Origin of the sequence: Methylobacterium oryzae (assembly GCF_036441375.1) — a bacterium.
GTDB classification, from domain to species: domain Bacteria; phylum Pseudomonadota; class Alphaproteobacteria; order Rhizobiales; family Beijerinckiaceae; genus Methylobacterium; species Methylobacterium oryzae_A.
Genome location: NZ_MLCA01000006.1, coordinates 218,772 through 273,401, shown reverse-complemented (window position 1 = coordinate 273,401; position 54,630 = coordinate 218,772). Strand labels below are relative to the sequence as shown.

Here is a 54,630-nt window from a genome sequence, read left to right as displayed (position 1 = left end):
CAACTCACCGCCTACGTCGAGGAACGGAAGGTGGTCGCGCAGGAGCGCGCCGAGCAGCACCTCTCGCCCTGGACGGCCTGGATGATCCCGACGGCGTTCGGGTTCTGCATGATCCACTTCGGCGCGATCGTCCTCGACAGCACCTTCCGGTTCAACTGGCAGGTCGCGAAGCTGCCGGCGCCGTACGACGCGATGGAGAACGCCATCGTGCTCTCGGTGATCGGCGTCGCCGGCATCGCGCCGACCGTGCGTCGGATCTTCGGCAAGTAGCTCCCCGCTGACCTCTCACCCTCCCCCGTTGCGGGGGTAGGCCGCGAAAGACCGCCGCCATGGACACGTCCTTCCTGTCGCCCGGGCCGATCACCTGGGCGCAGCTCATCGCGCTCGCGCTGTTCCTGATCGCGCTCGGCAAGGGCGCGGACTGGATCATCGGGAAGCTGCGCACCGGCACGAAGGAGGCGGTCTCGCCGCTCACGATCGACATGGCGGCGGCGAAGATCGAGATCCGGTCGCTCGAGGAGAAGCTGAACGCCTTCAAGATCGAGGTGGCGCGGACCTACGTGACCGGCGACGTCATCACCCGTCTGGAGCGGCGCATCGACGACATGGTGGTCTCGGTGCGGGACGAGATGAAGGAGACCCGCGAGGCGATGCTGAAGGCCTTCATGCGCCGGCCCGACTGACCGCCACTTCACATCCTACTTCACACTTTCGGGCGCCCTGGCTTCGGCCGGGGCGCCTTTTGTCGTTTGAACTTAAACGTGATCTGGCGCGCTATTGTGTTTCCAAGCGCCGATCAGCGGCTCTCGGTCGGCTCTCTCGGTAGATCAAGCTCGCTGTTATGGTCCGTCATTTTGAATGAAAATGGCAATTCCTTAAAGATATTATCCCAGGCCTCATCATTTCCTTCCCATCGCGGCCTTTCGGTTGCGAACGGGATAGTGCGGAAAATAACTCTTTCATCAATCGGATCGTCTATGTTTACAGCAACTCGGCCCTCGAGGTTGACGACGAGAATTCTGTATTCCCGGCTCGCAAACTTGCTATCTAGCGTTGAAGTAAGCCGATTAACATCAGCGGAGCTGAATGGCTTTGGATCAGTGATGTAAGGCCATGCAACCGCAGGCTCTGCGTGTCCACCCATGCGCACGAGAAGAGCACCACCTTCATTCATGACATTGGCAAACTGGTTATATTTATGGGTCAGCTTCGATTTCAGTGAAGCTAGGGCGTGCTCTGTGATTATGGGACGACCTGCATGTCGATGAAATTCGTGATGATATAGCAAATCATAGTTATGGCACATCGGAAAATCATTATCCCGGACATAGACTGCTTGCCCAAAATTTCGTCCTTCATCATTGATGGATGAAATGAGCGCGTCGAACGGGGTAACAAGCCAGTCATACGGGCTAGATGCAGAAGCCCCGAAAATTCTACGCACTTGAAAAGTTGCCTGACACCAAGCTCCCAGGCTAACAATATTCCTCACCTCGAACGTCATCTGATAACCGCTCGCGCATGCCGCACAACCGTCACATTACATACGGTTTGGCGCAGAAATTCACTGCCCGGTCCATAGCCCGCTTGACCGGTCAGTGACAATCGAGGGGCGCTAGTGTCGGGCCTGTTGGAGCGGAATGGATCGGCGCCAGTCGTCTAGGTGGTGGACATTCCCGTCCGCGGAGAGATACGCTCCTGCCACCGATTGTGTCCGGGGTGAGCATGTTCCCTTTCCCGCTCGAGAGCACGAAGCCAACATCAGCCGTTTCCGAAGTCCCCTCCGATCCGCGCGAGGAGGCCCGTCGGCGCATCGACCGCGACGGCTTCGATAGCGCGTTCTCCGGCCTTGAGCTTGAGATGCGTTGCCAGCCCCAGGGCTCGGCTCACTACGAGTTCCTGCAAAGCGTGAACGTCGCCCTATTCGACCCGAGCCTGCGGAGCGAAGCGTCCGGGCGGTGATCCAGCTTCCAGCAGGCCTCAGCCTCGGCGGCCCTTGCCGCGCGGGGCTTTCTGCGTTTTAGCCCCCAGGCACGAGCGGCAGCCCGGAGCGCGCACTCCATGCCTTCGCTCGGCTCCATGCCGCAGCTAGAGCCTCAATCGCCTCGTCGCGAGTGTCGGCAGTCCCGTTGAGCGGCCGGACGCCTTCGGCCTCGTGGCCGCGCTGACAGCCGGTGCAGCTCCAGGTCCATGTGCCGTTCTGCGGACCGCCTGCGATCCGGCGGATGCGCCCGACATGCTGTCCGGCATCGTCGGCCACGAAATCATGCCGGGAATCCGGGAAGGTGCGGGCCCAGACGAAGGTCACGGCTCGGATCCAGCCGGCACCGGTGCGGACCGTCGATATGGCCGCTTCGCAGACACTGGGCGCTTCGCTGCGGCAGAGAGAACCCGCGGCAGGCCTAGGCTCGCCTTGCCTTCGGGCGCCGGTGGCGGTTCGGGCGGGAAGGAGATGATCCCGAGCCAAGCATCGAGCTGGCCGGTCTTGGCCGCCTTCATCGCCTCTCTCAGCAGATCGGTCCGAGTGAACCACTCGCCGAGGAGGCGACATTCCGCCAGCCGGAGATGTAGCTTCAGCTCGACGGTGTAGTGCGCCTCGCATGAAGCGATGACGTCGAGACGGTACGGGTTGCCGACTTGCACGTTTGCGACCCGCATGTAGAGCGAAGCGCCGGTGTAGCCGACCTTCACGGGATACGTCGGATCGTCCGGACGCGAGATGAAGTAGATGTGTCCGGTCGGGTAGCGGTGGCGGCGCCGCTTCACCCGACGGCGCGTCTCGTCGAACGCCGCCAGCATCTCTTCCGCCTTGCCGCGCTCGTCCTCAGCGCAGCCGGTGGACACCACTGTATCGCGGTAGCGGATCACCCATCGCGCAGCCGATCTCGGGCTGCTGCGCAGGTAGAGGCGAGGGGGCAGTTGAGGGCGGCCCATAGACGTTTTTGGAGAATGGTTAGAGGATTAGCCCTGAAACTAACGCACTCTCCTAAAACGGCAACGCATAAACCGTTGCGAGTGCAACTGTTTTTCTGGTGGGCGGTGAGGGACTCGAACCCCCGACCCTCTCCGTGTAAAGGAGACGCTCTACCAACTGAGCTAACCGCCCGGCCGGCGACCGTTACGGCATGGCGCCGGTCCGGTGCAAGGGTCCGCGTTCCGGATCCGTGTCAGGGGTCGATGAGCCGAGCCGCCAGGGCCGGGGCCAAGCCGATGCTGACCACGGAATCCGGTCCGGACCAAGCCGCCCCGGATGAGCGCACCGCCATAACCGCGCGGGTCCCGGCCCCGACCGAGCAGCTCAGCGGAACGGGGACCGGCGTGGCGATCCGCGTCGCGAGCCCCGCCAGGACGGCACCACCGAGGATGACCGTCTCGGCGCCGCGCAGGCGCGACAGGCTTCGCCAGGATCGCCAAGGCCGCATCCGGATCGCGGGCGATGGCGCCGCCGCTCGGTGCCTCCGTGTGGAGCGCCGCGAGAGCCTCGGATAGGCCGAGCGCCGCCACGAATTCCCGCAGCATCGGTTCCCAGGCCTTGCCTCCCGTGACGATGCCGAAGCGGCCGAACGCGGCGCCCTCGCGGCAGACCGCTCCTGCCATGCCGACGACCGGGACCCGCGACAGCTCGCGCAGGGCGAGAAGACCGGGATCGCCGAAGAAGCCCAGGTAGACCGCGTCGCACTCGGCCCCGTGCTCCGAGAGGACATCGAGGGCCGCGTGGCCCGCGATCGCCGCCGCCGCCCGGCTCGCGATGTAGCGGGCCCGAACCGGTCGGTGACGGCGCGCAGCTCCGCCCGGCCACCCGGTTGCGGGAGGACGTGGCCGGCGACGAGGTCGGTGACGCGCGCGCTGGTGTTCGGGTTGATCAGCAGGATGCGCGTCCGGTCCTCCGCGCCTGGTTCCGCGCACGAAAAAGCCCCCGGGGCGCAGGGCACCGGGGGCTCGTCTCAATCCGTCATGCGGCTCAGTGCGCCACGAAGGCGGCGCCGTCCTCCTCGGTCCGGGCGGGCTTGGCCACCGGCAGCGGCTCTTCCCACTCGATCGCCTCGGGCTGACGGACCAGCGCCTTCTCCAGCACTTGGTCCATCCGCGAGACCGGGATGATCTCAAGCCCGTTCTTCACGCTGTCGGGCACCTCGGCGATGTCCTTGGCGTTCTCCTCGGGGATCAGCACCGTCTTGATGCCGCCGCGCAGTGCGGCGAGCAGCTTCTCCTTCAGGCCGCCGATCGGCAGGACCCGACCGCGGAGCGTCACCTCGCCGGTCATCGCGACGTCGCGACGGACCGGGATCCCGGTGAGCGTCGAGATGATCGCGGTGGCCATGGCGATGCCGGCCGACGGACCGTCCTTCGGGGTCGCCCCCTCCGGAACGTGGACGTGGATGTCGCGACGCTCGAAGAGCGGCGGCTCGATGCCGAAGTCCAGGGCCCGGGAGCGGACGTAGCTCGCCGCCGCCGAGATCGACTCCTTCATCACGTCCTTCAGGTTGCCGGTGACCGTCATCTTGCCCTTGCCGGGCATCATGACGCCCTCGATCGTCAGCAACTCGCCGCCGACCTCGGTCCAGGCCAGACCCGTCACCACGCCGACCTGATCGTCCGCGTCGATCTCGCCGTAGCGGAACTTCGGCGGGCCGAGGAAGACCGGAAGGGTCTCCGTCGTCACCGCGACCGACTTGATCTTGGTGATCAGGATCTCCTTCACCGCCTTGCGGATCAGGTTGGACAGCTCGCGCTCCAGGTTGCGGACGCCGGCCTCTCGCGTGTAGCGGCGGACCAGCATCATCAGCCCGTCATCGTCGATCGACCACTCGTGCGTCCCAAGGCCGTGCTTCTTCAGGGCGTTCGGGATCAGGTGCTTGCGCGCGATCTCGACCTTCTCCTCCTCGGTGTACCCGGCGATGCGGATCACCTCCATCCGGTCCATGAGCGGACCCGGGATGTTGAGGGTGTTGGCCGTGGTCACGAACATCACGTTCGAGAGGTCGTAATCCACCTCCAGGTAGTGGTCGTTGAAGGTGCTGTTCTGCTCAGGGTCGAGCACCTCGAGGAGCGCCGCCGACGGATCGCCGCGGAAATCCATGCCCATCTTGTCGATCTCGTCGAGCAGGATGAGCGGGTTCGAGGTCTTGGCCTTGCGCATCGACTGCACGATCTTGCCGGGCATCGAGCCGATATAGGTTCGACGGTGACCGCGGATCTCGGCCTCGTCACGCACGCCGCCGAGCGACATGCGCACGAACTCGCGACCCGTCGCCTTGGCGATGGACTTGCCGAGCGAGGTCTTGCCGACGCCGGGGGGACCGACGAGGCACAGGATCGGGCCGGTGAGCTTGTTCGCGCGCTGCTGCACCGCGAGGTACTCGACGATCCGCTCCTTGACCTTGTCGAGGCCGAAATGGTCCTCGTCGAGCAGCGCCTGCGCGCCGAGCAGGTCCTTCTTGATCTTCGAGCGCTTGCCCCATGGGATGCCGAGCATCCAGTCGAGGTAGTTGCGCACGACGGTCGCCTCGGCCGACATCGGCGACATCTGGCGCAGCTTCTTCAGCTCGGCGGTGGCCTTGTCGCGGGCCTCCTTGGAGAGCTTGGTCTTCTCGATCTTCTCTTCCAGCTCGGCCAGCTCGTCGCGGCCATCCTCGGAGTCGCCCAGCTCCTTCTGGATCGCCTTCATCTGCTCGTTCAGGTAGTACTCGCGCTGGGTCTTCTCCATCTGCCGCTTGACGCGGGTCCGGATGCGCTTCTCCACCTGAAGCACGGAGATCTCGCTCTCCATCAGGGACAGCACGCGCTCCAGGCGCTGCGCCACCGTGGGCGTCTCCAGGATGCCCTGCTTGTCGGAGATCTTGACGAGCAGGTGCGAGCCGATCGTGTCGGCGAGCTTGGACGGCTCGTCGATCTGGGTCACGGCGGAGACGACCTCGGGCGAGATCTTCTTGTTGAGCTTGACGTAGTTCTCGAACTCCGAGAGCACGGAGCGCGCGAGCGCCTCGGCCTCGACGCGGTCGCCGAGCTCGTCGTGCAGCGCCTCGGCGGTGGCCTCGTAGAACTCGTCCGAGCGGGTGAAGTCCACGACCTTCGCGCGGCCGACGCCCTCGACCAGCACCTTCACGGTGCCGTCGGGCAGCTTCAGCAGCTGGAGCACGGAGGCGAGGGTCCCGATCTTGTAGATGGCGTCGGTCGCCGGATCGTCGTCACCCGCGTTGATCTGGGTGGCGAGCAGGATGTGGCGATCGGTGCGGACGGCCTCCTCGAGGGCGCGGATCGACTTCTCTCGGCCCACGAACAGGGGCACGATCATGTGCGGGAAGACGACGATGTCGCGCAGGGGGAGGACGGCGTAGGAGCCCGTCGAACCCGGGACCACCGGCTGGCGCGATTTCGACTGTGACATGCTGACTTCCTCTCAGGGACGCCCGGGTTCGGCGCCTCCATGCACGGAGCGCGCCTACAGCCAGGTGCCGACCGGGCCGCGAGGGTCGGATTTCGCTAACTTTGCGGCTGGCGACGCGGACCGGACCTCGAAGGAGCGTGCGGCCACCGCGCTGAGCCTGAGGTGGCTGCGGGGCGCAGCGTTTTCAAGACGGTCCTCGCAGCGCGCCCGGCCGGAGCCGGGCGCTTAATGCAACCCTGTCAGGCGCTTACGCGCTGACGCTGGCGGGCGCGTCCTTGTTGCGGTCGCCGTGGATGTAGAGGGGGCGCGACTTGCCCTCCACCACCTCCGGACCGATGACCACCTGCTCCACGGACTCGAGGCCGGGCAGGTCGTACATCGTGTCGAGCAGGATCGTCTCCAGGATGGAGCGCAGGCCGCGGGCGCCGGTCTTCCGCTCGATCGCCTTGCGGGCGACGAGCGACAGGGCCTCGTCCTGGAAGGTCAGGTCGACGTTCTCCATCTCGAACAGCCGCTGGTACTGCTTGACCAGGGCGTTCTTCGGCTCCTGCAGGATCTTCTTGAGCGCGGCCTCGTCGAGGTCCTCGAGGGTCGCCAGGACCGGCAGACGGCCGACGAACTCGGGGATGAGGCCGAACTTCAGCAGGTCCTCCGGCTCGACCGAGCGGAAGATCTCACCGGTGCGGCGGTCGTCCGGGGCCTGCACGGTCGCGCCGAAGCCGATCGAGGTGCCCTTGCCGCGCTGGGAGATGATCCGCTCCAGCCCCGCGAAGGCGCCGCCGCAGATGAACAGGATGTTGGTGGTGTCGACCTGCAGGAATTCCTGCTGCGGGTGCTTCCGGCCGCCCTGGGGCGGGACGGAGGCGACCGTGCCCTCCATGATCTTCAGGAGCGCCTGCTGCACGCCCTCGCCCGACACGTCGCGGGTGATCGACGGGTTGTCGGACTTGCGCGAGATCTTGTCGATCTCGTCGATGTAGACGATGCCGCGCTGGGCCCGCTCGACATTGTAGTCCGAGGCCTGGAGCAGCTTGAGGATGATGTTCTCGACGTCCTCACCGACGTAGCCGGCCTCGGTCAGCGTCGTGGCGTCCGCCATCGTGAACGGCACGTCCAGGATGCGGGCGAGCGTCTGCGCGAGCAGCGTCTTGCCCGAGCCGGTCGGCCCGATCAGCATGATGTTGGATTTGGCCAGCTCGACGTCGTTGTGCTTCGTCGCGTGGGCCAGCCGCTTGTAGTGGTTGTGCACCGCGACCGAGAGGACCTTCTTGGCGAAGTCCTGGCCGATGACGTAGTCGTCGAGGACGCGGCGGATCTCCTTGGGGGTCGGTACGCCGTCGCGGCTCTTCACCAGCGAGGATTTCGACTCCTCGCGGATGATGTCCATGCACAGCTCGACGCACTCGTCGCAGATGAACACCGTGGGGCCGGCGATCAGCTTGCGGACCTCGTGCTGGCTCTTGCCGCAGAACGAGCAATACAGCGTGCTCTTCGAGTCGTTGCCGCCAGTCTTGCTCATATCGGTCTCCGATTCCTCGCATCCGCAGCCGGCAAGGGGCGGACGCGCATCGCGTGAATGTAGGGGGCCCGTTTAAAGAAACAGTGTGCTGCGCGCCTTTGACCGAAGGGCCCGAACCTCGATGCAAACACGCTGCCGCGGCGGGATCAAGGCCGCGCCGCGGCGGTCAGGCGACGCGGCGCGATCAGGCGGCCGCCGGCTCGGGACGCTTCTCGATCACCTCGTCGATGAGCCCGAACTCCTTGGCCGCGTCGGCGGTCATGAAATTGTCGCGCTCCAGCGCCGTGTGGATCGTGTCGTAGTCGCGGCCGGTGTGCTTCACGTAGATCTCGTTCAGGCGCCGCTTCAGCGCCTCGATCTCGCGGGCGTGGATCAGGATGTCGGTCGCCTGACCCTGGAAGCCGCCCGACGGCTGGTGGACCATGATCCGGGCGTTCGGCAGGGCGAAGCGGTGGCCGGGCTCGCCGGCGGTCAGCAGCAGCGAGCCCATCGAGGCGGCCTGGCCGACGCAGAGGGTCGTCACCGGGCAGCGGATGAACTGCATCGTGTCGTAGATCGACAGGCCGGACGTGACCACGCCGCCGGGGGAGTTGATGTAGAAGGAGATCTCCTTCTTCGGGTTCTCCGCCTCGAGGAACAGCAGCTGCGCCACGATCAGCGACGCGCCGTAATCCTCGACGGGGCCGGTGAGGAAGATGATGCGCTCGCGGAGCAGGCGGGAGTAGATGTCGAAGGCGCGCTCGCCGCGGCTCGACTGCTCGACGACCATCGGCACGAGCGCGTTGTTGTAGACGTCGATCGGATCTCTCATCTCGTCCTGCCCCGGAGTGAGGCCCGGGGCTGCCGCGAATCAGGGCAGCCCCGGGCATGTCAGCGAACACCGGCGATGCTTAACCATCGCCTAACCCTTGCCCGCCGTCCTGGGACAGAGCGGGACTCAGTCGGCCTGGGCTTCGGTCTTGGAACCGTCCTCGGCCTCGGCCTTGTCTGCCGGCTTCGCGCCGGTCGTGTCGTCGTCATCTTCGTCCGCGAAAAGCGCCTCTTTCGAGACGGGCTCCTCGACGAGCTTGACCTGCCCGAGGACGTGGTCGACGACCTTCTCCTCGAACAGGGGCGCGCGGAGTTCCGCGAGCGCCTGCGCATTCTTCCGGTAGAAGTCCCAGACCTGCTGCTCCTGGCCCGGGAACTGCCGGACCCGGGCGATGAGGGCCTGGTTCACCTCCTCGTCCGAGACCTTGATATCGGCGCTCTCGCCGACCTGCGCAAGCACGAGACCGAGACGGACGCGCCGTTCCGCGATCTTCCGGTACTCGGCCTGGGCCTTCTCCTCGGTCGTGTCCTCGTCCTCGAAGGTCTTGCCGCGGGTCTTGAGATCCTGCTCGACCTGGGCCCACACGGCGGCGAATTCCTGCGCCACCAGGGACGGGGGCAGCTCGAAGGCGTACTTGCCGTCCAGGGCGTCGAGGAGGTCCTTCTTGAGGCGGCGGCGCGTGGCGGCCTCGAAGTCGCGCCCGATCGCCTCGGACACGGCCTCGCGGAGCTTCTCCAGCGACTCCATGCCCATGGACTTGGCGAACTCGTCGTCGATCTTGGCCTCGCCCGGCGCCTGGATCTTCGTGACGGTCACGTCGAACTCGGCATCCTTGCCGGCGAGGTGCTCGGCCCCGTACGACTCGGGGAAGGTGACCTTCACGAGCCGCTTGTCGCCGACCTTGGCGCCGACCAGCTGCTCCTCGAAGCCCGGGATGAACGAGCCCGAGCCGAGTTCCAGGTCGATGCCCTCGCCCTTGCCGCCCTGGAACTCCTCGCCGTCGATGCGGCCGACGAAGTCGATGGTGACGCGGTCGCCGCTCTGGGCCTCGGCGCCTTCCTCGCGCTCGGCGAACGGGCGGCTCTGGCCGGCCATCCGATCGAGGGCCTCGTTCACCTCCTCGTCCGAGGGCTTGGCGACGAGCTTGGTCAGGCTGACGTCCGAGAGGTCGGCGAGCTCGAAGCTCGGCATCACCTCGAGGGCGACCTTGAAGGCGAGGTCGCCCTTGGCGTCGAGGGCCTTCTCGACCTCGGCCTGGTCGGTCGGGAACTCGACCTGCGGCTCCAGGGCGAGCTTGAGGCCGTTATCGGTGACGATCTGGCGGTTCGCCTCGTTGACGGCGTTCTGCACCACCTCGGCCATCACGGAGCGGCCGTAGACCTTGCGCAGGTGCGCGACCGGCACCTTGCCGGGGCGGAAGCCCTTGAGCTGCACCTTGTCCTTCATGCCGGACAGCTCGTTGGTCAGGCGCTCCTCGAGTTCCTGGGCGGCCAGCAGAACCTGAAACTCGCGCTTCAGCCCCTGGGCGTTGATCTCGGTCACCTGCATCGTCGTCGTCGCTCTTCAAAGAAACCTGGGGTCGCCGGCCGGGCCGGCGTCGTGCTCGCGCGAACCGGGATGCCGAGATGTCGGGTACGGGGCGGAGGGTCCCGAGGGGACCGCAACCTCAGCAGAGGTCCTGGTGCGGGCGGAGGGGCTCGAACCCCCACGTCTTGCGACACTGGAACCTAAATCCAGCGCGTCTACCAGTTCCGCCACGCCCGCGCGCGCCGACATCCGGCGCATCGCCGGCCGCCGGAAGCGGGCCCTATAGCATGGGCCGGCGGGCCCGCAGCAAAAAACTTGCCCCTGTGGCGCGGGAGCCCGCGCGCCGCTAAGGAGCGGACCCGTCGCGAGCCGCAGCCGAGATCCCATGCCGTCATCCCGCCCCGTGCCGCCGACCGATTCGCGCGCCGGCACGCCGTCGCGCCGGACCCTGCTCGCCGCCGCGGCGGCCTTCGGGCTCGCGCCGGAGGCCGCNGTCGCCGGCGGCCTGTACATGACGTGAGCCGGAGCCGGTCGGGACAGTCGATGGACAGGAAAACGGCCATGAACAGCGCGGTCACCGCGGCCGGGATCACCGGACGAACCCGGGTCTTCAGGCCGGAACCCGCGCCCGAGACGCCGGTCTGGTGCTTCGACGGCAAGACCCTGCCGCCCGTCATCCGGGTGAAACTCGGGCAGGCGGTGCGCCTGAAGGTCGAGAACCGCACCGACAGGCCGCTGTCGCTGCACTGGCACGGGGTGCGCAACGTCAACGCCATGGACGGCGTCGGCGGTGTAACCCAGGCGCCGATCCCGCCGGGCGGCGACTTCCTCTACGTCTTCACGCCGCCGGATGCCGGCTCCTACCTGATCCGGCCCCTGGTCGTCGGCGGGGCGAGCGAGCCGTCGGGCCGCGGGCTCGCCGGCATGCTGGTCGTCGAGGAGACGAACCCGCCCCCGGTCGACGCCGACGTCAGCGTCGTGCTGCAGGACTGGCGCCTCCAGGACGACGGGACGCTCATGCCGTTCGGCCAGACGGCGCTCGCCGCCGCGAACGGGCGCCTCGGCAACCTCGTGACCGTCAACGGCAAACCGGTGCCGGGCGCCTTCGAGGCGAAGCCCGGCTCCCGGGTCCGCCTGCGGCTCGGCAATGCCTGCAACGCCCGCGCGACGCGCATCAAGTTCGAGGGCGTGAAGGTCTACGTGGCGGCGGTCGACGGGCAGCCCACCGACACGTTCGAGCCGCTGCGGGCCACCCTGCCCTTCCCGCCCGGCACCCGCTACGACCTGCTCGTCGACCTGCCGGAAGAGGAAGGCGCCACCTGCGCGATCCACGCGCTGATCGGCAAGGGCCTCGTCCTGGCCAGCGTCGCCACGAAGGGCGCCAAGATCGCCGAGAAGCGGTCGCCGATCGGGCCGATCGGCGAGAACAAGCGCTTGCCGGCCGAGATCAAGCTCCAGAACGCCCTGCGCCGCGACGTGGTGATCACCGGCGGCGCGTTCGTGCCGAAGGAGAAGGCGGGCGCGAAGGACGGCGCGGCGCCGGAACCCGTCTACACGGGCGACCCGCAGAAGGTCTGGTCGGTCAACGGCGCGAGCGGCACCACCGGCCTTCAGCCGATCTTCACGGTGAAGCGCGGTCAGGTGGTGGTTCTGGCCCTGCGCAACGAGACCGCCTTCCCCCAGGCGCTGCACCTGCACGGCCACTGCTTCCGGCTGCTCCACCCCCTCGACGACGGCTGGGAACCCTACTGGCTCGACACGTTCCAGCTCTTGGAGGGGCGGACCGCCCGGATCGGCTTCCTGGCGGACAATCCGGGGCGCTGGCTGATCAGCGCCACGGTCCTGGAGCGGTTCGACACCGGCCTCTGGACGATGTTCGAGGTCACCTGAGCGGTCAGCCTCGGGTCGATTCGACGCGGTCGCGCAGCACCGCCGGCATCAGTTCGGGAATGTCCTCGGCGATCAGGCCCGGCCCGTGGCGCAGGCCGGCATCGCCGTGAAGCCAGACGCCGGCCGCGGCGGCCGCGAAGGGCTCCATGCCCTGCGCCAGCAGGCCGGCTATCAGGCCGCAGAGCACGTCCCCGGAACCGGCCGTCCCGAGGTAGGGGCTGCCGTGGTCGTTGATGGCGGCGCGCCCGTCGGGGGCGGCGATCACCGTGTCGGCGCCCTTGAAGACCACCACGGCGCCGGTGAGCGCGGCCGCCGCGCGGGACCGGGTGACCTTGTCGGCTCCCTCCGCCATCGCGTCCGTCCCGTCGAAGAGCCGCGCGAACTCGCCGGCATGCGGTGTCAGCACGGCCCGCGCATCCCCGTCGGCGAGATGGGCGGCGAGCAGGGGCGCCTTCCCGGCGAAGCTCGTCAGCGCGTCGGCATCGAGGACGAGGCCGCGCCCGGCCGCCGCCGCCACGGCGACGCGCTCCCGGGTCGGCTCGCCGGTGCCGAGCCCGGGTCCCGCCAGGATCACGTTCAGCCGCTCGTCGGTCAGCAGGTCGTCGAGATCGTCCGCGCTCTCGCAGGGCCGCAGCATGATCGCCGTCAGGTGGGCGGCATTCTCGGCGATGGCCGCGGCCGGGGACGCGACGGTGACGAGCCCGGCGCCGACCCGCAGGGCGCCGCGGGCGGCGAGCCGGGCAGCGCCGGTCTTGGTGGCGGGGCCGGACAGGACCAGGGCGTGGCCGCGGGTGTACTTGTGGCTCGCTGCGGTGAGCCGCGGGAAGTCCCGGCCCCACAGCTCGGGCCCGTTTCGGTAGAGCGGCGCGCAGGCGGCCAGCCCGGCCTCCAGCGCCGCCGGCCCGGTCCCGATATCGGCGAGGCTGAGCTGGCCGCAGAGGCTCCGGCCGGGCTCGAGCAGGTGCCCGGGCTTGAAGGTCACGAAGGTCACGGTCTCGACCGCCCGGATGGCGCTGCCGCGCACCGCGCCGGTATCGCCGTCGACCCCGCTCGGCACGTCGACCGCGAGGACGGGCCCGCCGGCCGCGTTGACCGCCTCCACGAGGGCTCGGGCGGCGCCGTCGAGGTCGCGCGACAGGCCGGCTCCGAACAGGGCGTCGATCACGAGGTCGCAGGACGGCAGCGCGGCGCCGTCGGCCGCGCGCACCGGACCTGTCCAGGTCCCGGCCGCATGGGCGGCATCGCCCGTCAGCTTCGAGGGCTCGCCGAGGCAGAAGAGGTCGACGGCGTAGCCGGCCTCGGCCAGCCGGCGCGCGGCCACGAAGCCGTCACCGCCGTTATTGCCCGGCCCGCACAGGACGACGACCCGGCCGCCGGCCGGCAGCCGGGCCCGGGCTCGGTCGGCCACAGCGGCCCCGGCCGCCTCCATCAGCGCGAGGCCCGGCACGCCACCGTCGATGGCCGCGGCATCGACCCGCCTCATCGCTGCGACCGTCAGCAACCGCATATCCGTCTCCGCCTCTGCCCGTGCACCGATCAGCCCTGACTAAAATCGCGCCAGATTCCGGTGAAGCGCCCTAAGGATGTGCGTCCAACGCACAGAGATTAGGCACTATGGTCGGACACGCCGCGAAAACGGCATGGCGAAGGGGTCACGAGGATGTTAGAAATGCCAGGCACCGCAGCGCAGGCCCGAGCGGCATGAAGAAGATCGAAGCGATCATCAAGCCTTTCAAGCTCGACGAGGTGAAGGAGGCGCTCCAGGAGGTCGGCCTCCAGGGCATCACCGTCATCGAGGCGAAGGGGTTCGGCCGCCAGAAGGGCCACACGGAGCTCTACCGGGGCGCCGAGTACGTGGTCGACTTCCTGCCCAAGGTGAAGCTGGAGATCGTCCTGTCCGACGCGCTGGTCGAGGGCGCCGTCGAGGCGATCCGCAAGTCGGCGCAGACCGGTCGCATCGGCGACGGCAAGATCTTCGTCTCGACGATCGAGGAAGCGATCCGCATCCGCACCGGCGAGACCGGCACCGACGCGATCTGACGCGGTCGCCGGATCGCCGGCGCCCCCGCTCCGCCCGACATCTGCCTAAGATTTCGCACTGCGCGAATGTCCGGCATCGGCGCGCCACGCTCTGGAGCGCCGCCGCGCGCACCCCACATCATCGGGAACGGCCGGCCTGATCGGCCGCCTGAACCCGATGCAGGAGGATGTGCGATGGCCGCCACGGACCCGCGCGAGAGCGCCAAGATCTACGATCTGTCCGCGTTCCGGCGGGCCCGCGCCACCGCTCGGATCGCCCCGGACGCGAAGCCCGCCCCCGCGCCGAGCTTCGGCGGCGGTGCCTGGTACCACGAAGCCGCCATCCGCGAGGACGAGCGCCCGCGGCGCCCCTGACCTCGGACACCGCGTGGGTCGCCCGGCCAGCCGCGCCGTCACGCGGGCGCCGCGCGATGGTGCCCGCGGCCGAGACGCGCCGACGCGGCAAATCTTTGCACCCACGGTAGTTCCGGGCCCCGGCCTCGCTCCGGAGCGTCGGCGCGGACCGCGTCCCAGGGTCGTGGACTGCCCCTTCCCCACTTCCAAAACGACGAAGCCGGACCCGAGGGCCCGGCTTCGCTAGCCATGTCGGGGCGCCTGGACGCCCACCCCCGCGTCTTACGCGGCTGCAGCGGCCTCGGTCGGCACGGAAGCGATCGTCTTCAGCACCTGCGAGGCGATCTGGTAGGGGTCGCCCTGCGAGTTCGGGCGGCGGTCTTCCAGGTAGCCCTTGTAGCCGTTGTTCACGAAGGAGTGCGGCACGCGGATCGAGGCGCCGCGATCGGCCACGCCGTACGAGAACTGGTGGATCGAGGCGGTCTCGTGCTTGCCGGTCAGGCGCATGTGGTTGTCCGGACCGTAGACGGCGATGTGCTCCTCGCGGGCGTTCTTGAACGCCTCCATGAGCTTCTCGAAGTAGGCCTTGCCGCCGTGCTCGCGCATGAACGCGGTCGAGAAGTTGCAGTGCATGCCCGACCCGTTCCAGTCGGTGTCGCCGAGCGGCTTGCAGTGGTACTCGACGTCGATGCCGTACTTCTCGCAGAGGCGCTGCAGGAGGTAGCGGGCCATCCACATCTCGTCGGCGGCCTTCTTGGAGCCCTTGCCGAAGATCTGGAATTCCCACTGGCCCTTGGCCACCTCGGCGTTGATGCCCTCGTGGTTGATGCCGGCGTCGAGGCAGAGGTCGAGGTGCTCCTCGACGATCTTGCGGGCGACGTCGCCGACGTTCGAGTAGCCGACGCCGGTGTAGTACGGGCCCTGCGGCGCCGGGTAGCCGGAGGCCGGGAAGCCGAGCGGGCGGCCGTCCTTGTACAGGAAGTACTCCTGCTCGAAGCCGAACCAGGCGCCGGCATCGTCCAGGATGGTGGCGCGCTTGTTGGACTCGTGCGGGGTCACGCCGTCCGGCATCATCACTTCGCACATCACCAGCACGCCGTTCTTGCGAGCCGGGTCGGGGAAGTGGCGCACGGGCTTCAGCATGCAGTCGGAGCTGCCGCCCTCGGCCTGCTTGGTGGACGAGCCGTCGAAGCCCCACATCGGGAGCTGCTCGAGGGTCGGGAAGCTGTCGAATTCCTTGATCTGCGTCTTACCGCGGAGGTTCGGGGTCGGCGTGTACCCGTCGAGCCATATGTACTCGAGCTTGTATTTGGTCATTCCGGTTCTCTCGTCCGTATCGATGCGCGACCTGGGCAACCCGGGACGACGCGAACGGCTTGCCGCCTCCTCGACGGCTGCGGCCGCCTTCGCATGGATCGTGCCAGAAGGGCCATTGCCGCAGGACAACGACGCCCTAAAAACCGTCCTGCGCGATCACGCTTTCGAGATCGTGCGGGATTGCGGGTCGATCGTTCCATCCGACAGCCGATTCCGGTGCCCGGCGGGTGGCAAGGCACGCCCGTGCCGGATATCAAGCCCCGCTTGCCGGCGTACGCGACCCCGTGCGGGTGCGCCCGAGAGACGATTCAGAGATCCCTGGAGGATGCCCACGATGACCACTGCGGCCGAGGTGCTGAAGACGATCCGGGACAACGACGTGCGCTACGTGGACTTCCGGTTCACCGACCCGCGCGGCAAGTGGCAGCACGTCACGTTCGACGTATCGCTCATCGACGAGGAGATCTTCGACGAGGGCACCATGTTCGACGGCTCGTCGATCGCCGGCTGGAAGGCGATCAATGAGTCCGACATGCTGCTGATGCCGGATCCGGTGACCGCCACCCTGGACCCGTTCTTCTCCGCCGCGACCATGTCGATCGTGTGCGACGTGCTGGAGCCGGCCACCGGCGAGCCCTACGGCCGCGACCCCCGGGGCACCGCCAAGCGCGCCGAGGCCTACCTGCAGCAGACCGGCATCGGCGACACGATCTATGTCGGCCCCGAGGCCGAGTTCTTCGTGTTCGACGACGTGAAGTTCGGCGCCGACCCGTACCGCACCGGCTTCGAGCTCGACTCCACCGAGCTGCCGACCAACGGCTTCACCGACTACGAGGGCGGCAACCTCGGCCACCGGGTGCAGACCAAGGGCGGCTACTTCCCGGTCCCGCCGCAGGATTCCGCGCAGGACATGCGCGGCGAGATGCTCGCGGCCATGCAATCCATGGGCGTGAAGGTCGAGAAGCACCACCACGAGGTGGCCTCGGCCCAGCACGAGCTCGGCATGAAGTTCGACACGCTGACCCTGCTCGCCGACCACATGCAGATCTACAAGTACTGCATCCACAACGTCGCGCAGAGCTACGGCAAGTCCGCGACCTTCATGCCCAAGCCCGTCTACGGCGACAACGGCTCGGGCATGCACGTCCACCAGTCGATCTGGAAGGACGGCAAGCCGGTCTTCGCCGGCGACAAGTATGCCGGCCTCTCGCAGGAGTGCCTCTGGTACATCGGCGGCATCATCAAGCACGCCAAGGCGCTGAACGCCTTCACCAACCCGTCGACCAACTCGTACAAGCGCCTGGTGCCGGGCTACGAGGCGCCGGTTCTGCTCGCCTACTCGGCGCGCAACCGCTCGGCCTCCTGCCGCATCCCGTGGACCAAGAGCCCGAAGGCGAAGCGCGTCGAGGTCCGGTTCCCCGACCCGATGGCGAACCCCTACCTGGCGTTCTCGGCGCTGCTGATGGCCGGCCTCGACGGCATCCGCAACAAGATCGATCCGGGTCCGGCCATGGACAAGGATCTCTACGAGCTGCCCCCGCGGGAGCTGAAGAAGATCCCGACCGTGTGCGGCTCGCTCCGCGAGGCGCTCACCAGCCTCGACAAGGACCGCGCCTTCCTCAAGGAGGGCGGCGTGTTCTCGGACGACCAGATCGACTCGTTCATCGAGCTCAAGATGACCGAGGTGCTGCGCTACGAGATGACCCCGCACCCGATCGAGTTCGTGCAGTACTACTCGCTGTGAGGTGAGAGCCGGCCGGGCACGAGGCTCGGTCCGGCACCCTCTCCCGGGCCGGGGCCTCTCGCGGGGCCTCGGCCTTTTTCGTGGGCGCGCTCCGGCGTCACCCATCCCCGCCCGATCGCGGGGCGCCCGTCGGCGCGGAGGCCGGGTCACGCCCGGCGGCCGGTCGCGGAGGCGCCGGCGGTCACACGGAGCCCGCCCGATGCTCACCCTCGACCACCTCGTCGTCGTCGCGCCGGATCTCGCGGAGGGCGTGGCGCATGTCCGCGACCGCCTCGGCCTCGCCATGCCGGAGGGCGGTCGCCACCGCGAGATGGGCACGCGCAACCACCTGCTGCGCCTCGGCGACGCCCTGTTCCTGGAGGTGATCGCGGTCGATCCCGAGGCGCCGCCGCCGTCCCGCGCGCGCTGGTTCGGCCTCGGCGACGCCGCTCGGGTGCGGGCCGACTGGGATGCGGGCCGGCGGCTGCGCGGCCTCGTCGCCCGCACGGACGATCTCGACGGCGCCCTCGCCGCCCACGGCACGCTCCTCGGCGCGGCGGCGACGATGACCCGGGGTGACCTGTCCTGGCGATTCGCGGTGCCTCCGGGCGGGGCGTGGCCGGCGGACGGCGCCGCGCCCTGCGCGATGGATTGGGGACCCCGCGGAAATCCCGCCGCGACGATGCCGGATCTCGGCGCTCGACTGGAGGGGCTGGTCCTGACGCACCCGGATCCCGACGCCGTCGCGGGGCTTCACGCCGCCCTCGACCTCGCCGATCCGCCGCAGCTCGCGGCAGGCCCCGGCCCGCGCTGGACAGCCCGGATCGCCACGCCGTCGGGATTGCGGGTCCTGACCTGAACGCGACGGACCCTCCTCGCCGGCCTGATCGGGTGGGCGACCGGCGAGGAGGGACTGGCCGGGACTCGGGAGCCCAGGCAGCCACAACCTACCAGCGACACATCGCGGTGCGGTGACAGGAAAGTCTCACTCCGCACAGGATGTGTGCAGGATCCGCCGCGCAATCAGGTGTGGGCGAAGATGTCGCTCTCGGGCCAGCCCTCGAGGTCGAGGCGCGCCCGGGTCGGCAGGAAGCCGAAACAGGCGGCCGCGAGGTCGGTGCGGCCTTCCCGGGCCAGCATGGCGTCCAGCCGGTCCCGGGCCGCGTGGAGGTGGAGGACGTCCGAGGCCGCGTAATCGAGCTGGGCCTGCGACAGGGTCTCGGCCCCCCAGTCGGAGGATTGCTGCTGCTTCGACAGGTCGATCCCGGCCAGTTCGCGGACCACGTCCTTCAGGCCGTGGCGATCCGTGTAGGTGCGCGCGAGCTTGGAGGCGATCTTGGTGCAGTAGACCGGGCTCGGCATCACCCTGAGCGCCTTGTACAGGACCGCCACGTCGAACCGCGCGAAGTGGAAGATCTTCAGGATCGCGGGATCGGCCAGGACCCGCTTGAGCACGACCGGCTCCGGCCCGTCTTGCGGGATCTGAACCACGTCGGCCGTGCCGTCGCCGGTGGAGAGCTGCACCACGCAGAGGCGGTCCCGATGCGGGTTGAGGCCGAGGGTCTCGGTGTCGATGGCCACCGCCCGACCCGCATCGTAAGTGGCGGGCAGGTCGCCGCGGTGGAGACGTACGGTCGGGCTCGGCATCGTTCTCGGACCTTGCGGGGTTCTCGGCCGGTAGCATCGGTGCCAAGTGCCGGCAAGCCGCGGACGATTCGCGCGGCCAGGATCGACAGGGAGCTGGACATGACGGCAGCCGAGGTGATCGCGACCCTGGGACTGAAGCCCCATCCCGAGGGCGGGCACTACCGCGAGACGTTCCGCGATCCCCGCACGGTCGACGGGCGCTCGGTCGGGACCGCGATCTACTTCCTGCTCGATCTCGGCGAGGTCTCCGCCTGGCACCGGGTCGACGCCACCGAGATCTGGCACTGGCACGCCGGCGCGCCGCTCGTCATCACCACGAGCCCGAACGGGCACGACGCGGCGGCCCAGCATCTCGGGCCGGATCTCGCCGCGGGACAGCGCCCGCAATGCGTGGTGCCGGCCGGCCACTGGCAGACCGCGACGAGCCTGGGGGCCTGGACGCTCGTCGGCTGCACGGTCTCGCCGGGCTTCGACTTTGCCGGCTTCGAGATGGCACCGCCCGACTGGCGACCGACGCCGCGCCGATGATCCGCCGCCATCGTCTGGCCGGCCGGCGCGTGCGGGGTCACGTCCCTGTCACCGTCCCGCTCTACCGGCGGCCTGAAACGGGAGGTTCGCGATGCGTGCGTTCATGATCGGGCTATGGCTGCTCCTGGGGGCGGGCCCCGGCCTCGCCGGCGAGGCCGCCCAGCTCGGGCCCCGACCCTTCTACCTCGTCGACCAGCTGAAGCCCGGCCCGCTCAAGGACAAGCTCGCCGCCTGCGGCGTCGACCGGACCTACACGCCCAGAACCTTCTCGATCTCGCACCGCGGCGCGCCGCTGATGTTCCCGGAGCACACGCGGGAGGGTCTGCTCGCCGCCGACCGGATGGGCGCCGGGATCATCGAGTGCGACGTGGCCTTCACCAAGGACCGCCAGCTGGTCTGCCGCCACAGCCAGTGCGACCTGCACACGACCACCGACATCCTGCACCGGCCGGAACTCGCGGCGAAGTGCACGCAGGGCTTCACGCCGGCCGATCCGGCCACCGGGCGCAAGGCCTCGGCCAAGTGCTGCACCAGCGACCTGACGCTGGACGAGTTCAAGTCGCTCAACGGGAAGATGGACGCGTCCGACCCGGACGCCACCAGCGTCGCGGCCTACATGAACGCGACGCCGCGCTGGCGCACCGACCTCTTCGCGGGCACCGGCACGCTGATGTCGCACAAGGAGTACATCGCGCTGGTGAAGGGGATGGGGCGGAAGTTCACCCCCGAACTGAAGGCGCCCCAGGTCGCGATGCCGTTCCAGGGCACCTACACGCAGGACATGTACGCCCAGCAGCTGATCGACGAGTACAAGGAGGCCGGCATCCCGGCCTCCGACGTCTTCCCGCAGAGTTTCCAGCTGCGCGACATCCTCTACTGGCTCGAGAAGGATCCGGACTTCGGCCGCCAGGCGATCTTCCTCGACGATCGCGACGAGACCGCGAAGGGCTTCGACCCGGAGAAGCCCGGCACGTGGCAGCCCGGCATGGCCGAACTCGCCCGGAAGGGCGTGAAGATCCTGGCGCCGCCGCTGTGGATGCTGGTCCGGCCCGGCCCGGACGGGACGATCGAGCCCTCGACCTATGCCCGGGACGCCAAGGCGGCCGGGCTGGGCCTGATCGCGTGGTCGCTGGAGCGCTCGGGTCCCCTGAAGGGCGGCGGCGGGTACTATTACCAGTCGATCAAGCCGGTGATCACCGGCGACGGCGACATCCTGCGGCTGCTCGACGTCCTGCACGGCCAGGTCGGCGTGCTGGGGGTCTTCTCCGACTGGCCCGCGACCACGACCTTCTACGCCAACTGCGTCGGTGCTCCGTAGCGCCGCCGCTCAGTCGGCCCAGAGGGCCACGAGGGAGAAGAAGCCGGCCATCACGAAGTTCACGATCAGGAAGCCGGTGATGATGAGGGCGAGCGTCATGGTGGCCTCGGAGGCGGCGCGGTCTGCGGGAATGGGGGGCGCGGCGCGGCCAGGCCTTCATGGGCCTGCACCGCCCGCCGATGAGCCCCGCGGCGCGTCCGCGGGGGCATGTGTGGTGTCCGCCTAGTACGGGCTCAGCACGTAGAGGAGGTTGGACAGGTACTCGCCGTTCAGCGGCTTCCAGCCGAGCCGCCGCCGGATCAGGCCGTACCCCGCGCAGGTCAGCGTGGCGGAGCCGAGAACGGCCAGCGTGAACCACACGAGGCTGGCGGTCGCGAACCCGACGGCGCTGCCGAACAGGGCCACCGTCACGAAGATGATCTGGCTCGGGTTGCGCGGGCCGCGCGTCGTCACGTCAGACATGGGAACCTCCCTCGATCCGGATCAGCGGGCGCGGCAGTTCGGGCCGTACCAAGTCATGGTCCGGCGATCCATGCCGCCGTCCGAGGAGGCGCCGCAGACGGGGAAGCGCGGGTCGCCGGTGCGCTGCAGGCTCATCACCTTGTAGAGGTCGTGCTGGGCCTCGCGGCGGCGGTTCTGCTCGGCGAGCTGCGCCTGCCAGTACAGGTTGCTGTTGGCCTGGGCGACGGCGCGCTGCTGATGGAGGCCCATCATGCACTCGGCGAAGCCGTCGGTGCCGGGCTCGAAGCCGAAGGCGTAGCACTGGTTCTGATCCAGCGCGTGGCGCTCCTGCGGCGTGACGCAGGCCGCCAGCCCCAGGACGCAGGCCGCCGCGATCCCGAGCTTCGCGACGGTGGGCAGCGCGGAACCGCGGCGAACAGTCGAGCGGTCGCCACTCATCCCGGTCGCGCGGGAAGAACAATCCTGGCTCTCGCCGATAAACTGAACGCCGAATTTACCGTGAAACCAGTTGTTCATGATCCTCGGGACCTCGATTTCTATCGGCGGGACCATCCGTGTGCCGATGGAAGGAGATCTATACGAGGCCGCTCGAATTGTTCGTGTCTCAGAACACGCCGGCCATCGGGCCGATCGCTGCCCACAATGCCCGTTATCCCGCCCGACGCGCGAATCCGCGCGCGGGGAAGGACTTTCGTCACGCTTGCTGAGTTGGATCGTCCGGGCCCGCGACCGCGATGGGCGGCGCTTGGCACGCTCTCGGACGCCGACATGCGGGATCCGCGCGACGCGGATCGGTGGCCACCGCCGTCGGGCGCGGCCGCGACGATCATCGGAAGGAGCGGTGTGCGGCCGGCACGTCGGACGGCCCACCTCACGGCGCGGCCCCGCAGCCTCGGCCTGAGGCGGGCGCGCCGGGTCGATCCGGCGCGCCCGCGGGCGATCAGACGAAGTGCTGGCCGCCGTTGATGGTCAGCGTCGAGCCGTTCACGAAGCCGGCCTCGTCGCTGGCGAGATACTCGACCGCGTGGGCGATCTCGTCGGCCTCGCCGAGGCGGCCGGTCGGGATCGTCGAGATGATCTTGTTCCGGATGTCCTCCGGCACCGCCATCACCATCTCGGTGGCGATGTAGCCCGGCGCGATCACGTTGACGGTGATCCCCTTCGCGGCGCTCTCCTGGGCCAGCGCCTTGGCGAAGCCGATCACGCCGGCCTTGGCGGCCGAGTAGTTGGTCTGCCCGGCCTGGCCCTTCTGGCCGTTGATCGACGAGATGATGATGATGCGGCCGAAATTGCGGCTGCGCATGCCCTCGATCAGCGGACGGGTGCAGGTGAACATCGAGTCGAGGTTGGTCTTGATGACCGCCTGCCACTTGTCGAAGGTCATCTTGTGGAAGGCGCCGTCCCGGGTGATGCCGGCATTGTTGACCAGGATATCCACCGGGCCGAGCTCGGCCTCAACCGCCTTGATGCCGGCCTCGCAACTCGCGAGATCACCCACGTCGAACTTGAAGACCGGGATGCCGGTCTCGGCCTTGAAGGCGTTGGCCGCCTCGTCGTTGCCGCCGTAATTCGCGGCGACCTTGTAGCCCTTGTCCTTGAGCCGCTTCGAGATCGCCGCGCCGATGCCGCGGGTGCCGCCCGTCACGAGGGCGACGCGTCCTTGAGCCATTGTTTCCTCCTGTTCGCATCACGTGATGCCGCGTGCGGATGGCGTCCGCACGCGATTTTTTCTGACTTCGGCCTTAAGTCTATGTTGTGGGCCGATACTGACGGGACAGTCCGATCAGGTCCGTTCGACACACATCGCCACGCCCATGCCGCCGCCGATGCAGAGCGTGGCGAGGCCCTTCTTGGCGTCGCGGCGCTTCATCTCGTGCAGCAGGGTGACGAGGACGCGGGCGCCCGAGGCACCGATCGGGTGGCCGATCGCGATGGCGCCGCCATTGACGTTCACCTTCGCGTCGTCCCAGCCCATGTCCTTGTTCACCGCGAGCGCCTGGGCCGCGAAGGCCTCGTTGGCCTCGATCAGGTCGAGGTCGGACGGCTTCCAGCCGGCCTTCTCCAGGGCCTTGCGGGATGCGGGGATCGGGCCGGTGCCCATCACCTTCGGATCGACGCCCGCGGTCGCCCAGGACTTGATCTTGGCGAGCGGGGTCAGGCCGCGGCGCTCGGCCTCCGAGGCCGACATCAGCACCAGCGCGGCGGCGCCGTCGTTGAGGCCCGAGGCGTTGGCGGCCGTGACGGTGCCGTCCTTGGTGAAGGCCGGCTTCAGCTTGCCCATCGCCTCCATGGTGGCGCCGTCACGGATGTACTCGTCGGTGTCGACGACCGTGTCGCCCTTCTTGCCCGGCACGGTGACCGGAACGATCTCGTCCTTGAACCGGCCCTCCTTGCGGGCAGCCTCGGCCTTGTTCTGCGAGCGGGTCGCGAACTGGTCCTGCTGCTCGCGGGTGAGCTGGAAGGCCTGGGCGACGTTCTCGGCGGTCTGGCCCATGTGGTAGCCGTTGAAGGCGTCCCAGAGGCCGTCCTTGATCATGGTGTCGACGAGCTTCACGTCGCCCATCTTCTGGCCGCCGCGCAGGTACTGCGCGTGGGGCGACAGCGACATCGATTCCTGACCGCCGGCCACGATGACCTTGGCGTCGCCGTTGGCGATCTGCTGCATGCCGATCGCGACCGTGCGCAGGCCCGATCCGCAGACCTGGTTGAGGCCCCAGGCGGTGGCTTTCTCGGGGATGCCGGCCTTGATGGCGGCCTGACGGGCGGGATTCTGGCCGGCCCCCGCGGTGAGGACCTGACCGAAGATCACCTCGTCCACCTCATCGGGCGAGACCTTGGCCCGCTCCAGGGCGGCCTTGATCGCCGTCGCGCCGAGCTCGTGGGCCGGCACCGCCCCGAAGGCGCCGCCGAACGAGCCGACCGGCGTCCGCGCGGCCCCGACGATGACGATCTCTTCGCTGCCTGCCATGTGAACGTTCTCCTCTCGCGAGCCGGCGCGCCTTCCACGTCCCGGGGCGCGCTCTGTGCCGGCCCTGGGATGAAGGGCTTGAGGTGGGCGAAGTCAAGGTTGTGCATCGAAGCGCCAAAACGCGCCGATGACGCGATTGCGAGACTGAAATGGCGCAACCGCGCCAGCCGCCCTGCACTATTCTGCGTTGAAGAGGTGCAGTTTGCTGTTTTCTGCGCCCCGGGAAGGCTTTAAGGATCGTGTTGCGGGCGCGAAGACAGCCCCCGTCAGACAGCACCGCGCGTCTGCAACGCCCCCCGGTCCCGAGTCCAGAAAGGCCGTTCCCGATGGCGGACACCGTCAAGGCCACCCAGACCGTCATCAAGAAGTACGCCAACCGGCGCCTCTATCACACCGGTACCTCGACCTACGTGACGTTGGAGGACCTCGCCACGATGGTGCAGAACGGCGAGGATTTCGTCGTCTACGACGCGCGCACGGGCGACGACATCACCCGCTCGGTCCTGACGCAGATCATCTTCGAACAGGAGAACAAGGCCGGCGCCGAGAATCTTCTTCCGGTGGCGTTCCTGCGCCAGCTGATCCGCTTCTACGGCGACAGCATGCGCACGATGGTGCCGAGCTTCCTCGAATTCTCCATGGCGAACTTCGCCAAGGATCAGGACGGCCTGCGGGAGAAGTTCGCCCAGAGCTTCGGTCCGGCGGCGTTCCAGAACGCCATCGAGCAGCAGGTGCGCACCAACATGAACTTCTTCGGCGACGCCATGAAGATGTTCACGGGCTTCGCGCCGCCCGCGCCCGGAACGCAGCCGACGGCGCCCACCCCGACTCAGTCCGCACCCTACGCGGGCGGCGAGCTCGACGATCTCAAGCGCCAGATGCTGGAGATGCAGCAGCGCCTCGAAGCGCTCGCGAAGAAGTAATCCCGCCGGATCGACCGGACAAAGGGTTGACGATCCGTTAACGTCGGCCCCACCTTTGCGACACGGGCACGGGAACGTGCGGAGAATGTGCGCATGGTGCGGATCGGAACAGTCAGCCGTCTCGGTCCGACACAGGCTCGCCCCAGTGGGCGCGCGCCGGTCCAGGACGTGGACGACACCCCCGAGGCGGCGCGGACGAAGGTCCACGCGCTAGCCGTGATCGACGGGGGACGGTCCGATGAGCCGTCCGCCGGTCGGACAGCAGAACGCGCGGCGGCGGGACGACCCCGCGCCGGCTTCATCGCGCAATTGCTGACGGCCGACGATCCGACGCTGCTACCCTCGCGCCTGGAACGGACCCGGATGGCCGCCGCGCGCTACGCGGAGGCCGCGCGGCGCCTCGCCTGAGGCGCCGCCCTCGCGAAGCTCAGGCCTCGGCGGACTTCACCTTCAGGACCTGACGGCCGCGGTACATGCCGGTCTTCAGGTCGATGTGGTGCGGGCGGCGCAGCTCGCCGGAATCCTTGTCCTCGACGTAGGTCGGCGCCTTGAGCGCGTCGGCCGAGCGGCGCATGCCGCGGCGGGAGGGGGAGGTCTTTCGCTTCGGAACGGCCATGGCTGGATCCTTCGTGACGCCGCGGACAAAGCGGCGCGCGGGCGGCTCCTCGATCGAGGATCGCCACGCACACCGCGGGATACGGATGAGGGCCGGCTTATAGCCCCCGCACCGGCCCGTGGCTAGGGGTGCCGGACCACAACCGTTAAGCGCGGGTTCAAGCGAAGCGGCGCAGATCGGCCGGGACGGCACCGCGGTGCGGGCCGCGCCTCTCGGGAGAACGCCATGGCCTCCTCCACCAAGACCCTCGCCCTCCTCGCCCTTCTGTCGAGCCTCGTGGCGGTCCCCGCCCTGGCGCAGGCGCCCCAGGCACCGACGACCGCGGCACCCACGGCGCCCGCGAAGCCCGCGGCCCCGAGCGCGCCGGTCGCCGGATCGCCGAACGCGGCCAAAGGCGCCCTCATCGACCTCAACAGCGCCAGCACCGAGGAGCTCGACGCGCTGCCGGGCATCGGCGCGGCGCGCGCGGCCGCGATCATCAAGGGCCGGCCGTATCGCGGAAAGGACGATCTCGTCTCCAAGAAGATCATCCCGAAGAACGTCTACGACGGCATCAAGGACAAGGTCATCGCCAAGCAGAAGTAGCCGCTACTCGGCGATCGCCCCCTGGGGCATGGAGAATCCGGGGGGCGTCTTCGGGGCCGCGGCGGCCTTCGGCGCCGCGTGCCGGGGCGCCTTCTTACGCGCCTCCGCCTTCGGCACCTTCGGCGCCTTGACGGCGGGCGGCGCCTCGCAGGCGCGGAACGTGAGCTGCGCCAGGGGCGTCCCCTCCTCGGTCACGATCGCGATCGGGTCTGGGAAGGTCGGCAGCGTCGGCTCCCAGTGAATGGGGCTGCCCAGCATCGCCTCGATGCCCGACGCGGCGCCGCCGCGCCGCAGCGTCGCGAAGTCCGGCCCGTAGGCGGTGGCGACCTTGCCGGCGATCACGACCTGGAGAACCTCGTTCACCTCGGGCGTCAGCGGCCTGAGCGGGTTCGTCGTGCGGACCTGCCCGGCCCGCGTGATCACCATCTTGAACCCCTTGGCGCTCTCGAAGCGGGCCGCCTGCGTCCCGCAGGGCTGCTCGAGGGTCGGACCGGCGGCCGGGGTGGGGCTCGCCGCCTGAGGGGCGGCCTGGCTGGGCGCGGCTGGCGCCGCCGCGGGCGCCGCAGCGACTGGCGGGACTTGGGCAGGCGCGACTTGGGCAGGCGGAACCTGAGCAGGCGGGACCTGCGCCGGAGCGGTCCCCTTGCCTGCGGGCGCCGCCGGAACGCCCTGCATCATCGACAGGCAGAGAGGGCCGGCGAGCAGCAGCCCGGCCACGCCGCGCACTTTTGGCCTCATCGCGCGGCTCCCGGCGGATCCCGCCGGAGCGGCTCGTCGCGCTGCGTCCGGTCGAGGGCGCGGATTGGCTCCAATTCAATCGCTTCCAGATCCAGCACCCGCGGGTCGAGCACCTGTGCGGTGCGGTCGATCGGGCTCTTGCGCGGTCCGACCGAGCCGATGAGCAGGTCCTCGTCCTCAACGTCGAGTTCGGAACCCATGCGCAGGGGCTCGCGCCGGCCGCGCGCCGCCATCGCGGCGACCGCGACGATGGCGACGGCGAAGACCAGGATAGCCAGGATGATGAACAGGCGCTCCATCAGGAGGCCAGCTCTAACCTGCGGTTCAGGCCGCCGCCACCCCATCGAGTCGTCGATGTCTCCGCGCTGTGTCGCGTCCGTGTCCCCGAGCACGCGCGGAACGCTCCTTGCGTGGGCTGTTGGACCGGGTAGATGCGGGCAGACCGGAGCCGGGACCGACCGATGCAGCACGAGCCGAGCCGCGAGCCCGAGGAACTGGAGGCGCACCTCCTCGGACTGATCGAGGCCGCGCGGGACCAGGCCCGGGAGGACCCGTTCCGCAATCCCGTCCTGGCGGTGACCCTGGCGATCACCCGGCGCTTCGACCGGAACGAGATCTCGGCCGGCGACTTGGACGGGCTGTTCGTGCGCCTGCGTGCCGCGGCCCTGGCGGCGCGGGCGGAACGGCTCCGGGCCTATGTCGGGCTCGAGGCCGGACCGGAGGATCCGCAGGCGGGTATCCCCGCCCGGCTCGTGGCGGCGGCCCCCGACCGGCCGGACAGCGTCGAGGCCTTCTCGGCCCTGATCCACCGCACCGCCTTCGCGGTGGTGTTCACGGCCCACCCCACCTTCGGCATGCCCCGGGCCGTCGCGGGCCTCCTCGCCGAGGCCGCGAGCCGGCCCGACGCCAAGGACCGCGCCGGGCTGATCGCGCGCGCGGCGGCGCTGTCGACCCGGCCGGACGCGCCGATCACCCTGGACGTCGAGTTCGAGCAGGCCTGCGCGGCGGCCAATAACGGCCGGCTCGCCCTCGACGCCTTCAACGGCGCCCTGCTCGACGCCGCCCGCGCCCGCTGGCCGGACCGCTGGACCGATCTGACGCCCCGCCCCTTCGCCATCGCCAGCTGGGTCGGCTGCGACACCGACGGGCGGACCGATATCGGCTGGTGGGACACCCTGCGCTACCGGCTGATCTCGAAGCGCATGCAGTTCGACCGGGTGATGCGCGACCTGCCCGAGATCCCGGCCTGCCGCGAGATCCGCGCCCTCGCCGAGAACGCCCTGGCGGCGGTGAACCGCCAGCTCACCGTGGCGCCGCGCCTCGGCGACCAGCCGTCCCTCGAGGCGGTGCACCGCTTCGCCCTGGCGCTCATCATCGAGCGCGAGCGCGCCCAGACCGACGCCGGCGCCCTCGTCGCCGGGCTCACCAAAGCCCTGGAAGCCGCCGACGACGCGGCCGACCAGCGCCGGATCGCGATCCTGCGCGCGGGAGTCGCGACGCACGGCCTGTCGAACGCCCTGCCGCATTTCCGGCTGAACGCCAGCCAGATCCACAACGCGGTGCGGCGGGTGATCGACCTGGAGGGCGAGCCCACCGACGCGGCCCGGCGCCGCTCGCACCTCGCGACGATCCACACCCTGCTGAACGACGTCCGCCCCGTCGCCGTCGACTTCGGCGCGCTCGCCGCCGAACGGGCCTCGGCGGCGCGGCTGATGATGACGATCGCCCAGATTCTCAAGCACGTGGACGGCACCCATCCGGTGCGGTTCCTCATCGCCGAGACCGAGACCGGCTACACCCTGCTCGCCGCCCTCTGGCTCGCGCGCCACTACGGCATCGCCGACAAGCTCGAGATCACGCCGCTGTTCGAGACGGCGAGCGCGCTCGAGCAGGGCATCCGGGTGCTGGACGATGCCCTGCGCAACCCGCACTGGCGCCAGTATCTCAAGCGCATCGGCCGGCTCACCGTGCAGTTCGGCTATTCCGATTCGGGCCGCTACGTCGGTCAGCTGGCGGCGACCTTCTGGATCGAGCGCCTGCGGCTGCGCATCACCGAGATGCTGGTCCAGAACGGCCTATCCGAGGTCGAGCTCGCGATCTTCGACACGCACGGCGAATCGATCGGGCGCGGCGCCCATCCGACCTCGCTCCGCGACCGCCTCGCCTATCTCGCCCCCGAGGATGCGCGGGACCGCGCCCGCAGGGCCGGCATCCGGGTCCGGCTGGAATCGAGCTTCCAGGGCACCGACGGCTACCTGCTGTACGGGACGGAGGCGCTGGCCCGCGCCAGCGTCGCCCGCATCGCCGAGCACGTCTACGCGCTCGACGTGACGGAGGAGGATTCATTCTCGGACTACGCCCTCAACGACCATCCGAAGGCCTCCGACGCCAAGGTCGATCCGATCTACGCCGAGCCGGATTTCGCTCTCGAGTTCTTCACCGCCGCCCGCCAGGACATGGAGGCGCTGGTCGACGATCCGGGCTACGCGGCGCTCCTCGGCACCTTCGGCCCGAGCCTGATCGACCGGACCGGCTCGCGCCCGGTGGCGCGCCAGACCGACAACGGCGGCCCGGCGCGGATCACCCATCCGCGCCAGATGCGGGCGATCCCCAACAACGCGATCCTGCACCAGCTCGGCTTCCTGGCGAACTCGCTCCACGGGATCGGCCGGGCGGCCCAGCGGGGGCCCGACCTGTTCCGCGACATGCGGCGCGACTCGGTGCGGTTCTCCCGGGCCTTCCGCCTGGTGCAGCACGCCGCCTCGGTGGGCGACCTCGACGTGCTGCGCGCCTATATCGACACCCTCGACCCGGCCGTGTGGCTGGAGCGGGCGCGGCGCACCCAGAAGGATTTCCGCCGGGACGAGCTGGTGGTGATCTCGGGCGCGCTGGAGCGCCTGGACCTCGCCCCCGCGCTGCGGAACCTGTTCGGACGCCTGACCCGGGACTGGCTCGCCCTGAGCGCGGCCGCCCCGGACCTTCCCGCCATGTCGGCCCGGCTGACGCTGCTCCACGCCCTGCGCCTCGCGCTGATCCACCGGATCTGGTTCCTGGCGGTCCACATCCCCGGCTTCCGGCCGCAGGCGGGCATCTCCCGCGAGCAGCTGCTGGAGCGCTTCCTGCGGCTGGACATCGACGGCTGCCTGAAGCTCCTCGACGCGATCTTCCCGGTCACGCCGGACCCGACGCTGGGCCTCAATTTCGGCGAGCCGGCCGGCCCGCGCGACGTCGGCACCTACGAGGCGGAGCACGCCAACCTGTTCCAGCCGATCCGCCGGATGTTCGATCAGGTGCGGGAGATCTCGGGAATGATCCAGCACGAGGTCGGGGCGTTCGGCTGACCGCGACGCCGTCCCGCGGGCCGGGCGCCAGGGCGCAATCTGGCCTGGGCTGCGGCGCGGCCCATATCGGGGGCATGGAACAGGTCGTCGTCTGGTTCGATGGAGGCTGCCCCCTCTGCCGGCGCGAGATCGCGCTGATGCGCCGGCTCGACCGGCACGGCACGATCACCTTCGTCGACGTGGCGGAGGATGCGAGCGCTTGCCCGGCGTCGCGGGCGGACATGCTGGCGCGCTTCCACGCCTGCGAGGGCGGACGCATCGTGACCGGCGCCGCCGCCTTCGCGGCGATGTGGCGCGCGATCCCGGTCCTGCGACCGCTCGGGCTCCTCGCGCGGTCGGGCCTCGTCCTGAACGTCCTCGAGCGGCTCTACGGCGTGTTCCTGAGAGTCCGGCCTCGGCTGCAGCACCTCGCCCGGCGGCTCGAACGGCCGCGGGCTTCAGCCTGAGGGGGCATCCGCCGAGTCGCGCTCACGCAGCCTCGACCCGCAGGATCGTCCCGCCGACAGCGATCACCCGTACCCGTACGCCGGCCGGCAGGTCGGGTCCCTCGACCCGCCAGAGCGTGTCGTCGAAGCGGATACAGCCGGCCCCCTTCACGATCGGCGCGTCGAGCACGCCCTCGCGCCCGACGAGGCCCCTGTCGGCCCGGTTCAGCGCGGCTGCCGGCGGCCTGGCACCGCGCCGCTGAAGGCGCGCCGCGACCGCGAGGAAGCCGACGGCCAGCGCCGCGAACAGCAGAGCCTGGCCCTGCCAGGGCAAAGGTAGCGCGGCGGCGGCGAGGCCGGTGGCCAGGGCCGCCAGACCCAGCCAGATCAGGAACACGCCGGGCGCCAGGATCTCGGCCCCGGCCAAGAACAATCCGGCGATCACCCAGCTCCAGGCGGGCCCGAGCGCCGCGACGGCGTCGGCGACTTGGGTGAGCATCGCCGGTCAGGCCCGCGGCTGGGCAACGCTGGGGGGCGTCCCCGTCCGCCGGGGCGCCGCGGCGGCGTCGCCGAAGACCGTGCGGGTGAGCTCGCCGATGCCGCCGAGGGTGCCGGCCAGAGCCGCCGCCTCGATCGGCACCACCACGACCCGCTGGTTCGGCGCGGTGGCGATCGCCCGCACCGCGTCGACATACTTCTCGGCCACGAGGAAATTGGCCGCCGCGATATCGCCCTCGGCGATGGCCCGGCTGACCATGCCGGTCGCCGCCGCCTCGGCCTCGGCGGAGCGCTCCCGCGCCTCCGCGTCGCGGAAGGCGGCCTCGCGCCGGCCCTCCGCCTCCAGGATCGCCGATTGCTTGCGCCCCTCGGCGCGGAGGATCTCGGCGGCCCGCTGCCCCTCCGCCTCCAGGATCGAGGCCCGCTTCTCGCGCTCGGCCTTCATCTGACGGGCCATGGCGCCGGCGAGGTCGGCCGGAAGCACGATGTCCTTGATCTCGATCCGGTTGATCTTGACGCCCCAGGGCGAGGCCGCCGCGTCCATAACCCGGAGCAGGCGCTCGTTGATCTCGTCGCGGTGCGCGAGGAGCTGGTCGAGGTCCATCGAGCCGACGACCGTCCGGATGTTGGTCATGGTCAGGGTCGTGGCGGCGAGGTCGAGGCTCGAGACCTCGTAGGAGGCGCGCGCCGCGTCGAGCACTTGGTAAAACACCACCGCGTCGATGGTGACGCCGGCATTGTCGCGGGTGAAGGCCTGCTGGCTCGGCACGTCGATGACCTGCTCCATCACGTTGACCCGACGGCCGACACGCTCGACGAAGGGGGTGATCAGGCCGAGGCCGGCGTCGAGGCTGCGGGCATACCGGCCGAAGCGCTCCACCGTGTAGACGTAGCCCTGGGGCACGATCTTCACGCCGGCGGCCAGGGTGATGATCGTCAGCGCCGCCACGCCCACCGCGAAGACGCTCAGCCCGAACGGAAGCCCCATCGACACCCCTCCCTGCCGGTGTCCTAGAACCGGCGCGGCCGCGCAGCCTAACAGGCCGCTCCGCGCTCGGCGACCGGTCGCCCTGGGGCGATCCGCGTCTTGGCGTGAACGGGCGCCCCCCGATCTCGATCATCTTCGGTTCAGGCCGCCGCGCTTACGAAGCCGGCAAGCGTCGCGTTTGTCGTCGCTCCAGACCCGCGAACGCAACGCTTGTTGAAGAAACATTCGGCATGATCCCCGCCACCCTCGCCGCGGAAAGAAGTCCTTTCGCGCCGCTGCGGGCGGCAGATATCCCCACCCAACCGGACTCGGTGCGCGCGTGAAGATCGCTGTCCTCGCACATCTGAAATACCCGATCGGCCAGCCCTATGCCGGCGGCTTGGAGATGCACACGCACCTCCTGACCGTCGCGCTGAAGCGCCACGGGCACGACGTCACGCTGTTCGCGAGCCGCGGGTCGGACCCGGCCCTCGATCCCGTGATGCTCTGCGATCCCACCGGGGACGCGCTCCTCGACCCGGAACGCGAGGAGGTGATCGACCGAACCGAGGAGGACGCCTATCGGCGGATGATGGAGATGGTCGCGGCCGGCGGCTTCGATCTTGTCCACAACAACTCCCTGCACGCGCTGCCTCTGCGGGAGAGCGCCCGGCTCGGACTGCCCTGGCTCACGGTGCTGCACACGCCGCCGTTCGAGTCCCTCGTCGGCGGCGTCGTCCAGGCCGATCCCGACATGGCCTTCCTGGCGGTCTCGCCGTCGCTCGCGCAGGAATGGGCGCATCTCGTGCCCGGCGCGCAGGTGGTCGATAACGGGGTGGACCTCTCGAATTTCGCGTTCTCGGACGCTGCCGACGCTCCAGCCTTCGCCTTCTGGTCCGGTCGGATCGTGCCCGAGAAGGGGCTGCACCTCGCGATCGACGCCGCCCGCGCCGCCGGGCTGCCGCTGACTTTCGCCGGCCCCAGGCTCAATCCCGGCTACTGGGACGCCGAGATCGCCCCGCGGCTCGGACCGGACCTGACGCATCTCGGCCATCTCTCGCACCGGGATCTCGCCCACCATCTGGGCCGGGCCCGGGTGGCCATCGTCTCGCCGCGCTGGGAGGAGCCCTTCGGCCTGGTCGTCGCGGAGGCGCTCGCCTGCGGCACCCCGGTCGCCGCCTTCCGCCGCGGCGCCATGCCCGACATCCTGGACGCGTCCTGCGGCCGCCTCGCCCGCCCGGACGATCCGCAGGATCTCGCGGTGGCGATCCGGGGAGCCGCCGGCCTGTCGCGCCGGGCCTGCCGCGACCGGGCCGAGGCGCTCTACGATGCCGCGGCGATGACCGGACGCTACCTGGAAGCCTACGACGCCGTGATCGCGCGCTGCGCCGAGCGGGCGCGGCCGCCCCTGCGCGTCGCGGGAGGACGCGGCTGAACGGCGCGGATCCGCGCGCCGCCATTTCGCACCCGAGCCCGGAGCCCGGCGGATCGACGCCCCGCCTCCGACCTCCGCGGCGCGCGAGGGTGCCACGGGAGACCTGACATGACCACGGACGCCGACCACCCGGCCCCACCCCCCTGCGTCGTCTGCATCCCCGCCCGGAACGAGGCGGAGCGCCTGCCCCGGCTGCTCGCCTCCCTGGCGGCGCAGAACGGCGTGTCGGCGCGGGCGCCCCTGCGCGTCGTGGTGCTCGCCAACAACTGCACGGACGGCACCGTCCAGGCGGTGCGGGATGTCGAAACCTCGGGCATCCTCGCGACCCTGGCGCTCCGGGTGATCGAAGTCGAACTCGGCGGCGCGGACGCCCATGTCGGCACGGCCCGCCGCATGGCGCTCGATGCCGGTGCCGACTGGCTGGAGGCCGAGGGACAGGCGGACGGGATCCTCCTCACCACCGACGCGGATGCCCGCCTGCCGGCCGATTGGGTCGCGGCCAATCTTCGCGCGCTCGAGACCGCGGACATCGTCGGCGGCCGGCTGGTGATCGACGACGACGGCGCCCCGGACCCCGCCCTCGCGGACCTGCACGCGCGCATCGAGCGGTACTGGTCCGGCGTCCGCCGCCTGGAGGACCTCCTCGACCCGCCGCCCTACGATCCCGCCCCCCGCCACGGGGACCATACCGGCGCGAGCCTCGCCGTTCCGGCCGTCCTGTACCGGGCGGTCGGCGGGCTGCCGGCGCTGCCCTGCGGCGAGGACAACGCCCTCGTCGGGCTGCTGCGCGCCAACGGTGCACGGCTGCGCCACAGCCCGGACGTGCAGGTGCTCGTCTCGTCCCGCCACCACGGCCGGGTCTCGGGCGGCATGGCCACCGAGATGCTGCGCCGAGCCCGCGTCCTCGACGGGGAGGCCTACCTGCTGCCGGAGGCCGCGCACTGGCAGGCGCTGATCCTGCGCCGGGCAGCTCTGCGCCGGGCCTTCCACCTCGACCAGCAGGCCCGCGCCGCGTCCTGCGCCCGGCTCGGGCTCGACGCGGACGACCTCGCCGCCGTCGGGGCCTGCCCGAACGACATCGCCTTCGTGGAGCGGGCCGACCGGATCCTCGAATCGCGCAGCCCGCCGGCGCGGGAATGCGCCCTCGACCGGGCGGTCGCCGATCTCGACGCCCTCGCCCTGACCCTGAGGGACGCCGCGTGACCCGCGGCATCGGCTGGTACGTCCACCACCAGGGCGCCGGCCATCTCCAGCGGGCCCGGGCCGTCGCCGGGGCCCTCCCCCGCCCCTGCACGATCCTCGGAACTCTTGCCGGATTCGACACCGCCGGGCTCGACATCGTCGACCTGCCCGACGACCGTCCCCTCGGCGACGCGGCCTTCGAGGGCCGGGACGGCGAGGCCGAGCGGCCCGAGGCCCTGCACTACGCCCCCCTCCATCATCCGGGGGTTCGCGCGCGGATGGCGCGCATCGCCGCCTGGGCGGAGCGGGTCGACCCGGCCCTGCTGGTCGTCGACGTCTCGGCGGAGGTCGCGCTCCTGGCGCGTCTCCTGTCGGTGCCGGCCCTGGTCGTGCGGCTCGCCGGGACGCGGACAGACCGGCCGCATCTGGAAGCCTTCCGGAGCGCGACGCGGCTGCTGGCGCCGTTCCCCGCCGCGCTCGACGGCGTGGCCGTGCCGGACTGGGTCCGGGCCAAGACGCTCTACGCGGGCTTTCTCGGCGCGCCGACGCAGGGCCCGACCGAGGCGGGCCGCGAGATCGTGGTCGTGTTCGGCCGCGGCAGCGCGGGCGGCAGCCTCGCGGAGCTGAGATCGTGGTCGTGTTCGGCCGCGGCGGCGCGGGCGGCAGCCTCGCGGAGCTCGCCGCGGCGGCGCGGGCGGTGCCGGACCGGCCGTGGCACGTCCTGGGGCCAGTTTCCGGCTCGGGCCCCGCGCCCGACAACCTGCACGTGCACGGCTGGGTGCCCGACGTCGAGGCCCGGGTCGCGCGGGCGGCGGTGCTCGTGGGCGGCGGCGGCGACGGTGTTGTCGCGCTGGCCGCCGCGCAGGGAAAGCGCTTCCTGTGCCTCCCGGAAGAGCGGGCCTACGGTGAGCAGACCGAGAAAGCGGCGGCGCTGGCGCGGCTCGGTGCCGCGATCGTGCATCCCGGCTGGCCCCCGGTCTCGGTCTGGCCGGACCTGATCGAGGCGAGCCTCGCGCTCGACCCGACGGTGATCGGCGGTCTCCACGATCCGGACGCGATCAAGACTTGCGCCGCGACGATCGAGAACCTGGTCCAGAATTTCTGAGCGACCGGGTCGCGACGGGTTCCAGGGCACCTCCGCCGAAGCGCTATCCGCGCCGGCGGAGGTGCCTCAATCCGAATTCAGGAGATCAGGTCGAGCTTCGCCGCCTCGATCCCGTCGGCGCGGATCGCGTCCGGCAAGGACGAGAAATCGCGATACCCTGCCTCGCGCGCCATGGCGTCGAGGGCCGTCTGCTCGTCGTCGGCCGCTCCGGTCCAGAGCACGGCGCCGCTCTTCTTCTGTCTGATCTGGAAAATGCTCATCGATCCCTCCCCGGTCGCGAGAAGACCGTCGGCCTATTAACGTCGCTATTCGTGGCGAGTTGCAGCTTGATCGATCTAAACAGCCGCGCTCCGCCCGCCACGATGACCTGCGGCGTGAGGCCCGGCGACGACCACGCGCGACGGCGCTATGCTCGGCACCGTCCAGGATGGCTCGCCATGAAAACGCCGACCTGCCCGGCGAGGGAGAGGCAATACCAGTCCAGCGCCGATTGCGAGGCCCCCGTCGTGAACTCCGTCCGTTGGCGCGCGTCTCGCCTCAGTCTTCTGTGCGGGCTCGCGATCCTCGCCGCGGCACCGGCCCGGGCCGTCGAGACCGCCGCCGTTCCCGACGCCGCCGCCATCGCACCCGCGGTCACCGTCGTGCCGGCCGAGAGCCGCGAGATCGTCGAGCGGGCGGTCGTCACCGGCACGCTGGTCCCCCGGGACGAGATCCTCGTCTCCCCCGAGGTCGAGGGCCTGCGCATCACCGAATTGCTCGTCGAGGAGGGGGACCGCGTCACCAAGGGGCAGGTTCTCGCCAAGTTGTCGCTGGAGATGATCGCCACCCAGGAGGCCTCGAACGCGGCGGCGATCGCCCGCGCCGAGGCGGCCATCGTCCAGGCCCGGAGCCAGATCGTGCAGGCGGAGGCCGCCAACGTCGAGGCGCGGCAGTCCCTGGAACGTGCCCAGGCGCTCGCCAAGACCGGCAACGCCACCGCGGCCGTGCTGGAGCAGCGCGTCTCGGCGGCGCAGGGGGCGGAGGGCCGGCTCGCGGCCGCCAAGGGCGGTCTGCAATCGGCCCAGGCCGACCTCGCCACGGCACGCGCCGCCGGCGCCGAGATCGCCCTGCGGCGCGCCCGCACCGACATACGCGCGCCCGAGGCCGGGATCGTCAACCGCCGCACCGCCCGGATCGGCGCCACCGCCACCGCGGCGGGCGAGCCCCTGTTCCGGCTGATCGCCCGGGGCGAGATCGAGCTGGAGGGCGAGGTGCCCGAGACCTCGCTGGCCCGCATCCAGGTCGGCAACCCGGCGAGCCTCGACCTCGATGACGGCCGCCAACTGCGCGGCAAGGTGCGCCGGGTCTACCCGGAGGTCGACCGGGCGACGCGGCTCGGCAAGGTGCGCATCCGCCTCGGCGACGATCCGGCGCTGCGCATCGGCGCCTTCGCGCGCGGCAGCGTGGAGATCGCGCGCCGCACGGGCGTCGCCGTGCCGGTCTCCAGCCTGCTCTACGCAGCCGACGGCCGCGCCAGCGTCCTGGTGGTGAAGGACGGGCGCGTCGAGGCGCGGCCCGTGACCACGGGCCTCTCCGCCGAGGGCTTCACGGAACTCCGCTCCGGCGTCGCGGCCGGCGAGAGCGTCGTGGCCCGCGCCGGCAGCTTCCTGCGCGACGGCGACCGGGTGCGCCCGGTGCCGGCCCCGACCAGCACGCCGATCGCCGACGCGGCCCCGCGGTAGGACGAGTCGAAGGATCCGGCCATGCGCCTCAACGTCTCCGCCTGGGCGATCCGCAAGCCCCTGCCCTCGGTGGTCCTGTTCCTGGTCCTGATGATCCTCGGGCTGGTGAGCTTCCGCTCGCTGCCGATCACCCGGTTCCCCAACATCGACATCCCGATCGTCTCGGTGACGATCACCCAGTCGGGCGCCGCGCCCGCGGAACTTCAGACCCAGGTCACCAAGTGGGTCGAGGATTCGGTCGCCGGCGTGAAGGGCGTCAAGCACATCCTCTCGACGATCACGGAAGGCATCTCGACCACCACGATCGAGTTCCGCCTCGAGGTGAACCAGGATCGCGCGACGAACGACGTCAAGGACGCCATCGCCAAGATCCGCCAGAACCTGCCGCGCACCATCGACGAGCCGATCGTCTCCCGCGTCGAGATCGCCGGCCTGCCGATCATGGTCTACGGCGCCTCCGCGCCGGCCATGACGCCCGAGGACCTGTCGTGGTTCGTGGACGACGTCGTCGCCCGGGGCCTGCAGAGCGTGAAGGGCGTCGGCGGCGTCGAGCGCCTCGGCGGCGTCGCCCGCGAGATCCGCGTCACCCTCAAACCCGACCGCCTGCTGGCGCTGGGCATCACCGCCGCGGACGTGAACCGGCAATTGCGCCTGACCTCGGCCGACATGGCCGGCGGCCGGGCCGAGGTCGGCGGCCAGGAGCAGTCGATCCGCGCGCTCGCCGCCTCGGCGAGCCTCGACACGCTCGCCAAGACCTCCATCGTGGTGCCGGGCAACCGCAAGGTCCGCCTCGACGAGCTGGCGACCCTGTCGGACACCGCCGAGGAGCCCCGCACCTTCGCGCGCTTCAACGGCGAGCCGGTGGTCGCCTTCGCGATCTCCCGCGCCAACGGCGCCAGCGACGCCGACGTGTCGGTCGGCGTCGCCAAGAAGATCGCGGCGCTCCACGCCGCCAATCCCAACGTGCGGTTCGACCTGATCGACACCAGCGTCGTCAACACGATCGGCAACTACCACTCGGCCATGATGGGCCTGATCGAGGGCGCGGTCCTGGCCGTCGTGGTCGTGCTGCTGTTCCTGCGCGACTGGCGGGCGACGCTGATCGCCGCCGTGGCGCTGCCGCTCTCGGTGCTCCCAACCTTCTGGGTGATGAGCGCGCTCGGCTTCTCGCTCAACGCGGTCAGCCTGCTGGCGATCACGCTGGTCACCGGCATCCTGGTGGACGACGCGATCGTGGAGATCGAGAACATCGTCCGGCACATGCGGATGGGGAAGTCGCCCTACCGCGCCGCCCTGGAGGCCGCCGACGAGATCGGCCTCGCGGTCATCGCCATCACGGCGACGATCATCGCGATCTTCTCGCCCGTGTCGTTCATGGGCGGCATCGCCGGCCAGTACTTCAAGCAGTTCGGCCTCACGATCGCGGCCGCCGTGTTCATGTCGCTGCTCGTGGCGCGGCTGATCACGCCGCTGCTCGCCGCCTACTTCCTGCGCGACCACGGGCCGGACCACGAGCGGGACGGCTTCGTGATGCGCGGCTACACCCGCCTGGTGGCGTGGTCGGTGCGGCACAAATTCATCACGCTGGTGCTCGGCATCGCGTGCTTCGCCGCCTCCATCGCCTCCACGGGCCTGCTGCCCGCGGGCTTCCTGCCGGCGGAGGACCAGGCGCGCACCCTGTTCGTGGTCGAGTTGCCGCCGGGCGCCCGGCTCCAGGACACGGTTCGGGTCACCGACCGCATCGAGGAGAAGATCCGCGCGCTGCCCGAGGTGAAGAGCGTGTTCGTGGATGGCGGCCGCCAGCTGCCGGCCAAGAAGGAGGTGCGGCTCGCGAGCCTCACCATCAACCTCACGCCGAAGAACACCCGCGACAAGACCCAGAAGCAGGTCGACGCCGAGGTCGCGGCGATCCTCCGGGAGGAGCCGGACCTTCGGTTCTGGGCGCTGCGCGAGGGCGGTCAGCGCGACCTCGCGCTGATCATCGCGGGCCCCGACAAGGCCGTGGTGGCCGAGACGGCGGCCAAGCTCCAGCGCGAGGCCCAGCAGGTCCCGCACCTCGTCAACGTCATGTCGACGGCGCCGCTCGACCGGACCGAGGTCCGGATCCGGCCGAAGCCCGCCGTGGCGGCCGATCTCGGCGTCAGCACCGACACCATCGCCGAGACCGTGCGGGTCGGCACGATCGGCGACATCGGCATGAACCTCGCCAAGTTCAACGCCACCGACCGGCAGGTGCCGATCCGCGTGCAGCTGCCCGAGAGCCTGCGCGGCCGGCTCTCGGACCTCGAGACCCTGAAGGTCCCGGTGAAGGGCGGCGCCGCCGTCCCGCTCGCCACCGTCGCCGATATCAGCCTCGGCCAGGGGCCGACCGGCATCGACCGCTACGACCGCGCCGTGCGGGTGGCGCTCGAGGGCGACATGCAGGGCACCGACGCGCTGGCCGAGCTGATCAGCCAGGTGATGAACCTGCCGACCGCCAAGAACCTGCCGCCCGGCGTGACGATCAGCCAGACCGGCGACGCCGAGGTAATGGGCGAGGTGTTCGAGGGCTTCGCGCTCGCCATGGGCGCCGGCCTGATGATGGTCTTCGGCGTGCTGATCCTGCTGTTCGGCAACTTCCTTCAGCCGCTGACCATCCTGTTCTCACTGCCGCTCTCCATCGGCGGCGCGATCCTGGCGCTGCTGATCTGCCACATGCCGATCTCGATGCCGGTGGTGATCGGCATCCTGATGCTGATGGGCGTCGTGACCAAGAACGCCATCATGCTGGTGGATTTCGCCGTCGAGCAGATCCGCGCCGGCGTCGACCGGAATGTCGCCATCGTCGATGCCGGCCGCAAGCGCGCCCGGCCGATCGTGATGACCACGATCGCGATGGCGGCCGGCATGGTCCCCTCCGCGCTGGCCTACGGGATCGGCGGCGAGTTCCGCGCGCCCATGGCGGTGGCGGTGATCGGCGGGCTGATCGTCTCGACGGTGCTGTCGCTGGTCTTCGTCCCGGCGATCTTCGTGCTGATGGACGACCTGTCGCGCCTCCTGAAGCGCCTGTTCGGCCGCTTCGTGGGCGAGCGCGACGACCCGGAGGACGCCCTCACCTTCGATCCGGCCCGTCCGGCCAATGACGGCCATCCGGCGCCGCCGCGGATCGCCGCCGAGTAGGACCGAAGCGCGACGGCGCGCATTGCGTCGCGCGCCGCGATGGGCTGTGACTCGGCCCCGTCGAATCAACGGAGACGCGCGAACCAATGTCGGGTGGTCACGGGGCGGTCGAGGGGTCGAACAAGCGCGTGGCGCTGCTGATCTCGGTGCTGGCGCTGTTCCTCGCGTTCAGCGAGACGCTGGGCAAGGCGTCGCAGACGGATTCGATCGGCGCCAATGTCGAGGCGGCGAACCAGTGGGCCTATTTCCAGGCCCGCACGATCCGCTCGACGGTCCTGAAGACCGCCGACGAGGCCCTGGCGCTGCTCCCGCCCGGACCGAACCAGGACGCGATCGCGGCCAAGCGCGCGGAATGGGCCAAGACGCTGGCGCGCTGGGATTCCGAGCCGTCGACCGGCGAGGGCCGCAAGGAGCTGTCCGAGAAGGCGCGGGCCTCGGAGGGCCGGCGCGACCTCGCGCTCCTGCGCTACCACCATTACGAACTGGCCTCGGCCGCCTTCCAGATCGGCATCGTGCTGGCCTCGGCGGAGGTGATCACCGGCATCGCGCTGCTGGTTTTCGCCGGCGGCTTCCTGGGCCTGGCCGGCGCGGCACTCCTCGGCTTCGGCTACTTCGCGCCGCACGCCCTGCCGTTCTTCCACTGAGATCGCCCGACGCAGATGCGGCGTAACGCCATTCCGGCGTGATGCGGCGCGGTCGCGGGCGTCGTCGGACTGGACGCGCGCAGCGGAAGCTGGTCGTCTCGGCATGTTCCAGGGGGGAATGATGTCGGAAGAGACGGACGGCCAGGGGCGCCTGACGAGGATCGCCAGCGCGATCTTCCTGCACACCGAGCACGCGATCTACGCGGCGCTCGGCATCCTGCTGGCGCTCACGGCCCTCGTGGCGCTGATCGAGGCCGCCGGGATGACCTGGGAGGCCCTGCGGGCGATGGGCGGCGCCCAGCAGATCCTGGAGGTGATCGATCGCCTGCTGTTCCTGCTGATGCTGATCGAGATCCTGCACACGGTGCGGGTCTCGATGCGATCGGGCACGCTGACCTGCGAGCCGTTCCTGATCGTCGGGCTGATCGCCTCGATCCGGCGGGTGCTGGTGATCACCCTGCAATCCTCGGAGATCATGCACGCCAAGGACTGGTCGCCAGAGAAGCAGGCGCTGTTCCAGGCCTCCATGATCGAGCTCGGTGTGCTCGCGGGACTGATCCTCACCATGGTCTTCGCGATCTTCCTGCTCCACCGCGCCCGCGACGACGGCCGGCCGGCCGGCGAGGAGAAGCCGGCCGGCGAGCCCTGACGGCTCCGCCGCGCCACAATCACGCGCGTGGGCGGAGCGGCGCGATCCACCGGCGCCACACCGTCGATCTCCGGAGGCCCCGGGTCGCTGCGCGCGGCGACGGCCTGGAGCCCTGCCGGACGCGGGATCAGTTCATCCGCAGGATCGCGGCGTTGAGGAGCGTCGCGAAGGCGACCCAGGCGGCGTAGGGGACGAGGAGCCAGCCGGCGAGCCGGTCGAACCGCCAGGTCAGCCGGATCGTCCAGAGCACCATCACCAGCAGCAGCGCGACGACGATCAGCCCGGCGCCGATCGCGTGGGCGGTGAAGAAGACCGGCGTCCAGGCGGCGTTGAGGGCGATCTGCACCAGGAAGGCCGCGAGGGCGAGCCACCAGCCTTCGCGGCTCGGACCGGTGCGCGGCATGGCGCCGAGCAGCCGCCAGAGCGCCACGGCGATCATCGTGTAGAGGATCGTCCAGGCGACCGGGAACACCCAGTTCGGCGGGTTGAAGACCGGTTTGTTCAGGCTCGCGTACCAGCCCGGGATCTCGGCCCGGGTCGCCACCGAACCGATCGCCGCAGTGGCCGCCACCGGCAGGATCGCGGCGGCGAGGCGCAGCCAGCGCGGCAGGGGCGAGATCCCGGGGACCTGTATGGCGGCGGTCATGATCGTTCGTCTCCACGGGGCGCGGCTTCGGGGCGCGGCTTCGGTATACGGCTCGGGCGCGCGGCTTGCCGGGGCCGGCGTGCCGTGGCACGCGCCCGTCTCCATCCGCCGAGAATCGCCAGATGTCACAGCCTAACGCGCCGCAGGGTCCGTCGGATACACGGAGCGACGCCGAGCCGGATTTCACGCGCCGGAGCCTCGCCGCCCAGGCGATGGGCCGGATCGAGCCCGAGACGCGGGCGGTGGTCATGCCGCTCCACGTCGCCACCACCTTCGTCCGCGATCCCGACAACGGCTACAGCTCGGGCTACAGCTACGCGCGGCCCGACAACGCCACGGTGCGCGAGGCGGAGTCGGTGCTGGCGATGCTGGAGGGTGCCGGGGCCGGCGCGCTGCTGTTCGGCTCCGGGATGGCGGCGGCGACAGCGGTGTTCGGCGCGCTGGAACCCGGCGACCACGTGGTCGCCGGCACCGTCATGTACTGGGCGCTGAAGCGCTGGCTGCGCGAGGAGGCACCCCGGCGTGGCCTGACGCTCACCTTCGTGGACACGGACGACTTGGACTCCCTGCGCGCCGCGGTCGAGCCCGGCCGGACCAAGCTCGTCTGGATCGAGACCCCCGGCAACCCGCTCTGGACGGTCACCGACATCGCTGCCGCGGCCGAGATCGCACACGTGGCGGGGGCACGGCTCGCCGTCGATTCCACGGCCGCCTCGCCGGTGCACACGCGGCCCCTGGAACTCGGCGCCGACATCGTGATGCACTCGGCCACCAAGATCCTCAACGGCCATTCCGACGTCGTGGCGGGCGTGCTGGCGGGCGCGCGGGCCGACGCGTTCTGGGAGCGAATCCGGGGGATCCGCGCCGGAAGCGGCGGCATCCTGGGGCCCTTCGAGGCCTACCTGTTGATGCGCTCGCTGCGGACCCTGCATCTGCGGGCGGCCGCGCAGGCGGCGGGCGCCCTGCGCCTCGCCCAGCGCCTGAGCGGACATCCGCACGTGACCCGCGTCCTCTATCCGGGGCTTCCGGACGATCCCGGGCACGCGGTCGCCCGTCGGCAGATGCGGGACGGGTTCGGCTTCATGCTGTCGATCCGGACGGCCGGCGGCGAGGCGGGCGCTATCGCCACGGCGGCGCGGGTCCGGCTCTGGAAACGGGCGACCTCGCTCGGCGGCGTCGAGAGCCTCATCGAGCACCGCGCCTCGGTGGAGGGCCCGGGCAGCCCCTGCCCGCCGGACCTGCTGCGGCTGTCCACCGGAATCGAGGACACGGACGACCTGTACGGCGATCTCGATCGGGCCCTGCGCGGCGCCCACGGGGGCTGATTGTCGAGGGTGCTTGGTGCCGAACGGGATCCTGGCGCGTTGTGCCGGCAGTTCCGGCGGCGCGAACCGCCACAGATCGCGAGTCTGACGACATGACGACCCGATTCCGCACGACGGTCCCCGGCACCTTCGCGCTGCTCACCCTGGCGCTCGCGCCGGCCTCCGCCCGGGCCGACGCGGTGCCCACCCTCGACGTCGAGCGGACCTGCCAGTCGGCCCAGGTCACCAACACGACCATCAGCGACAAGGCGAATTACGACGGCTGCATCCGCTCCGAGCGCGACGCCCGGAAGGAGGCCGAGCGGCACTGGAGCAGCTACACGCCCGCCGCCAAGCGCCAGTGCCAGGACCAGTTCAAGGCGGGCGGCTACCCGTCCTACGTCGAGATGGTGACCTGCCTGGAACTCGCTTCCGGCACGGTGCCGACGCAGAGCGCCGAGGGCGGCCGCGCCGTGGGCGGACCGGGTGCGCCGCAGGACGTCAAGGCGCAGCGAGAGGGCGGCGCCAACCTCACCAAGGAGCCGCCCGCGAGCCAGCGCACGGATCCGATCAAGGTCCTGGAGAACAAGTAGGCCGCCGCTTCCGCGGCGGGATCCGCCCTCCCATTCTCCCGGCGGGGGTGCATGAGTGCGGCGGCGTGCTAAGGGCGGAGCCTCGCCCCTAGCACGCCGACCGGATCCGTGACCGCCCTCGCCATCATCGCCCCGATCTTCGGGATCGTCCTGATCGGCTGGGCGGCGGCGCTCGCGGGGCTCCTCTCCGACAAGGTCAGCGACGGATTGTCGGAGTACGTCTTCGCCGTCGCCGTCCCGGCGCTGATCATCGCCACGCTGACCAAGCCCGGGATGAGCGGGACCGTCGCGTGGTCCTACTGGGTCGCGTATTTCGGCGGCGCGGCGATCTCGTGGTTCGTCGGCACGCTGATCGCCCGGCGCCGGGCCGGGATCGAGCGGCGCGGCGCGATCCTCCACGGCTTCGCGGCGAGCCAGTCGAACACGGTGTTCGTGGGCGTCCCGATGATCCTCCAGGCCTACGGCGAGGAGGGTGCCTTCCCGCTGTTCATGCTCCTGGCCGTCCACCTGCCCCTGATGATGGGCAGCGCCACCTTCCTGATCGAGTCCGATTCCGGCCTGCCGGTCCTGGCGCGGATCCGGGGACTGGCCCTGGTGCTGCTGCGCAACCCGATCTTCGTGGCGCTGCTGGTCGGCATGGCCATGAAGGCCCTCGGCCTCGCGCCGGCCGGCATCGCCCGGTCGCTGATCGACGCCTTCGCGGGGACGGCCTCCACCTGCGCGCTGGTGGCGCTCGGCGCCGGCCTGAAGCGCTACCGGGTGCTGTTCGACCTCAAGGGCGCCCTGGTGATCGCGCTCCTGAAGAACCTCCTGCACCCGCTGGCGGTCTGGGTCCTGGCCTTCCACGTCTTCGCGATGCCGGTCGCCTACGCGGGCGTCGCCACCCTGTTCGCCGCCATGCCGGTGGGGATCAACGCCTACCTGCTGGCGGCGCGCTACCGGACCGAGACCGGCATGGTCGCGGCCTCGGTTCTGGTCTCGACGCTCCTCGCCCCGCTCACCACACTGGCGTGGCTCATGCTCCTCGGCCGGGCGTGACGGCGGCGCCCCGGCGTCACCGCGCGCGTTGGAACGGGCGCCGCGCGGGTCTAGGGTAGATCCAAGCGCGCGGGCCTCGAAGACCCGCGCCTCCCTGCAGGCGAGGAATTTCGATGAACGCTCCGATGCGCCCTCCGGGCAGCGCCTCCCCGTCGGCCCCGGCCTCACCCCGCTTCGTCTGGGACGATCCCTTCCTGCTGGAGGGCCAGCTCACCGAGGACGAGCGGGCGATCCGCGACGTCGCCCAGAGCTTCGCGCAGGAGCAGCTCCTGCCCGGCATCGTCGAGGCCTACGCCACCGAGAAGACCGATCCCGGCCTGTTCCGGAAGATGGGCGAGCTCGGCCTCCTCGGCGTGACCCTGCCGGAGGAGTACGGCTGCGCGGGCGCCTCCTACGTGGCCTACGGGCTGGTGGCGCGCGCCGTCGAGGCGGTGGATTCCGGCTACCGCTCGATGATGAGCGTGCAATCCTCCCTCGTCATGTACCCGATCCACGCCTACGGCTCCGAGGAGCAGCGGCAGAAATTCCTGCCGAAGCTCGCCTCGGGCGAGTGGATCGGCTGCTTCGGCCTCACCGAGCCGGATGCCGGCTCGGACCCGGCCGGCATGAAGACCAGGGCAGAGAAGATCGACGGCGGCTACCGGATCTCCGGCGCCAAGATGTGGATCTCGAACGCGCCCTTCGCGGACGTGTTCGTGGTCTGGGCGAAGTCCGACGCGCACGAGGGCGCGATCCGCGGCTTCGTCCTCGAGAAGGGCATGAAGGGCCTGTCCGCCCCGACGCTCAAGGGCAAGCTGTCCCTGCGCGCCTCGACCACCGGCGAGATCGTCATGGAGGGCGCCGAGGTCGGCGAGGACGCGCTGCTGCCGAACGTCTCCGGGCTGAAGGGGCCGTTCGGCTGCCTCAACCGGGCGCGCTACGGCATCTCGTGGGGCGCGATGGGCGCCGCCGAGGATTGCTGGCACCGGGCGCGCAATTACACGCTGGAGCGCAAGCAGTTCGGCCGGCCGCTGGCGCAGACGCAGCTCGTCCAGAAGAAGCTCGCCGACATGCAGACCGAGATCGCGCTCGGCCTCCAGGCCTCGCTCCGGGTCGGGCGGCTGATGGACGAGGGCAAGATGGCGCCCGAGATGATCTCGCTGATCAAGCGCAACAATTGCGGCAAGGCCCTCGACATCGCCCGCACCGCCCGGGACATGCACGGCGGCAACGGCATCATGGGCGAGTACCACGTGATGCGCCACGCCCAGAACCTCGAGACGGTGAACACCTACGAGGGCACCCACGACGTCCACGCCCTGATCCTGGGCCGGGCGCAGACGGGGCTTCAGGCGTTCTTCTGAGATCCAGGGAAGCGCCTCCCACCCGCACCCTCATCCTCGGGTGCGAGTGGGATATCCTCGAAGCAACGGGGTTGGGTTACTCCCCGCCCTCGTCGCCGGCGAGCGACCACTCGAGCACCCGGGCGAGGTGGTCGTAGGCGCCGTACTTGCTCGCATATTGCGGGTAGGGCCTTGCCGTGTAGGCCGCCTCGCCGGTCATGAACCGGGCCACCAGCCCCCGGAGCCGCGCGGCGTGCTCGGCCACGATCGCCTCCACGCCGCGCTCCTCGCCCCGGGGCGGCTTCACCGGGATCGGGACGAAGGGCTTCCGGCCGCCCGAGGCGTGGACGTAGAGCAGGTCCGGCGTCGTCTTCACGGCCGGCAGGTCCGCGAAGGCGCCGTGCATCAGCATCGCCGCCTCCAGGGTGAGCTGCGGCGAGAAGCCGGAGAAGATCATCTTCCCCGAGGGCGGCGTCCCGGTCTTGTAGTCGACGATGCAGGCGGTGCCGTCCGGCCGCAGCTCGATCCGGTCGGCCCGGGCGCGCAGCGTGAAGGTCTCGCGCCCCATCGGGATCACCCAGCGCCCGGAGACTTCCGGGTAGACCCGGGTCAGGCCCGGCCGGCGCTGCGCCTCCCAGTCGAGATAGGCCGAGGCCATGCGCTCGTAGCGCGGCCACCACTCGGCGTAGAGGTTCGGGTACTCCGCCTCGATGTCGCCGAAGGCGTTCACCGCGAGGTTCAGCAGCCGCTCCGCCGAGTCCGGCGGCAGGTCCGTCGGATGGCGGCCGGCGAATTCCGCGAAGACGTCGTGCACCAGGGAGCCGCGGGTGGCGACGCCCGGCGCCGCCGCCAGCGGATCGAGCGGGTCGAGCCCGAGCACGTGGCGGGCGAAGATGCTGTAGGGGTCGCGCACCAGCGTCTCGATCTCGGTGACGCTGAGCGAGCGCGGGAACAGGGCCGGGTCCGGCTTCGGCGCGGGGCGCTTCAGCCGCGGCTCCGGCGGCGCCGCGTCGAGCCGGGCGGCGAGCCCCGTGAGCCGGCGCCCCGCGTGCAGGACCGTGTCCCAGCGGGCATCGCCCGAGAGCGCGCGCAGGCGCTGGATCAGGCGCGACGGCACGGTCGGCGCCCCCTCGCGCTTCAGGGCCCGGGTGATCACCGCGTCGCGGCAGCCGAGCGCCTGAACGAAGTCGTGGGCCATCTGGCCGATCCGCCGCTCGGGCGGGTTGAGACCGACGCGCTCGCGCATCGGCCGGTTGAGGAACGAGTCGGTCAGCGTGCGCACCGGCCAGACGCCCTCGTCCAGCCCGCCGAGCACCACGCGGTCCACCGACAGCAGGCGCGCCTCCAGCAACCCGAGGATGCGCAGACGCGGATGCGGCGCCTCGCCCGAGCAGGCGACTTTGCGCTCCCGGGCCAGCGACGTGAAGAAGGTGGCGTAATCGTCGAACCGCCCCGGCATCAGGCCGGGCTCGGCCATCTCCAGGTCGTCGAACAGGGCGTCGAGGCAGGACAGGGAGCCGTCCACCTCCGGTTGCGGGCTGTCCTCCGGACCGGCGATCAGCCGGTCGCACGCTTCCCGGTGGCCCGTGGCCGCGGTGACGAGATCGCAATCCCCCGCCCCGTCCGGGCCCGGAAAATCCCGGAACACCAGATCCAGCCGGTCCAGCAGGTCCGCGGCGAGCTCCCAGTCGACGTCCTTCAGGCGGCGCTTGGCCCGGGGCCGGTGCTCGGGCGGCCCGGCGCGCTCGGCGGCGAGGGCCTTGCGCAGGCCGTCGAAGCCAGGGGCCGGGACCGGGCCGCGCAACAACCCGATCTCCAGGGCCGCGGCGCCCCGGACCACGTCGGGACGCGGCAGGCCGAGATGGACCATCGGATGCGAGAGCAGCGCGATCAGCCGGGCCGGGATCGCGTCGGCCTGATCGCGGGCCAGGTCGGCGGCGAGCTCCGCGGCGAGGCGGGCGAGCCGCCCGGCCGGGCTCACGGCCAGGGAGAGCCCGGCGGAATCCTCGGCCACGATGCCCCAGCGCAGCAGCTCGACGGCGACCCGACCGGCGAGCCCGCGGTCGGGGGTGATCAGGGCCGCGGTCGCGCCGGGGGTCTGGAGGGTCTCGCGCAAGGCCAGCGCCGCGACCAGCGCCTCCTCGCGCTCGTCGGCGGCCTCGGCGAGCGCCAGTCCTTCAAGGCCGAGGCAGGCGACGGTATCGCGCGCGGCCGGGTCGAGGGCCGCCCAGGCGTCGGTGGTGTCGGCCGGTCGGAGGGCCTGCGACAGGAGCGCGGCCCGCGCGGCCTGACCGGCATCGGGCTCGCCGAGGGCGACGACCTCGGCGCGGCCGAGGTTGAGGTTCTCCGGCCCGAGCAGCCGGTGCAGCACCGCCTGCGGGTGGCCGTGCGCGATCATCCGGGAGAAACCCTCGCCCGTGTCGATGCCGTCCCAGCCGGCCGCGTCGAGGTCGAGGTCGAGACCGGGCAGCACCACGGCGCCCCGAGGGAGCTTCGCCACGGCGGCGATGAGCTTGGCCGTGGCGGGCACGGAGCCCAGCGAGCCGGCGACGATCACCGGATCCAGGGTCGCGCCGCGCGACAGGCGCCGCTCCTCGGCGAGGACGAGGCCCCGCGCGCGGGCGACGGGATCGGCGAGGCCCCGCTCGGCCAGGAGCTTCGGCCAGTTCTCGGCGGCGATCTTCACGAAGTCCAGGGTCAGGCCGAAGTACCGGGAATACTCCGCCTCGACGGCGGCGCCGATCTCCGACCAGGGCAGGCCTTCGACGGTGAGCGCGTCCATCAGCCGTTCGAGATCGCCGGCGAGCCCGACCGCGTCGGCGGGGGAGGACGGCACGAGGAACGGCACCTCGGCGTCGAGCGGCAGCAGCGTCCGATCGACGGTCCTGGCCCAGGCCTGGACGAGGCGGGCCAGGATCAGCCGGCGCTCCAGCGGCGGCATCGGGATGCTCAGGGGGTCGGCGTTCTCCTCCAGCAGCGGCTCGGCGGCGAGTTCGAGCTCGGCCTCGTCGGCCTCGCCGAGGGGTATCATCCGCGGCAGCAGCGTCGCCTGCCCGGGCGCGTCGCGGCCGAGCCTCTCGGCCAGGATCGCGCCGAGCGCCCGGACCGCGCGGCGGGTCGGGAGGTAGATGGTGACGGCGGCGAGCGCCAGCGGATCGTCCGCCACCGGCCCGACGAGCCGGCCGGAGAGCAGCGCCTCGGCGAGCGTCGGCAGGAACGGGACGCCGCGGGAGATGGTGAAGACGGCCTGTCGGGCGGGCATGGGTGGGCTTCTACGCCCACGGCAGGGTCTCGGACAGAGGGCGATGGGCCGCTGTGCCCTGTGCGGAGCGGGCCCGATCGACGGTTCTCGCAACGGACCGGCCGGGCGGATCGCAGGACCGGCCGAACCGCCTCCTCCCGGTTCGGTTCAGCCCGTCGCCCCCGCGGCGGCGCCGTAGCCGGCGCGGCGGCCGAACACGACGCCGGAGGTCAGCCCCGAGCCGCCGGGATAGCCGTTGAAGAACACGCCGCCGACCATCTCGCCGCAGGCGTAGAGGCCCGGGATGACGCTGCCGTCCTCCCGCTTCACGCCGCCGTCATCGCCGACCTCGACGCCGCCGTAGGTGAAGGTGATGCCGCCCGTGACCGGGTAGGCTTTGAACGGTCCGGTCTCGATCGTCTGCGCCCAGTTCGACTTCGGCAGGGGAAGGCCCTTCGTGCCGCGCCCGTCCTTCACGGTCGGGTCGAACGGCACGCTCTCGTCCACGGCGGCGTTGAACGCCGCGATGGTCCGCCGCGCCGCATCCCGGTCGATGCCCTCGAGCCGGTCGAGAAGCCCGTCCAGGGTGTCGGCCTCGATGAAATGCGCGTCGTGAAAGCGGTACTCGCTGTAGAGCAGGTGATCGACCTTGGCGTCGAAGATCTGCCAGGCCACGTGGCCGGGCTGCTCCATGATCGCGCGGCCGAACTGGGCGTAGGTGTAGTTCCGGAAGTCCTTGCCCTCGTCGACGAACCGCGCGCCGTCCGCGTTCAGCATCAATCCCAGGAAGTAACAGATCTTCCGGTAATGCTTGCGCTCGCCGTGCGGCAGCGCCAAGTTGCCGTAATCGGGGGTGTGCAGGTCCATCGGCGTGGCGTGGCAGCCGCCGTAGAAGCCGTGCGCCTTGGCCCCCAGGTCGAGCGCCATCTGGAGCCCGTCGCCCTGGTTGTGGGGCGTGCCGCGCACCCGGGCCTTGTCCCAGCCGTCGCCGATGAACCGCGTCCGCAGGGCGGCGTTCGACTCGAAGCCGCCGCAGGCGAGCACGACGGCCTTGGCGCGGACCGCGCCCTGCGGTGTCTCCGCGCCGACGACGCGCCCCGCCTCGACGATCAGACCCTTGGCCGGGCAGCCGTAGCGGATCTCGCCGCCGGCCTTCGTGAAGGCCTCCAGCTCGGCCCGGGCGAGGCCGAAGCCCTCGTCGTGGGTGGCGAGCGTCAGGCCGCCCCAGAACACGAAGCGCCCGTCCTTCTCGAACGATTGACGGGAATAGATCGGCTCGAACTTCACCCCCTGGGTGGCGAGCCAGCGCAGAGCCGCGCCGCTCTCGTCTATCAGGATGCGCTGCTCGCGCGACAGCGGCCGCCCGTCGTTGAAGCCGAGCAGATCCGCCTCGAATTTCTGCGCCGTGTAGGCGCCGAAATCGGTTCGCGGCAGGCGCGGATCCTCGGGATCGACGAGCAGCGGGATCAGGTCGTCGTTGCCCGCGTAGACGAAGCGCATGGCGCCGGCCGTGTAGGCGGTGTTGCCACCGGCAAGGTCCTGCTCGGCCTTCTCGATCATCAGCACGGACGCGCCGCGCTCCAGGGCGGCGAGACCGGCGCTCATGGCGGCGTTGCCGGATCCGACCACGACCACATCCCATTGCGCATCGCCCGGTCGCTGCATGCCCGCCTCCTCTTCACCGGTTCATCTCGCGTCATTGTATACGTCTGCATGCAATTTGCCGCAAGCGTTCCAGGTCCTTCGCTTTCGCGCTATGGCCAAGCCGAGGAGAGCCGGGATGAAGGCGAGCGAATCGGAGCGCCTCAGCGGCGCCGGCGCCTATGAGCGGCTGCTGCGAGCGATCGAGGAGGGCGAACTGGCGCCCGGAAGCCGGCTGCGCGAGGCGGAGCTCGCCGAGCGGTTCCAGATCAGCCGAACGCCGGTGCGCGAGGCGCTGGGCCGGCTGGAGGCGCAGGGCCTCGTCGCCCACGAGCCGCACCGGGGCGCCAGCGTGGCGCAGCTCGATTACGGACAGGTCAGCGAGCTCTACGACCTGCGAGAGGTGCTGGAAGGGACCGCCGCACGCCTCGCGGCGATCCACGCCAGCACGGTCGAGACCGAGATCCTCGAGGAGATGGTCGCCCGGGACCGGACATTGCTGGGGGACGCGCCGGCGCTGGCGCGCACCAACCGCCAGTTCCACCGCCAGATCCACGGGGCGGCGCGCAACCGCTTCCTGCAGGGCACGCTGGAGACGATGCGCCTGTCGCTGGTGCTGCTGCCGGGCGCCACCACGCTGGCGGCGCCCGACCGCGCCGCGGAATCCCTCGCCGAGCACGCCGCCATCGTGGCGGCGATCCGCGCCCACGACGCGGACGGCGCCGAGGCGGCCGCCCGGGCCCATATCCGGGCCGCCTTCAAGGCCCGGATACGGATCTGGCAGGGGGCCTGAGCGGCCTCAGCCCTCAGGCGTGGGCGGGGGCACGTTCGACCCGCGGACCGCTCCGGAACAGCGCGAGCGTCGCGACGATGCCGCAGGCGGCGGCCGCCATCAGCCAGTAGCTCGGCGCTGCCCGGTCGCCGGTCATCTGGATCAGGTAGGTCGAGACCATCGGTGTGGCCGTGCCGAACAGCGCGGTGGCGAGGCTGTAAGCCAGCGAGAAGCCGCTGGCGCGGACATGCGCCGGCACCACCTCGGAGAGCGAGACCACCATCGCGCCGTTGTAGACCCCGAAGAAGAACGAGAACCACAGCTCGACGGCGAGCATCTTGCCGAAGGTCGGATCGGCCACGAGCCAGTGCAGGGCCGGGTAAGTCGTCAGCAGCGACAGGGTCGAGATCGTCAGCAGCACCGGCTTGCGGCCGATGGCGTCCGACAGGGCCCCGCCCACGGGCAGCCAGATGAAGTTGGTGATCGCCACGAACAGCGTCACGATCAGGCTCTCGGTCTCGGTGAGTTTGAGGACGTTCTTGCCGAAGGTCGGGGTGTAGACGGTGATCATGTAGAAGGTCACCGTGGTCATCGTGGTCAGCATCATGCCGAGCAGCACGATCCGCCAGTTGGCGGCCACCGTGGTCAGGATCTCGCGGGTGGTCGGGTGGCGGGTTCGCTTGGCGAAGTCCTGCGTCTCCTGGAGCGAGCGCCGGATGAAGAAGATGAACGGCACGATCAGGCAGCCGATCAGGAACGGGATGCGCCAGCCGAAATCGCCGATCTGCTGCTTGGTCAGGAAGGCGTTCAGCCCGTAGCCGATCAGGGCGGCGAACATGATCGCCACCTGCTGGCTCGCCGACTGGAACGACGTGTAGAAGCCGCGCCGGCCGGGCGTGGCGATCTCGAACAGGTAGATCGAGACGCCGCCGATCTCGACGCCCGCCGAGAAGCCCTGCAGCAGGCGCCCGGCCAGCACGATCAGCGGGGCCGCGACCCCGATCGTGTCGTAGCTCGGGCAGAAGGCGATGAGCACCGTGCCGCTCGCCATGATCGCGAGCGTGATGATCAGGCCCTTCCGGCGGCCGATCCGGTCGATATAGGCGCCGAGCACGATCGCCCCGAGCGGGCGCATCAGGGCACCCAGCCAGAACGTGCCGAAGGTCAGGAGCAGCTCGGTGGTCTCGTTGCCCGACGGGAAGAACGCCCGCGCGATGTAGGTCGCGTAGAACCCGAACAGGAAGAAGTCGAACATCTCCAGGAAGTTGCCGCTCGTCGAGCGGAGGATCGCGCCGATCCGCGACTTGAGCGTGGCCTCGACGGCCCCGGGATCACCGGCCATGACGACGTCCTTTCCGGGTGCCCGTCAGGCACCGATCCACTTCATGGCGACGATCGTGCCGGTCACGGTCAGCGCGCCGCCGATGCGGGTGGCGATCTGCGCGAAGGGCATCAGCGCCATGCGGTTCGCCGCTGTCAGGATCGCCACGTCGCCGGTGCCGCCCTGGCCACTGTGGCAGGCGTTCACGATGGCGGTCTCGATCGGGTACATGCCGAGCCAGCGGCCGACGAAGAAGCCCACGGTCATCAGCGTCACGACGGTCGACACGATCG

53 protein-coding genes, 2 tRNA genes and 1 pseudogene (2 of these 56 running past the window's edge) are annotated in these 54,630 nt (G+C 70.4%); 27 read left to right on the top strand and 29 right to left on the bottom strand.

Going from position 1 to position 54,630, the window contains the following annotated elements:
- Both MOTC310_RS11670 and MOTC310_RS11665 read left to right on the top strand, forming a co-directional pair.
- Positions 1–270 carry the 3' portion of a hypothetical protein gene (locus MOTC310_RS11670; protein ID WP_331301856.1) on the top strand. Its footprint begins 156 nt before the window's first position, so 270 of the gene's 426 nt are visible here — the last part of the coding sequence; its start codon lies beyond the left edge, outside the window; its stop codon occupies positions 268–270.
- A 59-nt stretch (positions 271–329) separates the two neighbouring features.
- Positions 330–683 (top strand): hypothetical protein, encoded by a 354-nt coding sequence (locus tag MOTC310_RS11665; protein ID WP_043388405.1) that lies wholly within the window; start codon positions 330–332, stop codon positions 681–683.
- A 113-nt stretch (positions 684–796) separates the two neighbouring features.
- Here MOTC310_RS11665 and MOTC310_RS11660 read toward each other — a convergent pair whose 3' ends face one another.
- Positions 797–1,504 carry a DUF1796 family putative cysteine peptidase gene (locus MOTC310_RS11660; protein ID WP_331301855.1) on the bottom strand — a complete coding sequence of 236 codons (708 nt, stop codon included), beginning with the start codon at positions 1,502–1,504 and terminating at the stop codon, positions 797–799.
- A 215-nt stretch (positions 1,505–1,719) separates the two neighbouring features.
- Here MOTC310_RS11660 and MOTC310_RS11655 point away from each other — a divergent pair, with 215 nt between their 5' ends.
- Complete coding sequence (locus tag MOTC310_RS11655) at positions 1,720–1,962, top strand: hypothetical protein (RefSeq protein WP_331301854.1); 243 nt, start codon at positions 1,720–1,722, stop codon at positions 1,960–1,962.
- A gap of 58 nt (positions 1,963–2,020) precedes the next feature.
- On the opposite strand, the gene MOTC310_RS11650 is transcribed toward MOTC310_RS11655, so the two are convergent.
- The 10 genes and pseudogenes from MOTC310_RS11650 to MOTC310_RS11605 all read right to left on the bottom strand — a co-directional run bounded on the left by MOTC310_RS11650 (position 2,021) and on the right by MOTC310_RS11605 (position 10,482).
- Positions 2,021–2,308 carry a hypothetical protein gene (locus tag MOTC310_RS11650; RefSeq protein ID WP_331301853.1) on the bottom strand — a complete coding sequence of 96 codons (288 nt, stop codon included), beginning with the start codon at positions 2,306–2,308 and terminating at the stop codon, positions 2,021–2,023.
- On the bottom strand, positions 2,305–2,868 hold the full coding sequence (locus MOTC310_RS11645; RefSeq protein ID WP_331301852.1) for a GIY-YIG nuclease family protein: 564 nt from the start codon (positions 2,866–2,868) through the stop codon (positions 2,305–2,307). Before MOTC310_RS11645 ends, MOTC310_RS11650 begins: the two co-directional genes overlap by 4 nt.
- Positions 2,869–3,030: 162 nt before the next feature.
- Positions 3,031–3,106: transfer RNA gene (locus MOTC310_RS11640), tRNA-Val, on the bottom strand.
- A gap of 61 nt (positions 3,107–3,167) precedes the next feature.
- Positions 3,168–3,422, bottom strand: coding sequence for a hypothetical protein (locus MOTC310_RS11635; RefSeq protein ID WP_331293252.1), 255 nt, complete (start codon positions 3,420–3,422; stop codon positions 3,168–3,170).
- A gap of 10 nt (positions 3,423–3,432) precedes the next feature.
- Positions 3,433–3,906 (bottom strand): annotated as a pseudogene (locus MOTC310_RS11630) (aspartate/glutamate racemase family protein); the annotation flags it as partial.
- Positions 3,907–3,961: 55 nt separating this feature from the next.
- On the bottom strand, positions 3,962–6,388 hold the full coding sequence (lon, locus tag MOTC310_RS11625; RefSeq protein WP_331301851.1) for an endopeptidase La: 2,427 nt from the start codon (positions 6,386–6,388) through the stop codon (positions 3,962–3,964).
- Positions 6,389–6,635: 247 nt separating this feature from the next.
- Positions 6,636–7,907 carry an ATP-dependent Clp protease ATP-binding subunit ClpX gene (gene clpX / locus MOTC310_RS11620; protein WP_010684321.1) on the bottom strand — a complete coding sequence of 424 codons (1,272 nt, stop codon included), beginning with the start codon at positions 7,905–7,907 and terminating at the stop codon, positions 6,636–6,638.
- A gap of 184 nt (positions 7,908–8,091) precedes the next feature.
- Entirely contained in the window at positions 8,092–8,718 is a 627-nt protein-coding gene (locus MOTC310_RS11615; RefSeq protein ID WP_012322036.1) for an ATP-dependent Clp protease proteolytic subunit, read from the bottom strand.
- Positions 8,719–8,844: 126 nt separating this feature from the next.
- Complete coding sequence (tig, locus tag MOTC310_RS11610; RefSeq protein ID WP_331301850.1) at positions 8,845–10,266, bottom strand: trigger factor; 1,422 nt, start codon at positions 10,264–10,266, stop codon at positions 8,845–8,847.
- A 131-nt stretch (positions 10,267–10,397) separates the two neighbouring features.
- Positions 10,398–10,482, bottom strand: a tRNA-Leu gene (locus MOTC310_RS11605).
- Positions 10,483–10,806: 324 nt separating this feature from the next.
- On the opposite strand from MOTC310_RS11605, the gene MOTC310_RS11600 reads away from it, so the two are divergent.
- Positions 10,807–12,135 (top strand): multicopper oxidase family protein, encoded by a 1,329-nt coding sequence (locus tag MOTC310_RS11600; RefSeq protein ID WP_331301849.1) that lies wholly within the window; start codon positions 10,807–10,809, stop codon positions 12,133–12,135.
- 4 nt (positions 12,136–12,139) lie between these two features.
- On the opposite strand, the gene MOTC310_RS11595 is transcribed toward MOTC310_RS11600, so the two are convergent.
- Positions 12,140–13,642 (bottom strand): NAD(P)H-hydrate dehydratase, encoded by a 1,503-nt coding sequence (locus MOTC310_RS11595; RefSeq protein ID WP_331301848.1) that lies wholly within the window; start codon positions 13,640–13,642, stop codon positions 12,140–12,142.
- Between the two features lie 194 nt (positions 13,643–13,836).
- Between MOTC310_RS11595 and MOTC310_RS11590 the strand changes: the two genes are divergently transcribed.
- Positions 13,837–14,175 carry a P-II family nitrogen regulator gene (locus tag MOTC310_RS11590; protein ID WP_003600526.1) on the top strand — a complete coding sequence of 113 codons (339 nt, stop codon included), beginning with the start codon at positions 13,837–13,839 and terminating at the stop codon, positions 14,173–14,175.
- A 174-nt stretch (positions 14,176–14,349) separates the two neighbouring features.
- On the top strand, positions 14,350–14,529 hold the full coding sequence (locus tag MOTC310_RS11585; RefSeq protein ID WP_331301847.1) for a DUF2735 domain-containing protein: 180 nt from the start codon (positions 14,350–14,352) through the stop codon (positions 14,527–14,529).
- Between the two features lie 261 nt (positions 14,530–14,790).
- Here MOTC310_RS11585 and MOTC310_RS11580 read toward each other — a convergent pair whose 3' ends face one another.
- Entirely contained in the window at positions 14,791–15,825 is a 1,035-nt protein-coding gene (locus tag MOTC310_RS11580) for a glutamine synthetase beta-grasp domain-containing protein (RefSeq protein WP_331293247.1), read from the bottom strand.
- A gap of 334 nt (positions 15,826–16,159) precedes the next feature.
- On the opposite strand from MOTC310_RS11580, the gene glnA reads away from it, so the two are divergent.
- Together glnA and MOTC310_RS11570 are read left to right on the top strand one after the other, a co-directional pair.
- Complete coding sequence (gene glnA, locus MOTC310_RS11575; RefSeq protein ID WP_192706492.1) at positions 16,160–17,569, top strand: type I glutamate--ammonia ligase; 1,410 nt, start codon at positions 16,160–16,162, stop codon at positions 17,567–17,569.
- 199 nt (positions 17,570–17,768) lie between these two features.
- On the top strand, positions 17,769–18,407 hold the full coding sequence (locus MOTC310_RS11570) for a VOC family protein (protein ID WP_331301846.1): 639 nt from the start codon (positions 17,769–17,771) through the stop codon (positions 18,405–18,407).
- Between the two features lie 164 nt (positions 18,408–18,571).
- Here the strand turns inward: MOTC310_RS11570 and MOTC310_RS11565 are convergent, their stop codons facing one another.
- The gene (locus MOTC310_RS11565; protein ID WP_331301845.1) at positions 18,572–19,195 is read right to left on the bottom strand and encodes a ribonuclease D; all 624 of its coding nucleotides are present in this window, start codon (positions 19,193–19,195) and stop codon (positions 18,572–18,574) included.
- Positions 19,196–19,294: 99 nt separating this feature from the next.
- Between MOTC310_RS11565 and MOTC310_RS11560 the strand changes: the two genes are divergently transcribed.
- Together MOTC310_RS11560 and MOTC310_RS11555 are read left to right on the top strand one after the other, a co-directional pair.
- On the top strand, positions 19,295–19,723 hold the full coding sequence (locus tag MOTC310_RS11560) for a cupin domain-containing protein (protein WP_331293244.1): 429 nt from the start codon (positions 19,295–19,297) through the stop codon (positions 19,721–19,723).
- A gap of 91 nt (positions 19,724–19,814) precedes the next feature.
- Positions 19,815–21,041, top strand: a complete 1,227-nt coding sequence (locus MOTC310_RS11555; protein ID WP_331301844.1) for a glycerophosphodiester phosphodiesterase family protein — start codon at positions 19,815–19,817, stop codon at positions 21,039–21,041.
- 222 nt (positions 21,042–21,263) lie between these two features.
- Here MOTC310_RS11555 and MOTC310_RS11550 read toward each other — a convergent pair whose 3' ends face one another.
- From MOTC310_RS11550 to MOTC310_RS11535, 4 genes are all read right to left on the bottom strand, one after another.
- Positions 21,264–21,503 carry a hypothetical protein gene (locus MOTC310_RS11550; protein WP_331293242.1) on the bottom strand — a complete coding sequence of 80 codons (240 nt, stop codon included), beginning with the start codon at positions 21,501–21,503 and terminating at the stop codon, positions 21,264–21,266.
- 21 nt (positions 21,504–21,524) lie between these two features.
- Positions 21,525–22,019, bottom strand: coding sequence for a hypothetical protein (locus MOTC310_RS11545; RefSeq protein ID WP_331301843.1), 495 nt, complete (start codon positions 22,017–22,019; stop codon positions 21,525–21,527).
- 424 nt (positions 22,020–22,443) lie between these two features.
- A complete protein-coding gene (gene phbB, locus MOTC310_RS11540) occupies positions 22,444–23,172 on the bottom strand; it encodes an acetoacetyl-CoA reductase (RefSeq protein WP_331301842.1) in 729 nt (242 codons plus the stop codon).
- A 114-nt stretch (positions 23,173–23,286) separates the two neighbouring features.
- On the bottom strand, positions 23,287–24,471 hold the full coding sequence (locus MOTC310_RS11535; RefSeq protein WP_331293239.1) for an acetyl-CoA C-acetyltransferase: 1,185 nt from the start codon (positions 24,469–24,471) through the stop codon (positions 23,287–23,289).
- Between the two features lie 326 nt (positions 24,472–24,797).
- Between MOTC310_RS11535 and phaR the strand changes: the two genes are divergently transcribed.
- Both phaR and MOTC310_RS11525 read left to right on the top strand, forming a co-directional pair.
- On the top strand, positions 24,798–25,394 hold the full coding sequence (gene phaR, locus MOTC310_RS11530; RefSeq protein WP_331301841.1) for a polyhydroxyalkanoate synthesis repressor PhaR: 597 nt from the start codon (positions 24,798–24,800) through the stop codon (positions 25,392–25,394).
- A 168-nt stretch (positions 25,395–25,562) separates the two neighbouring features.
- A complete protein-coding gene (locus MOTC310_RS11525) occupies positions 25,563–25,802 on the top strand; it encodes a hypothetical protein (RefSeq protein ID WP_331301840.1) in 240 nt (79 codons plus the stop codon).
- 19 nt (positions 25,803–25,821) lie between these two features.
- Here the strand turns inward: MOTC310_RS11525 and rpmF are convergent, their stop codons facing one another.
- Positions 25,822–26,010 (bottom strand): 50S ribosomal protein L32, encoded by a 189-nt coding sequence (gene rpmF, locus MOTC310_RS11520; RefSeq protein WP_003601373.1) that lies wholly within the window; start codon positions 26,008–26,010, stop codon positions 25,822–25,824.
- A gap of 225 nt (positions 26,011–26,235) precedes the next feature.
- Between rpmF and MOTC310_RS11515 the strand changes: the two genes are divergently transcribed.
- Complete coding sequence (locus tag MOTC310_RS11515; protein ID WP_331293236.1) at positions 26,236–26,595, top strand: helix-hairpin-helix domain-containing protein; 360 nt, start codon at positions 26,236–26,238, stop codon at positions 26,593–26,595.
- Positions 26,596–26,598: 3 nt separating this feature from the next.
- Here MOTC310_RS11515 and MOTC310_RS11510 read toward each other — a convergent pair whose 3' ends face one another.
- Together MOTC310_RS11510 and MOTC310_RS11505 are read right to left on the bottom strand one after the other, a co-directional pair.
- Positions 26,599–27,333, bottom strand: coding sequence for a hypothetical protein (locus tag MOTC310_RS11510; protein WP_331301839.1), 735 nt, complete (start codon positions 27,331–27,333; stop codon positions 26,599–26,601).
- On the bottom strand, positions 27,330–27,632 hold the full coding sequence (locus tag MOTC310_RS11505) for a hypothetical protein (RefSeq protein ID WP_331301838.1): 303 nt from the start codon (positions 27,630–27,632) through the stop codon (positions 27,330–27,332). The genes MOTC310_RS11510 and MOTC310_RS11505 overlap by 4 nt, the downstream gene beginning before the upstream one ends.
- Positions 27,633–27,794: 162 nt before the next feature.
- Here MOTC310_RS11505 and MOTC310_RS11500 point away from each other — a divergent pair, with 162 nt between their 5' ends.
- The gene (locus MOTC310_RS11500; protein ID WP_331301837.1) at positions 27,795–30,674 is read left to right on the top strand and encodes a phosphoenolpyruvate carboxylase; all 2,880 of its coding nucleotides are present in this window, start codon (positions 27,795–27,797) and stop codon (positions 30,672–30,674) included.
- Positions 30,675–30,748: 74 nt separating this feature from the next.
- The gene (locus MOTC310_RS11495; protein WP_331301836.1) at positions 30,749–31,120 is read left to right on the top strand and encodes a thiol-disulfide oxidoreductase DCC family protein; all 372 of its coding nucleotides are present in this window, start codon (positions 30,749–30,751) and stop codon (positions 31,118–31,120) included.
- Between the two features lie 22 nt (positions 31,121–31,142).
- On the opposite strand, the gene MOTC310_RS11490 is transcribed toward MOTC310_RS11495, so the two are convergent.
- Both MOTC310_RS11490 and MOTC310_RS11485 read right to left on the bottom strand, forming a co-directional pair.
- Positions 31,143–31,598 (bottom strand): NfeD family protein, encoded by a 456-nt coding sequence (locus MOTC310_RS11490; protein WP_331301835.1) that lies wholly within the window; start codon positions 31,596–31,598, stop codon positions 31,143–31,145.
- A gap of 6 nt (positions 31,599–31,604) precedes the next feature.
- The gene (locus tag MOTC310_RS11485) at positions 31,605–32,585 is read right to left on the bottom strand and encodes an SPFH domain-containing protein (RefSeq protein ID WP_331301834.1); all 981 of its coding nucleotides are present in this window, start codon (positions 32,583–32,585) and stop codon (positions 31,605–31,607) included.
- A gap of 319 nt (positions 32,586–32,904) precedes the next feature.
- Here MOTC310_RS11485 and MOTC310_RS11480 point away from each other — a divergent pair, with 319 nt between their 5' ends.
- The 3 genes from MOTC310_RS11480 to MOTC310_RS11470 all read left to right on the top strand — a co-directional run bounded on the left by MOTC310_RS11480 (position 32,905) and on the right by MOTC310_RS11470 (position 36,286).
- Positions 32,905–33,999: a glycosyltransferase family 4 protein gene (locus MOTC310_RS11480; protein ID WP_331301833.1), complete on the top strand. Its 1,095-nt coding sequence runs from the start codon at positions 32,905–32,907 to the stop codon at positions 33,997–33,999.
- Between the two features lie 108 nt (positions 34,000–34,107).
- Positions 34,108–35,202, top strand: a complete 1,095-nt coding sequence (locus tag MOTC310_RS11475) for a glycosyltransferase family 2 protein (RefSeq protein WP_331301832.1) — start codon at positions 34,108–34,110, stop codon at positions 35,200–35,202.
- A gap of 610 nt (positions 35,203–35,812) precedes the next feature.
- Positions 35,813–36,286 carry a hypothetical protein gene (locus tag MOTC310_RS11470; protein ID WP_331301831.1) on the top strand — a complete coding sequence of 158 codons (474 nt, stop codon included), beginning with the start codon at positions 35,813–35,815 and terminating at the stop codon, positions 36,284–36,286.
- Between the two features lie 77 nt (positions 36,287–36,363).
- On the opposite strand, the gene MOTC310_RS11465 is transcribed toward MOTC310_RS11470, so the two are convergent.
- Entirely contained in the window at positions 36,364–36,546 is a 183-nt protein-coding gene (locus MOTC310_RS11465) for a hypothetical protein (protein ID WP_331293226.1), read from the bottom strand.
- Positions 36,547–36,723: 177 nt separating this feature from the next.
- On the opposite strand from MOTC310_RS11465, the gene MOTC310_RS11460 reads away from it, so the two are divergent.
- From MOTC310_RS11460 to MOTC310_RS11445, 4 genes are all read left to right on the top strand, one after another.
- Entirely contained in the window at positions 36,724–38,007 is a 1,284-nt protein-coding gene (locus MOTC310_RS11460) for an efflux RND transporter periplasmic adaptor subunit (protein WP_331301830.1), read from the top strand.
- Between the two features lie 21 nt (positions 38,008–38,028).
- Positions 38,029–41,166: an efflux RND transporter permease subunit gene (locus tag MOTC310_RS11455; protein WP_331301829.1), complete on the top strand. Its 3,138-nt coding sequence runs from the start codon at positions 38,029–38,031 to the stop codon at positions 41,164–41,166.
- Positions 41,167–41,252: 86 nt separating this feature from the next.
- Positions 41,253–41,810, top strand: a complete 558-nt coding sequence (locus MOTC310_RS11450) for a DUF4337 domain-containing protein (protein WP_331293223.1) — start codon at positions 41,253–41,255, stop codon at positions 41,808–41,810.
- Between the two features lie 121 nt (positions 41,811–41,931).
- Positions 41,932–42,459 (top strand): phosphate-starvation-inducible PsiE family protein, encoded by a 528-nt coding sequence (locus tag MOTC310_RS11445; protein WP_331293278.1) that lies wholly within the window; start codon positions 41,932–41,934, stop codon positions 42,457–42,459.
- 127 nt (positions 42,460–42,586) lie between these two features.
- On the opposite strand, the gene MOTC310_RS11440 is transcribed toward MOTC310_RS11445, so the two are convergent.
- Positions 42,587–43,105: a TspO/MBR family protein gene (locus MOTC310_RS11440; protein WP_331301828.1), complete on the bottom strand. Its 519-nt coding sequence runs from the start codon at positions 43,103–43,105 to the stop codon at positions 42,587–42,589.
- Between the two features lie 122 nt (positions 43,106–43,227).
- Here MOTC310_RS11440 and MOTC310_RS11435 point away from each other — a divergent pair, with 122 nt between their 5' ends.
- The 4 genes from MOTC310_RS11435 to MOTC310_RS11420 all read left to right on the top strand — a co-directional run bounded on the left by MOTC310_RS11435 (position 43,228) and on the right by MOTC310_RS11420 (position 47,383).
- On the top strand, positions 43,228–44,430 hold the full coding sequence (locus MOTC310_RS11435) for a trans-sulfuration enzyme family protein (RefSeq protein ID WP_331301827.1): 1,203 nt from the start codon (positions 43,228–43,230) through the stop codon (positions 44,428–44,430).
- Between the two features lie 92 nt (positions 44,431–44,522).
- Positions 44,523–45,002, top strand: coding sequence for a hypothetical protein (locus MOTC310_RS11430; protein ID WP_331301826.1), 480 nt, complete (start codon positions 44,523–44,525; stop codon positions 45,000–45,002).
- A 108-nt stretch (positions 45,003–45,110) separates the two neighbouring features.
- Positions 45,111–46,040, top strand: coding sequence for an AEC family transporter (locus MOTC310_RS11425; protein ID WP_331301825.1), 930 nt, complete (start codon positions 45,111–45,113; stop codon positions 46,038–46,040).
- A gap of 113 nt (positions 46,041–46,153) precedes the next feature.
- Positions 46,154–47,383, top strand: a complete 1,230-nt coding sequence (locus tag MOTC310_RS11420; protein WP_331301824.1) for an acyl-CoA dehydrogenase — start codon at positions 46,154–46,156, stop codon at positions 47,381–47,383.
- Positions 47,384–47,459: 76 nt separating this feature from the next.
- Here MOTC310_RS11420 and addB read toward each other — a convergent pair whose 3' ends face one another.
- On the bottom strand, positions 47,460–50,624 hold the full coding sequence (gene addB, locus MOTC310_RS11415; protein WP_331301823.1) for a double-strand break repair protein AddB: 3,165 nt from the start codon (positions 50,622–50,624) through the stop codon (positions 47,460–47,462).
- 147 nt (positions 50,625–50,771) lie between these two features.
- A complete protein-coding gene (tcuA, locus tag MOTC310_RS11410; RefSeq protein ID WP_331301822.1) occupies positions 50,772–52,268 on the bottom strand; it encodes an FAD-dependent tricarballylate dehydrogenase TcuA in 1,497 nt (498 codons plus the stop codon).
- Between the two features lie 115 nt (positions 52,269–52,383).
- Between tcuA and MOTC310_RS11405 the strand changes: the two genes are divergently transcribed.
- Entirely contained in the window at positions 52,384–53,037 is a 654-nt protein-coding gene (locus MOTC310_RS11405) for a GntR family transcriptional regulator (protein WP_331301821.1), read from the top strand.
- Between the two features lie 13 nt (positions 53,038–53,050).
- Here MOTC310_RS11405 and tcuC read toward each other — a convergent pair whose 3' ends face one another.
- A complete protein-coding gene (tcuC, locus tag MOTC310_RS11400) occupies positions 53,051–54,358 on the bottom strand; it encodes an MFS transporter (RefSeq protein ID WP_331301820.1) in 1,308 nt (435 codons plus the stop codon).
- 24 nt (positions 54,359–54,382) lie between these two features.
- On the bottom strand, positions 54,383–54,630 hold the 3' portion of the coding sequence (locus MOTC310_RS11395; protein WP_331301819.1) for a 2-hydroxycarboxylate transporter family protein. It continues 1,147 nt past the right edge of the window; the window shows 248 of its 1,395 coding nt (coding positions 1,148–1,395); its start codon lies beyond the right edge, outside the window; its stop codon occupies positions 54,383–54,385.

What these genes read in the sequence shown, in the direction of transcription:
- MOTC310_RS11665 (WP_043388405.1), top strand. Translation starts at nt 330, where the DNA reads ATGGACACGTCCTTCCTGTCGCCCGGGCCGATCACCTGGGCGCAGCTC.
- MOTC310_RS11660 (WP_331301855.1), bottom strand. Translation starts at nt 1,504, where the DNA reads ATGACGTTCGAGGTGAGGAATATTGTTAGCCTGGGAGCTTGGTGTCAG.
- MOTC310_RS11635 (WP_331293252.1), bottom strand. Translation starts at nt 3,422, where the DNA reads ATGCGGCCTTGGCGATCCTGGCGAAGCCTGTCGCGCCTGCGCGGCGCC.
- lon (WP_331301851.1), bottom strand. Translation starts at nt 6,388, where the DNA reads ATGTCACAGTCGAAATCGCGCCAGCCGGTGGTCCCGGGTTCGACGGGC.
- clpX (WP_010684321.1), bottom strand. Translation starts at nt 7,907, where the DNA reads ATGAGCAAGACTGGCGGCAACGACTCGAAGAGCACGCTGTATTGCTCG.
- MOTC310_RS11615 (WP_012322036.1), bottom strand. Translation starts at nt 8,718, where the DNA reads ATGAGAGATCCGATCGACGTCTACAACAACGCGCTCGTGCCGATGGTC.
- tig (WP_331301850.1), bottom strand. Translation starts at nt 10,266, where the DNA reads ATGCAGGTGACCGAGATCAACGCCCAGGGGCTGAAGCGCGAGTTTCAG.
- MOTC310_RS11600 (WP_331301849.1), top strand. Translation starts at nt 10,807, where the DNA reads ATGAACAGCGCGGTCACCGCGGCCGGGATCACCGGACGAACCCGGGTC.
- MOTC310_RS11595 (WP_331301848.1), bottom strand. Translation starts at nt 13,642, where the DNA reads ATGCGGTTGCTGACGGTCGCAGCGATGAGGCGGGTCGATGCCGCGGCC.
- MOTC310_RS11590 (WP_003600526.1), top strand. Translation starts at nt 13,837, where the DNA reads ATGAAGAAGATCGAAGCGATCATCAAGCCTTTCAAGCTCGACGAGGTG.
- MOTC310_RS11585 (WP_331301847.1), top strand. Translation starts at nt 14,350, where the DNA reads ATGGCCGCCACGGACCCGCGCGAGAGCGCCAAGATCTACGATCTGTCC.
- MOTC310_RS11580 (WP_331293247.1), bottom strand. Translation starts at nt 15,825, where the DNA reads ATGACCAAATACAAGCTCGAGTACATATGGCTCGACGGGTACACGCCG.
- glnA (WP_192706492.1), top strand. Translation starts at nt 16,160, where the DNA reads ATGACCACTGCGGCCGAGGTGCTGAAGACGATCCGGGACAACGACGTG.
- MOTC310_RS11570 (WP_331301846.1), top strand. Translation starts at nt 17,769, where the DNA reads ATGCTCACCCTCGACCACCTCGTCGTCGTCGCGCCGGATCTCGCGGAG.
- MOTC310_RS11565 (WP_331301845.1), bottom strand. Translation starts at nt 19,195, where the DNA reads ATGCCGAGCCCGACCGTACGTCTCCACCGCGGCGACCTGCCCGCCACT.
- MOTC310_RS11560 (WP_331293244.1), top strand. Translation starts at nt 19,295, where the DNA reads ATGACGGCAGCCGAGGTGATCGCGACCCTGGGACTGAAGCCCCATCCC.
- MOTC310_RS11555 (WP_331301844.1), top strand. Translation starts at nt 19,815, where the DNA reads ATGCGTGCGTTCATGATCGGGCTATGGCTGCTCCTGGGGGCGGGCCCC.
- MOTC310_RS11550 (WP_331293242.1), bottom strand. Translation starts at nt 21,503, where the DNA reads ATGTCTGACGTGACGACGCGCGGCCCGCGCAACCCGAGCCAGATCATC.
- MOTC310_RS11545 (WP_331301843.1), bottom strand. Translation starts at nt 22,019, where the DNA reads ATGAACAACTGGTTTCACGGTAAATTCGGCGTTCAGTTTATCGGCGAG.
- phbB (WP_331301842.1), bottom strand. Translation starts at nt 23,172, where the DNA reads ATGGCTCAAGGACGCGTCGCCCTCGTGACGGGCGGCACCCGCGGCATC.
- MOTC310_RS11535 (WP_331293239.1), bottom strand. Translation starts at nt 24,471, where the DNA reads ATGGCAGGCAGCGAAGAGATCGTCATCGTCGGGGCCGCGCGGACGCCG.
- phaR (WP_331301841.1), top strand. Translation starts at nt 24,798, where the DNA reads ATGGCGGACACCGTCAAGGCCACCCAGACCGTCATCAAGAAGTACGCC.
- rpmF (WP_003601373.1), bottom strand. Translation starts at nt 26,010, where the DNA reads ATGGCCGTTCCGAAGCGAAAGACCTCCCCCTCCCGCCGCGGCATGCGC.
- MOTC310_RS11515 (WP_331293236.1), top strand. Translation starts at nt 26,236, where the DNA reads ATGGCCTCCTCCACCAAGACCCTCGCCCTCCTCGCCCTTCTGTCGAGC.
- MOTC310_RS11510 (WP_331301839.1), bottom strand. Translation starts at nt 27,333, where the DNA reads ATGAGGCCAAAAGTGCGCGGCGTGGCCGGGCTGCTGCTCGCCGGCCCT.
- MOTC310_RS11505 (WP_331301838.1), bottom strand. Translation starts at nt 27,632, where the DNA reads ATGGAGCGCCTGTTCATCATCCTGGCTATCCTGGTCTTCGCCGTCGCC.
- MOTC310_RS11500 (WP_331301837.1), top strand. Translation starts at nt 27,795, where the DNA reads ATGCAGCACGAGCCGAGCCGCGAGCCCGAGGAACTGGAGGCGCACCTC.
- MOTC310_RS11495 (WP_331301836.1), top strand. Translation starts at nt 30,749, where the DNA reads ATGGAACAGGTCGTCGTCTGGTTCGATGGAGGCTGCCCCCTCTGCCGG.
- MOTC310_RS11490 (WP_331301835.1), bottom strand. Translation starts at nt 31,598, where the DNA reads ATGCTCACCCAAGTCGCCGACGCCGTCGCGGCGCTCGGGCCCGCCTGG.
- MOTC310_RS11485 (WP_331301834.1), bottom strand. Translation starts at nt 32,585, where the DNA reads ATGGGGCTTCCGTTCGGGCTGAGCGTCTTCGCGGTGGGCGTGGCGGCG.
- MOTC310_RS11475 (WP_331301832.1), top strand. Translation starts at nt 34,108, where the DNA reads ATGACCACGGACGCCGACCACCCGGCCCCACCCCCCTGCGTCGTCTGC.
- MOTC310_RS11465 (WP_331293226.1), bottom strand. Translation starts at nt 36,546, where the DNA reads ATGAGCATTTTCCAGATCAGACAGAAGAAGAGCGGCGCCGTGCTCTGG.
- MOTC310_RS11460 (WP_331301830.1), top strand. Translation starts at nt 36,724, where the DNA reads ATGAAAACGCCGACCTGCCCGGCGAGGGAGAGGCAATACCAGTCCAGC.
- MOTC310_RS11455 (WP_331301829.1), top strand. Translation starts at nt 38,029, where the DNA reads ATGCGCCTCAACGTCTCCGCCTGGGCGATCCGCAAGCCCCTGCCCTCG.
- MOTC310_RS11450 (WP_331293223.1), top strand. Translation starts at nt 41,253, where the DNA reads ATGTCGGGTGGTCACGGGGCGGTCGAGGGGTCGAACAAGCGCGTGGCG.
- MOTC310_RS11445 (WP_331293278.1), top strand. Translation starts at nt 41,932, where the DNA reads ATGTCGGAAGAGACGGACGGCCAGGGGCGCCTGACGAGGATCGCCAGC.
- MOTC310_RS11440 (WP_331301828.1), bottom strand. Translation starts at nt 43,105, where the DNA reads ATGACCGCCGCCATACAGGTCCCCGGGATCTCGCCCCTGCCGCGCTGG.
- MOTC310_RS11435 (WP_331301827.1), top strand. Translation starts at nt 43,228, where the DNA reads ATGTCACAGCCTAACGCGCCGCAGGGTCCGTCGGATACACGGAGCGAC.
- MOTC310_RS11430 (WP_331301826.1), top strand. Translation starts at nt 44,523, where the DNA reads ATGACGACCCGATTCCGCACGACGGTCCCCGGCACCTTCGCGCTGCTC.
- MOTC310_RS11420 (WP_331301824.1), top strand. Translation starts at nt 46,154, where the DNA reads ATGAACGCTCCGATGCGCCCTCCGGGCAGCGCCTCCCCGTCGGCCCCG.
- addB (WP_331301823.1), bottom strand. Translation starts at nt 50,624, where the DNA reads ATGCCCGCCCGACAGGCCGTCTTCACCATCTCCCGCGGCGTCCCGTTC.
- tcuA (WP_331301822.1), bottom strand. Translation starts at nt 52,268, where the DNA reads ATGCAGCGACCGGGCGATGCGCAATGGGATGTGGTCGTGGTCGGATCC.
- MOTC310_RS11405 (WP_331301821.1), top strand. Translation starts at nt 52,384, where the DNA reads ATGAAGGCGAGCGAATCGGAGCGCCTCAGCGGCGCCGGCGCCTATGAG.
- tcuC (WP_331301820.1), bottom strand. Translation starts at nt 54,358, where the DNA reads ATGGCCGGTGATCCCGGGGCCGTCGAGGCCACGCTCAAGTCGCGGATC.